Raw genomic sequence first — 57,671 nt, 5'->3', positions numbered from 1 at the left:
CGTCCTCGACGAGCAGCCCGCCCCGCGCGCGTGCCCAGTCGACGACGGCGGTCCGGCGCGCCGCGTGCAGCGGGCCACCGGTCGGGAACTGATGCGCCGGAGTGAGGAGGACGGCCCGTTCGCGCCCCAGGCGGTCGACGCGCGCCCCGTCCTCGTCCAGCGGCAGCGGCACCGTGCGCACGCCCGCCGCGGCCAGCAGCTCACGGTGGAACCCGAGCCCGTACGCCTCCACGGCCAGCGGACCGCGCAGCCCCGCACCGCCCGGAGCGAACAGCAGACGCAGCGCGTGGGCGAAGCCCGAGCAGATCACGACGCGTCCGGGGTCGGTGCGCACGCCCCGCGCGCGGGCCAGGTATTCCGCCAGTGCCTTGCGAAGCTCCAGGCGGCCGGCGGGATCGCCGGGGCCGAACACCTCGTTCGGCGCCTGTTGCAGAGCCCGACGGTAGGAGGCCAGCCAGGCCGCGCGCGGGAACGACGACGCGTCCGGCGTTCCCTGCAGCAGGTCGTGCCGCGGGCCACGCGCGCGTGTGGGCGCCTGGACCGGCGGGCGTTCGGCGGGGCGCGGCGGAGCGGCCCGGTCGGCGACCCGGGTGCCGGATCCCTGCCGGGCGGTCAGCCAGCCCTCCGCGACCAGCTCCGTGTACGCGTCCGCCACCGTGTTGCGGGCCACGCCGAGGTCGGCGGCGAGTGAACGGTAGGGCGGCAGCCGCGTCCCGGGAGCGAGTCGTCCACCGCGCACCGCCTCGCGCAGTGCCCGGATCAGGGCAGCGCGCCGACCGCCCGGTCCGGTCGGCTCCAGGTGCAGGTCGGCACCGATCCGCTCCGCCGAATCGACCCACGAATCCCCCATGGAAACGCACCCTACAGGCGGTCTTTCGAGCCCGTCGGCCGGTTCCCGCCCGACCGGTCGGCCCCATCCGATCCGACCCCATCCGATCCGACCCCATCCGATCCGACCCCATCCGATCCGATCCCGCCCGATCCGATCCCGTCCGATCCCGGCGGGACGACCGTTCCGGCGCGCGCGTCCTAGACGCCCATCGGCCGGTCGTACGGCCCGATCGGCGCCGGCAGCCGTGAACTCCCGGTCAGATGGCGGTCGACGGCGGCCGCCACCGCCCGGCCCTCCGCGATCGCCCACACGATCAGCGACTGTCCGCGCGCCGCGTCGCCCGCGGCGAACACACCGGGCACGTTCGTCGCGAAGTCGCCGTCCCGCGCGATCGTGCCACGCGGCTCCAGGGCCAGTCCGAGCTGTTCGACGAGACCGTCCTCCCGGTCGGGACCGGAGAAGCCGAGGGCGAGCAGTACGAGGTCGGCCGGAAGCGCCCTGGCGGTGCCCTCCACCGGCCGTCGCCGCGCGTCCACCTCGACCAGGTGCAGCGACCGCACGTGCCCGGTCGCGTCGCCGGTGAAACGGAGCGTGGACGCCGCGAACAACCGGGCGTCGGCGTCCGCCGCCGGCGCGGACTCCAGGTCGCGCGCCTCCTCGTGCGCCGCCGAGAGCCGGTAGATCTTCGGGTACGTCGGCCAGGGGTCGGCGTCCTCGTCGCGCTCCACGCCGGGCTGCGCGTAGATGTCCAGCTGGGTGACGGACGCGGCGCCCTCGCGCACCGCCGTGCCCAGACAGTCGGCCCCCGTGTCGCCGCCGCCGACGATGACGACGTGCTTGCCGGCGGCGGACATCGGGGACGCCTCCAGATCGCCCGCGCACACCCGGTTGGCCAGCGGCAGATACTCCATCGCCTGCTGGATGCCGGTCAACTCTCGCCCGGGCACGTGCAGTTCACGCCACTCGGTCGCACCGGTGGCGATGACGACGGCGTCGTGGCGCGTCCGCAGATCCCCCGCCATGACGTCCCGCCCGACGGTGGTCGACGTACGGAACTTCGTGCCCTCCGCCCGCATCTGCTCGATCCGCCGCTCCAGATGACGCTTCTCCATCTTGAACTCGGGGATGCCGTACCGCATCAACCCGCCGATCCGGTCGTCCTTCTCGTAGACGGCGACGGTGTGCCCGGCCCGGGTCAGCTGCTGAGCCGCGGCCAGCCCGGTGGGTCCTGAACCGATCACGGCGACCGTCTTGCCCGAGAGCCGGTCCGGCGGCCGCGGTGGCGTGAGCCCGTCGGCCCAGGCCCGGTCGGCAATCGCCGCCTCGACGTTCTTGATGGTCACGGCCGGCTGGTTGATGGCGAGCACGCATCCGGCCTCGCACGGAGCGGGGCACAACCTGCCGGTGAACTCGGGGAAGTTGTTCGTCGCGTGCAGCCGGTCGCTGGCGGCCCGCCAGTCCTCCCGCGAGACGAGGTCGTTCCACTCGGGGATGAGATTGCCGAGCGGACAGGCGTCGTGGCAGAACGGAACCCCGCAGTCCATGCAGCGGTCGGCCTGCTTGCTGATCAGGGGCAGCAGCGCCCCGGGGACGTACACCTCGTCCCAGTCCCGTACCCGCTCCTCGACCGGCCGGCGGGGCCAGTCCTGGCGGGGTGTCGTCATGAATCCCTTGGGATCGGCCATGGGCGTGTTCCTCGCCTACGCGTACGACAGGCCGAGCGTCATCGGGCGGCACTCTTCCGGCCACGATACGTGCCGCTGACCGCCCACGCAGAGGGGCGGGACAGCGCTTTCACCGAAGGTTCCGGGGCGTGGCCCTTCGCTGCCGGTCGATCGGATCCGATCGGATCGGATTAGATCCGATCAGGGTTCAGCGTGAGGGCGTACGTGATCGGACCGGATCAGAGATCAGAGATCAGATCGCATCAGATCAGGGCGAGAGCGTAGACGAGCGCGGCGGCGGCCGAGGCCACCGCCCGCACATGGTTCCATCTGGTCCACTCGCGCAGATACGTCGGCCAGTAGGCGACGGCCTCCGGGGCGTCCGGCGCCGGCTTCGCCAGGGCCTCGTTGCGCGGCACGTTAGCCACCACGGTCACACCGAACGCGCCGCAGAGATACAGCGCGCTGCCGAGCAGCAAGTACACCGTCCCGTGGGCCGGCCACAGTACGAACGTCACGACGGCGATCACCACGCACAGGACGGCCACGCCCAGGAAGAGAACCATGAACGCCGCTGTCATCGCCGAGGAGTTGATCGCGTTCATCGCCGCCACGCCCTGCGCGGCCGGCAGGGCGGCGAGCCCGCGCATCACCAGGAGCGAGAAGGCGCAGAAGAGTCCGGCCATCAGCCCCGTCGCCAGCGCGCCCAGCATCGCGAGCACCGGATACGGTCCATCGATCATGACAACGTCAACTCCCACGGTCGAGCGGAGATCTTGCCCGGTGCGCTCCGTCGCCTCAAGTGAAATCCTGTCCGCGCTGGGTGACCATGGCCGAAACGCGCACCGGCGCACGCGGCGTCGTCCGGCCCGACGGCCTCAGCAGGACGCCGCCGGCCCCGCCGAAGCGACTGGCCCCGCCGGAGCAGCGGGGCGCGCCGGAGCGGCCGGGCGTGCCGGAGCAACTGGACCCGCCGGAGCAGCTGGAGCCTGGGGAGTCGCGGGAGTGAGAGCCACGCCCCGATCGGCGGGCCTCCGGGACCCCTCCCGCCCCTCCCGGTCTTCCACCCCCTCCCGCCCCTCCCGCCAAGCCCGTAACCGCGCCTCCACGGCGGGCGCGATCTGCCGGCGTGCCTCGTACCGCGGCAGCCCGCTCATCAGCAGCCGGTCGTACGCCGTGTCGAGATGACGTACGGAGGCCACGACCGCCGAGACGACGGCGCCCTCGGTCAGCGCCCGGCCGGCGGCGCTGCGCCCGACCCGACCGCTGCCTCGAAGCGAGGCGTGCGCGGCGACCCCGAGCGCCCGGTCCTCCGGGCAGCCGGGAAACAGGCGCAGGATCTCCGCCGCGAACGCCTCCGCGAACCGCGCGTCCTGCACGGCCCGTCGTCGGGCGTCCCGGATCCGACGTCGCCGCCGCGCCTCGGCGTCCGCGAGACACCGCTCCTCCGCCCGCACGAGCGCGGCTTCCTCGACGAGGACGCCCTGCCGTTCGTAGCGCCCCTTGCGCCGGTTGAACCGGACCACCACCGCCGACAGCCCGCTCTCCTCACGCGCCCTGCGGGTCAGCGCCGTGTCACCGCGCGGCAGGAAGACGAGGTGGCCGAGGTCGGCGCAGTCGAGGCAGCGGGGCGCGGCGTCCTCCAGGACGAGCATCGCCAACGGCCCGCGACGGCACCCGGCGCAGAGCTTCTGCCGGAGCGGCTGGACGACGACCATGCGGCGGTGCGGCGCGGGGACAGGGGGAACTGCGGGTGCCATACGGGCTTCATTCCCCGAGCGGACACCCAGGGCACCCGACCGACGACCCCAGCCGTGCCCACCGCCGAAGCAACCTGCTGCACTGCTGCCGGCTCAGACTGCCGGACTGCCCGCCGGACTGCCGGACTGCCCCTCGGACCACCGGACCTCCCTGCTGGACTGCCCAGCCACCCCCTTCCCCGTCGGCCCGCCCGCCACCCCCTCCCCGCCGGCCTGGTCACCGCCACCCGTCCCCGTGCCGTCCACGATGGGGTCACGCGTGCACGGGCTCGGCGACGGCTTCCGACTGCGACGCATTCCGGTCGGCGACTGACGCATCATGGGCCGTGTGCGACTCGAAGCGATCACCTGGGAACGACTCGGCGACCTTCTCGCCGAGCGGCTGCTCGACCTGAAGCCGGACGACGGGAGCCCCTGGCCGCGCATCGCCTTCGACGGGGCACCGGCCGCCCGCCCGGGAGATCTCGCGTCTCGTGTCGCCGAGGCGCTGCGCACCCGTGGCCGTCCCGCGCAGGTGGTGGACACGCACGGCTTCCTGCGGCCCGCCTCGCTCCGCCTCGAACACGGCCGCCAGGACGTCGAGGCCTACTACGACGGCTGGTTCGACACCGGCGCGCTGTGGCGCGAGGTCTTCAACCCCCTTGACGCGGACGGCGACGGACGCGTCCTGCCCGATCTCCGCGATCCCGTCACCGACCGCGCCACCCGTAGCTCCTATGTCACGCTGCCGCGCGGCGGCTTCCTTCTGCTGCACGGTCCCTTCCTGCTGCGACACTGGTTCCCCCTCGACCTGAGCGTCCATGTGCTGCTCTCCCCGGCTGCCCTGCGCCGGCGCACGGCGGAAGCCGATCACTGGACGCTGCCCGCCTTCGAGCGCTACGACCAGGAGACCGACCCGGCTGCCACGGCCGACGTTCTCGTGCGGGCGGACGACCCCCGCCATCCCGCCTGGAGCGGCTGACAGGCTTCCCGCCCCCTCACCTCCTCGCCTCCTCGCCCCCTCACCCACACGCGTGTGGGCGTGACCGGATCGGCGAAGGCGGGGCTGCTCAGAGCCAGCCGTTGCGCCGGAAGCCGCGGTGCAGGACCATGCAGGCCACGGCTATCACGCCGAGGACCAGGGGATAGCCGAATCTCCAGTGCAGTTCCGGCATGTGCTCGAAGTTCATGCCGTACACCCCGCAGACCATCGTGGGCACCGCGATGACCGCCGCCCATGCCGTGATCTTGCGCATGTCCTCGTTCTGCGCGACCGTGACCTGCGCCAGGTGCGCCTGCAGAATCGAGTTGAGCAGTTCGTCGAAGGCGGCGATCTGCTCGGTGGCTCGCAGCAGGTGGTCGGAGACGTCCCGGAAGTAGGCCTGTATCTCCGGGTCGACCACCCGGACCGGCCGGTCCGCCAGATCGAGCAGCGGCCGAGCGAGCGGCACCACCGCCCGCTTCAGCTCCAGCAGTTCACGCTTGAGCTGGTAGATGCGCCCGGGGTCCAGCCGAGCGCCGTTCTCCGCGAACACGTCCGTCTCGACCTGGTCGATGTCCGACTGCACCGCGTCGATGACGTTGAGGTAGTCGTCGACCACATGGTCCGCGACGGCGTGCAGCACCGCCGACGGGCCCTTCTCCAACTGGGCCGTGTCCGACTCCAGCGCCTCACGCAGCGGGCCCAGCGAACCGTGCCGTCCGTGGCGCACCGTGATCACGAAGTCCCGGCCGACGAACACCATGATCTCGCCGGTGTCCACCACCTCGCTCGTCGCGGTGAGTTCCTCGTGCTCGACGTAGCAGACCGTCTTGAACACCGCGAACAGCGCCTCGCCGTATCGCTCGACCTTCGGCCGCTGATGGGCTTCGACGGCGTCCTCGACGGCCAGCGGGTGCAGGTCGAAGAGTTCGGCGATGCCCGCGAACTCGTCGCTGGTCGGCTCGTGCAGGCCGAGCCAGACGAAACCGTGGCCGTTCCTGCGCACCCGTTCCACCGTCTCGACCAGGTCACCGCCGCTCGGGGCCCGGACGCCGTCCTGGTACGTCACGCAGTTCACCACGGACGACCCCAACGGGGAGCGAGCGTGGTGGCTGAGGTCGACGCGCGGACGCCGTCGGGCCAGCCGCGCCACCCTGCGCAGCCCGCCGGCCCTGCCGAAGTCGGCGACCTTCCGCAGATTCCCCGCCATGGTCATCCAGGTCTCCTCGCGTGATCTCCTCGTGCCGCATTCCTGCGCCTGGCGCGCCAGTCTGCCAGGCCCGGAGACCCGGTGCGGAGGCCTGTGGAAACGGAAGGTTCCGCTTTGTTCCGGCCTGTGGACGACGGAGTTTCCCGCCTGTGGACGATGGAACTTCGCGCCGGTGGACGACGGAACTTCGCGCCGGTGGGCGACGGAGCTTCGCGCCGGTGAACGACCGGGCCTCCCGCCTGCGGGCAACGGGACTTCGGCCGCCTCGGGCCGCGGCGGCGACGCGGTGTCGCACACGTCGCGAGAGCGGCCGCGGCGCTTGCGAAGCCGGGCCTTCGGCCGCGTCGACCACGGTCGGCACGCCGGACGGCTGGGATGATCGCCGCATGACGCGATCCGACGGTTACCTGCTCGACAACCGGCAGTCGGAGGCGGGGGAGCGTTTCGACGCCTTCGCCGCCCTCTTCGATCCCACGACGTTCCGCCATCTCGACGGGCTGGGGATCGGCCCCGGCTGGCGCTGCTGGGAGGCGGGCGCCGGCGGCCCCTCCGTCGTGTCCTGGCTGGCGAAGAAGGTCGGTCCGACGGGCAAGGTCCTCGCGACGGACATCGACACCTCCCGCCTGCGGCCCGTCGCCCGCCCGCCGGTGGAGGTCCGCGTCCACGACGTCGGCGTCGACGAGCCGCCGATGGAGGGGCTCGACCTGGTGCACGCCCGGCTGGTCCTGGTTCACGTACCCGACCGGGAGCGCGCCCTGCGATCCATGGTCGCGGCCCTGCGCCCCGGCGGGCGGATCCTCATCGAGGACGCCGACCCCGCCCTGCAGCCCCTGCTCTGCCCCGACGAGCACGGCCCCGAACAGCAGTTGGCGAACCGGCTGCGACACGGCTTCCGTCAGCTTCTCGCGGGCCGGGGCGCCGACCTCTCCTACGGCCGCAGGCTACCGCGTCTGCTCCGCGAGGCCGGCCTGGTCCGGGTCGAGGCCGACGCCTACTTTCCCGTCACCTCCCCGGCCTGCACCGCCCTGGAGTCCGCGACGGTCCGCCAGATCCGCGACGAGCTCGTCAAGGCGGGTCTCGCGACCGACGAGGAGATCGACCGGCACCTCGCGAACGTCGCCTCCGGCAGCATGGACCTCGCGACCGCACCGATGATCTCGGCCTGGGGCCGCAAGGGGTAGTGGCCCGGCGGTCCTCTCAGTGGACGTGCGCCGACCGCGTCGTCGTCGCTGTCGTCTCTACGGAGGTGGGCGGTCTGCCGCCGACGCGTTCCACCGCCTCCGCCCCGGCCCGGCAGCCCTCGGCCGCCGCCGTCTCGGCGTCGGCGCCCGTGAGCAGCGCGGCGAGGAACGCTCCGGTGAAGGCGTCGCCGGCGCCCGTGGTGTCCGTCGGGGTCGCCGCGACGGCCGGAACACGGGCGAGGACGGCCCCGCCCCGGGCCACCAGCGCGCCGTCCGGGCCGTGCTTGGCCACCACCAGAGGGAAGTGACGGCTGAGCTCGGCCGCGGCCTCCGCGGGATCGGACAGCCCCGTCAGCAGACCGGCCTCGTCTCGGCTGGGCAGCAGCACGTCCACCCCCTCGACGAGTGCCAGGAAGCGGTCCGCGCCCAGCTCCGCCAGGAAGCCCGCCGACGCGGGATCGAGGCTCACCTGCGCACCACGCGCGTGTGCCGACGCCGCCGCCGTGCGCACCAGAGCCCGCCCGGTCTGCGAGAACAGCAGGTAGCCCGACAGGTGCAGTCGGCCGACTCCGTCGAGAAGGGCGTCCGACCAGTCGTCCGGGGTGAGCCGCAGGGACGCGCCGCTGTCGGTGAGGAACGTCCGCTCGGCGGCGGCGTCCGTGTCGACGAGACAGATCACCGTCCCGGTGACCAGGTGCGGATCGATCACGAGACGGGGCCGCACCCCGCAGGCGATCAGCTCCCGCTCGTGCCAGGCCGCCGACTCCGCGCCCACCCGCCCGAGCAGCCGCACGTCCGGACACCCCCGGTGCGCCGCCCAGCACGCCACATTGGCCCCCGCGCCCCCCGGCAGCGTGCGGATCACGGAGGCCGTGTCCGTGCCCGGCGCCAGCGGGCCGCGGTGGCGCGCGACGACGTCCGTCACGACGTCCCCGACGACCAGCAGTGCCCCGCCGGTCATGCCTCGGCCCACTCCGTCGCGATCCGCGACGCCAGCCGCACGTTGCCGCGCACCGCCGCCAGGTTGGCGCTCAGGGACGCGCCGTCGGTGTGCCGGACCAGATGGTCGAGCAGGAACGGGGTGACGCCCTGGCCGGTCACGCCCGCCTCGGCGCACGCGTGCAGCGCGTCGGCGAGCACCCGCGCGTGCAGCTCCGGATCCAGCTGCTCCTCCTCGGGCACCGGGTTCGCGACGATCAGCGCCGACTCCGGTGCTCCGAGCGCGTCCTGAGCCCGCATGACCTCGGCGGCCTGCCACGGAGTCTCCAGCGTCCAGTCGACGGGATGGCCCGAGTCGGAGAGGTAGAACCCGGGGAAGCGGTCCGTGCGGTACCCGGCCACGGCGACGCCCAGCGTCTCCAGCCGCTGCAGGGTCGCCGGCACGTCCAGGATCGACTTGACGCCCGCGCACACGACCGTGATCCGGGTGCTCGCCAGGAGCCGCAGGTCGGCCGACTCGTCCTGGGTGAGCGTCCACTCCCGGTGCACCCCGCCGAGCCCGCCCGTCGCGAACACCCGCACCCCCGCGCGCGTCGCCAGCAGGGCCGTCGCCGACACCGTGGTCGCCCCGCTCGCTCCGCAGGCCACCGCGAGCGGCAGGTCGCGATGACCCAGCTTGCGGAAACCGTCCTCGTTGGCGACCCGCTCCAACTGCCCCTTGTCCAGACCCACGTGGGGCCGCCCGTCCAGCACCGCGATCGTCGCCGGTACCGCGCCCTCCGCGCGTACGAGCGCCTCCAGCTCCAGCGCCACCTGCAGGTTGCGGGGGCGGGGCAGCCCGTGCGAGATGATCGTGGACTCCAGGGCCACCACGGGACGACCCGCGTCGACCGCGTCCCTTACCTCTTCCGACACCACCAGCACCACGCGCCCGCCTCCTGTCCGTCGGCCTCCCCCTCATCTCTGGCGGGCGGCACGGCCGGTCAAACCCCCGCGGCCTGTGGGGGACGACACCGCCCTGCCGCGCGTACGGGCCGCACGGGGTGCTCAGAACAGCGGCTCGGGCAGGACGCCTTCCAGCGCGAGCAGCTTCCGCTTGGTCTCCAGACCCCCGCCGAACCCCCCGATGCCGCCGTCGCTCTCGACCACCCGGTGGCAGGGCACGACGACCGGCAGGGGATTGGAGCCCATCGCCACCCCCACCGCCTGCGCCGCGCCCGGCTGCCCCACGCGCCTGGCCAGATCGCCGTAGCCGACGACCGCCCCGTACGGGACACCGCGGGCCAGCTCGCGCAGCACCTGCCCGTTGAAGCCCGAGGTCCCCGAGAGCAGCGACCAGTCCAACGGCAGCTCGAAATCGCGCCGCTTCCCGGCGAAGTACTCCTCGAGCTGGCGTATCGCCTCGGCCAGCAACGGCGAGTCCGGCGCCTCGACGGGCCGCACGCCCATACGGCCCGCCAGCCGGTCGAGCGTCCTGTCGCGCACCGCGTCGGTGGCGTGGAACCCGACGCAGAGCAGGCCCTCGCCGGTCGCGGCCAGCAGCAGCGGACCGATGTCGCTGCCCACGACGGTCCACACCACCTGCTGCCCGTACTGCCCATCGCTGTCCATGGGCCCACCGTACGACCCGCCACCGACAACGCCACGGTCGTCGCCGCCCGGCTAGTACCAGTAGAGGGCGCGCCGCACCACGTCCGCCTTGTCGGTGATGACGCCGTCGACGCCGTACCCGGCGACGGTCCGGGCGGTCGCGGCGTCGTCGACGGTCCAGGCGAACACCCTCATCGGTGCGCCGTGCGGCCCGGTCAGCGCGTGCACGGCGTCGACGTAGGCCGGGGACAGGGCGGTGTGCGACGGGTTGATCAGATCGGCGTATCCGGCGTAGCCGCTCAGGTCCGCCGCGGCCGGCGCGCCGAGCAGTCCGGTCCGTACGCCGGGCCGCAGGCGGTGCACGGTCCGCAGGGCGGCGGCGCTGAAGCTCTGCACGATCAGCCGGTCGGTGAGGTGCCGCCGGTCCAGCCAGCCCTCGTCGTCCAGTGTCTCGAGGATCTGCTGTTCGACGCCCGGATACAGCTCGGGGTTCTTGACCTCGAGGAGCAGGCTCTGGTGGTGCTGCTCCACCCGGTCGAGGTAAGCCTTGAGCGTGGGCACGCGCGTGCCCTTGTACGCGGCGCCGAACCAGCTGCCCGCGTCGAGCCGTGCGATCTCGGCCGCGGTGAAGTCCTTCACGTTCCACGGGGCACGGCCGGGGAAGACCCGCTCGGCGTCGGTCGTGCGGCGGAGCGTGTCGTCGTGGATCACCACGAGTTCGCCGTCCTTGGTGCGCTGGACGTCGTTCTCCACCCAGAGGACGCCCATGGCGGCTGCCCTGTCGACGGCGGCGAGGGTGTTCTCGGGTGCGTAGGCGGACGCGCCCCGGTGGGCGATCACCGAGGGCCGTACGGCCGTGTCCGCCCGTACCTCGTGAGCGGGGGACAGCAGGGCGGTGCAGCCCAGGACGGCGGCGGCCGTGGCGGCAATAACGCGCGCGTGCATGCGTACTCCTCGCGTCGTGCGATCACCTACAGCCTCACTGTGACAGCAGAGCGTGGACGGCGGGGGAGCGCAGGAGGACCGCGGGGGCGCGGAAGGGGGGCGACAGGGACCCGTCACCACTGGCGCACATGTGCGGCAAGGCCGTGTTTCTTTGCCGGAAAATCGTTCGACCATTCCGGTGGGGGTCATACTCTCTCTCAGCCTTGGCCGCGCTCGACGGTCGTGGGCGGGCGCGTTTTCGAAGATCAGGCAACAGGGCGAAGGGCAACCGCGCATGCAGGGCACGGTCGACGGTTTCAGCTACGGCCTCGTCACACCGCTGGTGGCCTATCTCATGGCCTGCCTCGGCGGTGCACTCGGTCTGCGCTGCACGACCAGAGCCATGCTCGTCGCCCACTCCTGGCGCCCGGGGTGGCTCGCTCTCGGCTCCGCGGCCATCGGCTCCGGCATCTGGACCATGCACTTCATCGCGATGATCGGCTTCACGGTGGAGGGCGCCCCGATCCACTACGACAAGCCGACGACCTACGCCAGCCTGGGCGTCGCCATCGTCATGGTGGGCGTCGGGATCTTCATCGTCGGCTACCGGGGCGCGACGGGGACCGCGCTCTTCACCGGAGGGACGGTCACCGGTCTGGGCATCGCCTCGATGCACTACCTGGGCATGGCGGGGATGCGCTTCAACGGCAACCTCGAGTACGACACGCTCACCGTGGCGGTCTCCGTCGTCATAGCGATGGCCGCCGCCACCGCCGCCCTGTGGGCCGCGGGGCAGGTCAGGGGCTTCCTGTGGAGCGTGGGCGCGAGCCTGGTCATGGGGCTGGCCGTCACGGGCATGCACTACACCGGCATGACCGCCCTGAGCGTTCACCTGCACACCGCCGAGACGCCGACGCCGGGCGACTCACCCGCCGCCCTCCTCGCCCCGATGCTGATCGGCCCCCTCGCCTTCCTCTGCCTCGCCGGGGTCGTCGTCATGTTCGACCCGCTGATGGTCATGGGCCGGCCCGACTGGACCCCCGCCGAGCACAAGCCCGGCGTGCCCGCGCACCCGCCCGTCCCGCGCCCCGCACGCCGCTCCCGGCTCCGCGGCCGCCGGCGGGTGGCCCACCGCGAGTCCCGCGCGCCGCAGAACCGCTGAGCAACCGCCGCGGGCATCCCGCGGCACTCCCGGGCCCCACGCGGCGGGCGGCGTCCCGTATCCGGCGGAGCCCTCGCGCCCGGCATCCGCCGGTTCCGCCGGGCCGGCGCCGCACCCCGCGCAACCGCTCGGCCCCGGCCCCGCCGGAAGGGGCGGACGCCCGCGCAGGCCCTGATCGGGCCGCGTTGTCAGTGGGGGGTCGTACGGTGGATGGCATGCGGCCCGTTTCCCACATCGAACGCACGGTGGCGCCTTTCGAGGTCGTCAGTCCCTATCAGCCCAGCGGTGACCAGCCGGCGGCCATCGCCGAGCTGGCCAAGCGCGTCGAAGCAGGCGAGAAGGACGTCGTCCTGCTCGGCGCCACCGGCACCGGAAAGTCCGCGACCACCGCGTGGATGATCGAGAAGCTCCAGCGCCCCACCCTGGTGATGGCCCCGAACAAGACCCTGGCCGCCCAGCTGGCGAACGAGTTCCGCGAACTGCTGCCGAACAACGCGGTCGAATACTTCGTCTCGTACTACGACTACTACCAGCCCGAGGCGTACGTACCGCAGTCGGACACCTACATCGAGAAGGACTCCTCGATCAACGAGGAGGTCGAGCGTCTGCGTCACTCCGCGACCAACTCGCTGCTCACCCGGCGCGACGTCGTGGTGGTCGCCTCGGTCTCCTGCATCTACGGCCTCGGCACCCCGCAGGAGTACGTGGACCGGATGGTCCCCCTCCGGGTGGGCGACGAGCTCGACCGGGACGAGCTGCTGCGCCGCTTCGTCGACATCCAGTACACCCGCAACGACCTGGCCTTCACCCGCGGCACCTTCCGGGTGCGCGGCGACACCATCGAGATCTTCCCGGTCTACGAGGAGCTCGCCGTCCGCATCGAGATGTTCGGCGACGAGATCGAGGCCCTGTCCACGCTGCACCCGCTCACCGGCGAGATCATCAGCGACGACCGGCAGCTGTACATCTTCCCGGCCACCCACTACGTCGCGGGCCCCGAGCGCCTGGAGCGCGCCGCGAACGACATCGAGAAGGAACTGGGCGAGCGGCTGGCCGAACTGGAGAAGCAGGGCAAACTGCTGGAGGCCCAGCGGCTGCGGATGCGCACCACGTACGACCTGGAGATGCTCCGCCAGATCGGCTCCTGCTCCGGCGTCGAGAACTACTCGATGCACTTCGACGGCCGTCTCCCGGGCTCGCCGCCCAACACCCTGCTCGACTACTTCCCGGACGACTTCCTCCTCGTCATCGACGAGTCCCATGTCACCGTCCCGCAGATCGGCGCCATGTACGAGGGCGACGCCTCCCGCAAGCGCACCCTCGTCGACCACGGCTTCCGGCTGCCCTCCGCGCTCGACAACCGCCCGCTGAAGTGGGAGGAGTTCCAGGAGCGCATCGGGCAGACCGTCTACCTGTCGGCGACGCCCGGCAAGTACGAGCTCTCGCGCGGGGACGGCGTCGTGGAGCAGATCATCCGCCCCACCGGCCTCATCGACCCGGAGGTCGTCGTCAAGCCGACCGAGGGCCAGATCGACGACCTGGTGCACGAGATCCGCCTGCGCGTGGAGAAGGACGAGCGCGTCCTGGTGACCACGCTCACCAAGAAGATGGCCGAGGACCTCACGGACTACTTCCTGGAACTCGGCATCCAGGTGCGCTATCTGCACAGCGACGTCGACACGCTGCGCCGTATCGAGCTGCTGCGCGAACTGCGCGCCGGCGAGTTCGACGTGCTGGTCGGCATCAACCTCCTGCGGGAGGGCCTCGACCTGCCAGAGGTGTCGCTGGTGGCGATCCTCGACGCCGACAAGGAGGGCTTCCTGCGCTCGGGCACCTCGCTGATCCAGACGATCGGCCGCGCGGCGCGCAACGTCTCCGGCCAGGTCCACATGTACGCCGACAAGATCACCCCGGGCATGGAGCGGGCGATCGAGGAGACCAACCGCCGCCGGGAGAAGCAGGTCGCCTACAACACGGCGCGCGGCATCGACCCGCAGCCGCTCCGCAAGAAGATCAACGACATCGTCGCCCAGATCGCCCGCGAGGAGGTCGACACCGAGCAGCTGCTCGGCACCGGCTACCGGGCGAAGAAGGACGGCCGCGGCACCAAGGCCCCGGTGCCCTCCCTCGGTGAGAAGTCGGCCAAGGGCGTTAAGGCCAAGGCGGCCAAGGGCAAGGCGGCGGAGACGGTTCCGACCGACCGTCCCGCGGCCGAACTCGCCGGGCAGATCGAGGAGATGACGGAGCGCATGCGGGCCGCCGCGGCGGACCTCCAGTTCGAGGTCGCCGCCCGGATCCGCGACGAGGTCTCCGAGATGAAGAAGGAACTGCGCCAGATGAGAGAGGCCGGACTGGCCTGACGGACGCGGCGGCGGGCCCGGCCGAACGGCCGGACCGGGCCGACCGGCCCGGCGGGGAGGCGGGACCGTTCCTGCGGGGCCGCTGCGGCGGCTGTGGCCGGGGCCGGCCCGCGCTGTGTTGCAAGAGCGACACAAAGCGCGGGCCTGGCTACGGCAGTGTCAGTGCCTTTGCGTAGTGTTTCGGTCAACCGCGGGGACCGCGGCAACAGGGGACAGTCGAGAGGGGAATCAGCGCGTGACCGTCAACATGACCAAGGGTCAGGCCATCAGTCTGCAGAAGAACGACGGGGGCAGCCTGACCGCGGTGCGCATGGGTCTCGGCTGGCAGGCGGCTCCGCGGCGCGGCCTGTTCGGCTCCCGGACCCGCGAGATCGACCTCGACGCCTCCGCGGTGCTGTTCGCGGACAAGCAGCCGGTCGACGTCGTCTTCTTCCGCCACCTGGTGAGCGACGACGGCTCGGTCCGTCACACCGGCGACAACCTCGTCGGCGGTGTCGGCCAGGGCGGTGACGACGAGGCGATCCTGGTGGACCTCGCGCGCGTGCCGGTCCACATCGACCAGATCGTCTTCACCGTGAACTCCTTCACCGGCCAGACGTTCCAGGAGGTGCAGAACGCCTTCTGCCGCCTGGTCGACGAGACCAACGGCCAGGAGCTCGCGCGCTACACGCTCGCGGGCGGCGGCGCTTACACGGCCCAGATCATGGCGAAGGTGCACCGCGTCGGCGGCGGCTGGAACATGACGGCCCTCGGCACGCCCGCCAACGGCCGCACGTTCCAGGACCTGATGCCGGCGATCCTGCCGGCGCTGTAACAGGCCGGCAAGCGGCACACGACGACACCACACGCGACGCAGGGGGGGACGACAGGCGATGGTGGCCGAGCTGGTGCGGGGGCAGAACCACCCGCTCTCCGAGGTCCGGCTCGAGATCCGGGTCTCGGCGGGCCGGCCGGTCGTGGCCGCGGCCACGCTCGGGGACGAGAGCGGCAGGATCCACGGCGTCGAGTGGGTGGCCCACCCGGGGGTGCCCACCCTGCCCGGCCTGGAGGTCTCCCGGCAGGCGGCCGCCGACCACCGCCTGGCGGTGGACCTGGACGCCGTGCCGGCGGCCGTGCACCGGGTCGACGTCCTGCTCGCGCTGCCCCCCGGCGCCGGCGGGCCGGTCAGCTTCGGCTCGATCGCGGCGCCCTTCGTCGCCGTCACCGGACTCGACGGCGCCGAGGTCGCCTCGTACACCATCACCGGTCTGGACGCGGAGTCGGCGGTCGTCGCCCTGGAGCTGTACCGGCGGCAGGGCGCCTGGAAGGTGCGCGCCGTCGGCCAGGGCTACGCGGGCGGCCTGGCCGAACTCCTCACCGACCAGGGACTGCCGCAGGCGCACGGCGTCGCCGCCGCCATCGACGAGGCCGTCGCGCGCGGGCTGGCCCGCTCGGTGCCGGCCCCGCCGGCGCGTCCGGCCGACGGGGACCGCTCCCGCCAGACGGCCACGACGTCCACGCTCGGCCCCGACCCGAGCGGCTCCCCGTACGTTGCGCAGCAGGGCGCCCCGCAACCGGGCGGGCCTCAGCACGGCCACAGCGGGGCCGGCCCCTACACGGCCCAGAGCCCGCAGGGTTCCCCGTCGGCGGAACCGGACGCCGCCCAGCAGACGCCGACGGTCCCGCCCGGCGGGCCGATCGACTACAGCCACCCGCGTCGCCGGACCGCGCCCCCGCCCCCGCCTCCGCCGAGCGCGCCCCCACCGCCGCCCGGGCAGCCCGCACGCCCCGTCGCGGGCGACGCGACCGGGTGGTCGATGGACGAGCGGCTGTACAACCAGGTCTGGGGCATGTTCGAGGACCTCGCCCGCACCACGGCCGCGTACCGCAGCGCCGTCGACTTCGCCGACACGCGCATGGAGAAGGAGCTGGACCAGGTCCTGTCCGATCCGCGCAGCAGGATCGGCGGGCAGGGAGACGCGGCCCGCGAGGCGGCGCAGAGCAGACGCGCCCAGCTCGTCGACCAGGCGCGCGAGGCGCTGGAACGCGACCTCGTCCAGCTCGGGGCCGAGGCCGACGTCGTCGAACCGGCGCTGCCGGCGGCGTTCGCGCGGTGGGACAACCCCGTCTGGCACGCCTACCGCACGCCCATGGAGATGCCCATGGCCCTGCGCCTGGGCGACCTCCACCTGCCCGAGAGTGATCCGCTGCGCATCCCGATGCTGGTCCGGCTCCCGCTGGAACGCGGCCTGTGGATCGACAGCGGCCGGCCGGGTTCCGTCGACGGCGCGTTCGTCGACCCGCACGAGATGCGCCGACTGGCGATGGAGTCCGCAGTGGCGCACGTCGCCCGCCTGCTGGCGGTCCATCCCGCGGACGAGTTCACGGTGCACGTGGTCGATCCGGCGGGCTCGGGCGCCCGGGAGCTCACGCCGCTGGTGCAGAGCGGTGTGCTCGCGGCTCCGCCCGCGGCGGGCGCGGCAGGCGTGTCGGCGGTCCTCGGGCAGCTCACCGAGCGGGTCGACCTGCTGCACATGGCGGTGCGCGGCGGTGCGGCCGACTCCTTGCCGCCCGGCTTCGACACCTCCCAGCAGCTGCTGGTCGTCAACGACTTCCCGCACGGGTTCGACGACCGGGCGGTGACCCAGCTGCGCTATCTCGCGGATGAGGGCCCTGCCGTCGGCGTGCACCTGATGATGGTCGCCGACCGGGAGGACGCCGGCGGCTACGGTCCGTTGCTGGATCCGCTGTGGCGGGGGCTGCTGCGGCTGACTCCGGTGGCCGAGGACCACCTCGCCGACCCCTGGGTCGGTCATGCCTGGACGTACGAGCCGCCGCTCGTGCCGCCTGGCAGCCAGGTGCTCCGGCAGGTCCTCGCCGAGGTGGCGAAAGCGCGCATCACGTACACGTAAAGGTCGCTGACCAGGCAACTTGGTCTTTCTTTTGCCAATCGCTTTACCTTTTCTTGGTGGTTGGGGTACTGTTTTCCTCACGGAGGGGAGTACTCCTGCTGCGGCGTACCCGTCAATACGGATCACCGATGATCCCGGGGCGCCGGCCCGTCCCTTCAGGGGGCGGGTGGAAGAGACCTCCGGCAGCGCAACGACGCTGATCACCTGCCGTTACGTACTGCCGGAGGCGCAGTGGATGTTTCCGTGACCCTATGGGTCCTCACCATCGTGGGCCTCGCCGCCCTCATCGCGGTCGACTTCTTCATCGGCCGCAAGCCGCACGACGTGTCCATCAAGGAAGCCGGGATCTGGACCGTCGTCTGGATCGCCCTGGCCGCGCTCTTCGGGGTCGGCCTGCTCCTCTTCGGCGGCGGCGAGCCCGCCGGCGAGTTCTTCGCCGGCTTCATCACCGAGAAGTCGCTCAGCGTCGACAACCTCTTCGTCTTCGTGCTGATCATGGCGAAGTTCTCGGTCCCGTCCCAGTACCAGCAGCGGGTCCTGCTCGTCGGCGTCCTCATAGCCCTGGTCCTGCGAGCGATCTTCATCGCCGCCGGCGCCGCGATCCTCGCCAGCTTCGCCTGGGTCTTCTACCTCTTCGGCGCCTTCCTGATCTGGACCGCCTGGAAGCTCATCCAGGAGGCCCGTGCCGACGCGGAGGACGAGGAGTTCGAGGAGAACAAGCTGCTCAAGGCGGTGGAGAAGCGCTTCGGCGTGGCCGACCGCTACCACGGCACGAAGCTGTGGATCGAGCAGAACGGCAAGCGGGTCATGACCCCGATGCTGGTCGTCATGCTCGCGATCGGCACGACCGACGTGCTCTTCGCCCTCGACTCGATCCCCGCGATCTTCGGCCTCACGCAGGACCCGTACATCGTCTTCACGGCCAACGCCTTCGCCCTGATGGGCCTGCGGCAGCTGTACTTCCTCATCGGCGGTCTGCTGCGGAAGCTGGTGCACCTCAGCTACGGCCTGTCGATCATCCTCGGGTTCATCGGCGTGAAGCTGGTGCTGCACGCCCTGCACGAGTCCGGCGTCCATGTCCCCGAGATCAGCATCCCGGTCTCGCTGGGCGTCATCTGCTTCGTCCTGATCGTCACCACGATCACCAGCCTGTGGGCCTCCAGGAAGGCGGCGGACGAGGCGGCGCGCGCCGAGAGCGAAGGCGCTCCGAAGGACAGCATCGGGGCCTGACCACGGACGGCGTAGCGACGACAGCCCCCAGGGGCGGCGTGCGGCGAATTGCCGGGCGCCGCTCCCGGTGCTTCGTTGGAGGTGGACGCCCCCTCCGACCCGGGGGCGCCGGACCGGGCGGAGGCGCCATGAGTACACCGCAGAAGTTCGTGCAGATCCTCCAGTTCGAGACCGACCGCATCGACGAGATGCGGGCGCTGGCCGCCGACGCCGACCAGCGTCTCGCCGGCCGGCCCGACGGTCCGGTCCGACGCCTCGTCCTCAAGGACCGCAGCCGCCCCGGCCGCTACCTGGTGGTGGTCGAGTTCGACTCCTACGAGGCGGCCATGCGCAACAACGACGACCCGGACACCGGCAAGTTCGCGCAGGCGATGGCCGCACTGTGCACCACACCGCCGTCCTTCACCGACTGCGACGTGGTGGAGGCCGCCGAACACAGGTGACGCGGGCCGGCCGGCTCGCCCGCACCGCGCCCACCGCGCCCACCGGGCGCACCGGGCGCACCGGGCGCACCGGCGGGACCCCCGGGCACGCCGGCCGGCGAGCACTCCGGTCGCTTCGGGCACCCGACCCCGGTGAGCACGCAAGCCCCGACCGGCCGCCCGCACGCCACCCCGGCCGCACCTGCGGCACCGGTCGCAGGGCCGTACTGGCCGGAATGCGCAGCCAGTACGGCTCTGCGACGATCACTGCATGATCGCTCGGCTCACGTCGGTCGCGGCCCGCCGGACGTCCCTCGTGCCGGCGCTGGCGGTCGTCCTGCTGGCCCTGACCTGGGGACGCGACCTGCCCGGCGCGGTCGTCGCCCTGGTCACGCTCGTCCTCGCCGGAGCCGTCCTGGCCGCCGTGCACCACGCGGAGGTCGTCGCCCACCGGGTGGGGGAGCCGTTCGGCTCGCTCGTCCTCGCGATCGCCGTGACGATCATCGAAGTCGCCCTGATCGTCACCCTGATGGCCGACGGCGGCGACAAGAGCGCGACGCTGGCCAGGGACACGGTCTTCGCCGCCGTGATGATCACCTGCAACGGCGTCGTCGGCCTCAGCCTGCTGGTCGCCTCCCTGCGCCACGGCACGGCCGTCTTCAACCCTGAGGGCACCGGCGCCGCCCTGGCCACCGTGGCCGACCCTGGCCACGCTCAGCCTGGTCCTGCCGACCTTCACCACCAGCAGACCGGGCCCGGAGTTCTCCGACGTCCAGCTCACATTCGCCGCCGTGTCCTCGCTGATGCTCTACGCCCTCTTCGTCGCGACGCAGACCGTCCGCCACCGCGACTACTTCCTGCCGATCACCAGGCAGGGAGAGGTGATCACCGCGGACGACCACGCCGACGTCCCGACCTCGCGGGACACCCTGGTCAGCCTCTCCCTGCTCGGCCTGGCCCTGATCGGCGTCGTCGGCCTGGCCAAAGGGGTCTCGCCCACGATCGAGTCGGCGGTGGAGAGCGCCGGCCTCCACCACGCCGTCGTCGGAGTGATCATCGCGCTGCTGGTGCTGCTCCCCGAGACCATCGCCGCACTGCGCTCGGCCCGCCGCGACCGGGTCCAGACCAGCCTCAACCTCGCACTCGGCTCCGCGATGGCCAGCATCGGACTGACCATCCCCGCCGTCGCGCTGGCCTCCCTCTGGCTCTCCGGGCCGCTCGTCCTCGGCCTCGACTCCACCTACACGGTGCTGCTCGCGCTGACGGTCGTGGTCAGTTCGCTGACCGTCGTTCCCGGCCGGGCCACGCCCCTGCAGGGCGGCGTCCACCTCGTGCTCTTCGCGGCCTATCTGGAGCTGGCCATCAACCCGTAGCGGCCCACGAAGAAGCCGGGCCCGGACACGGGACGTGCGTGCGGGGCGCGGACGGCGCGCGGGGGGCTCAGTAGGTCACGGTGACGCGCCGTGCGGGACCGTCGACACGGACCGTGCCGCCGTAGGGGATGACGAACTGCGGGTCGGTGTGGCCGAAGTCCACGTCGAAGACGGCCAGGGTGTCGGGGGCGTACTCGCGCAGCGCGCGCTCCACCGCCGCCCGCTGGTCGGCGGCGTACCGCGCGGCCTCCCGCGGACTGTGGGGGCGCTCGAAGGACCAGCACTTGGGGCGCGCCGTCAACAACGCCGGGAAGCGCCGCAGCAGACCGCGCTCGCCCATGCAGCGCAGGAAGCGGAAGACGTCGCGCGCGGCGGGCATTTCCTCGGAGGTCTCCAGGATCAGGACGCCGCCGTCGTACGCCGACTCGTCGCGCGCGATCGCGCGGTCGGCCATCAGCAGCCAGGAGAGGATCTCCAGGTTCCCGCCCCAACTGCGGCCCTCCACCACGCGGTCCGCGTTGACCCAGCTCCAGCCGGCGCCGGGCCGGGACCGCGGCTCCGACTCGAAGGTCGCGGGGTCGGCCCAGTCGCGCCCGACGTCGTTGAAGCGCTCCGCGGGCCGCAGTTCATAGGGGCCCGAGGTGAACAGCGCGGCCCGCAGCGACTCGGCGGTCAGCGGATGCATGGCGCCGGGCCGCCCGAACTCGCACATCACGCTCCCGCCGTGGTAGGCGACCACACCGCACTCGTACAGGAACGCCAACAGGTTGGTGTTGTCGCTCCAGCCGAAGAACGGCTTGGGGCAGGAGCGCAGCAACTCCCGGTCCAGCAGCGGCAGCACGGTGATCTGGTCGTCGCCGCCGATCGACGCGACGACCGCCTTGACGTCCGGGTCGGCGAACGCGGCGTGCAGATCGTCCGCCCGCTCCCGGGCCGTCGCGCCCATCCGGCGCGTCGCCGGGTACTCGACCGGTTCCAGCCCGAACTCCTCGCGCAGCCGCGCCAGGCCGAGTTCGAAGGGACGCGGGAAGAGCTCCGGCAGCCCCGACGAGGGCGAGACGACAGCCACCCGGTCGCCGGGCGACGGCTTGGGCGGGTACGCGGGCGTCGGCATGCCCGGAGGATACGGGCCGCGGTCCCGCGGATGCACCGTGATAAACCGGTCCGAGCGGCGGTCCTCGACGGGCCGCACCCGAACGGACCGGAGGAACCGTGCCCCGCAGCCTGGCCAACGCCCCGATCATGATCCTGAACGGCCCCAACCTGAACCTCCTGGGCCGGCGCCAGCCGGAGATCTACGGTTCCGACACGCTCGCCGACGTCGAGGCGATGTGCGCCGGGGCGGCTGCCGCGCACGGCGGCACGGTGGACTTCCGGCAGTCCAACCACGAGGGCGAACTGGTCGACTGGATCCACGAGGCGCGGCTGCACCACTGCGGGATCGTGATCAACCCGGGCGCCTACTCGCACACCTCGGTGGCGATCCTGGACGCGCTCAACGCCTGCGACGGCCTTCCGGTGCTGGAGGTCCACATCTCCAACATCCATCGGCGCGAGTCCTTCCGGCACCACTCGTACGTCTCCCTGCGCGCGGACGGCGTCATCGCCGGCTGCGGGGTGCAGGGCTATGTGTTCGCCGTGGAGCGCGTCGCGGCGCTGGCCGGCCCGGGAAAGACCGACGCGTAAGGACCGGCGTCCAGGACGCCGGTCCTTACCCGCCGGCGACGAGCCGCGCACCGGGCGCTGTCGTGCGTCGGGAGAACACGGCTGGGAAGGCCTGGGCCGCCGGCCGAGGGCGGGGATGTGACCGGCGGCCCGATCCGCGCCGGAGCCGTCATCCCGCGCGGGGCTGACACCAGTTGACCGCGCAACCACCGGTGCGGGGAGCGCGCGCGAGGGGCCGGCGCGTGTGTGGGATTCACACGGGGCGCACGCCGGGTGACGCGCGCCCCGTGCCGGTTCCGGTCGGGCAGCGCCCCGTGCCGGTTCCGGTCCGGCAGCGCCCCGTGCCGGTTCCGGTCCGGCTCACCACCCGCGTGCGTGCCACTCCGGCAGACGCGGGCGCTCGGCGCCCAGCGTGGTGTCGTCGCCGTGTCCCGGATAGACCCACGTCTCGTCCGGCAGAACGTCGAAGATCTTCGTCTCGACGTCGTGGATCAGACGGGCGAACGCCTCGGGGTCCTTGTGGGTGTTGCCGACGCCTCCGGGGAAGAGGCAGTCGCCGGTGAAGACGTGGGGATGGCCGTGCGGGTCGTCGTAGACCAGGGCGATCGAGCCGGGCGTGTGGCCCACGAGGTGGCGCGCGGTCAGCTCGACGTCACCCACCCGGATCACGTCGCCGTCGTCGACCAGGACGTCGGTCGGCACCGGGATGCCCGCGGCGTCCTCGCGGCCGGCGTATGTACGCGCGTGCGTGGCCGCGACGACCTCGGCGAGCGCCTGCCAGTGGTCGCCGTGCCGGTGGGTGGTGACGACGGACGCGATGCCGTCGTCACCGATCGTGCCGAGCAGGGCGTGCGCGTCGTTCGCCGCGTCGATCAGCAGCTGCTCGTCCGTCGCCCGGCAGCGCAGCAGATAGGCGTTGTTGTTCATCGGGCCGACCGCGATCTTGGTGATCATCAGGTCCTTGAGCTCGTGCACGTCCGCCGGGCCGCCGACCGTCACCTGTCCGCTGTACGTCATGGCCGCAGCCTATAGCGGGGGAAGGGCCGGCAGCGGCCCGCCGTCGACCGTCAGACCGGATCCGTCACGGCGACCGCAGAGCCAGCCCAGAACGTCCGCGGGAGCACCCGTGACGGTCACCTCGGGCCCTCCGGAGCCCTCGGCCTTCCGTCCGGTGTGCCACACGCGCGTGCCGTCCGTCACACGGGTCGGCGGCACCTCGGGATGCCCTTCGAACCGCTCCGCGAGGAACTCCGTCTCCCGCTCGGTGAACTCCTCGGGCAGGTCCTCCAGCTCCAGGCCGATGCCGAGGTCCACATGGTGCAGCTCGACCTCCACCCACCGGCGGAAGGGCAGCCGGGCCGCCGCGTCGACGACCCCGTTGCGCAGCTCGACCGTGCGCGACCAGTCCGCCGGCACCGCTCCCGCCGCCTGGAAGCGGGCCGCGCTCTCCCGTACGTCCGCGAGCTGGACGTCCAGCGGACGCGGGGCGTCGCGCTCGATGTCCGCGTCGCGCACCTGGGCGTCGGCGTACATGGGACGGCCCTCCAGGACGTTCACGAGCGCGTCGGCGTTGCGGGCGATGTGAGCCAGGACATGTCCGCGGCTCCAGCCGGGCAGGCGTGACGGCTCGGCCACCGCCGCGTTGTCCAGTCCGGCGACCGCGCTGAGGAGCCGGTCGGTCGCTTCGCGTACGGACTCCAGGTCATGAGCGTGATCAATCATGGTCATGACCCTAGTCCCGCCACTCCTTCGGGTGAAGACGGCCGATGGAGCCCGCAAATCGAATGCGCGTGCTATAAGGTCGGTGGCGGCGTCGGGCATGCTGGAAGGCCGGGGATTGTTGTGAACCGGTGAACCCGGGATTCCTCCCGACCGGCGTTGTCAGTGGCTCCCCCTAGTCTGGAAGAGACGGGGCCTCGCCCCTGTCACTTCTCTCAAGAAAGGTGCGGACCGGCGTGGCCGACCGTCTCATCGTCCGTGGCGCGCGCGAGCACAACCTCAAGAATGTCTCGCTCGACCTGCCACGCGACTCGCTCATCGTCTTCACGGGCCTGTCGGGGTCGGGCAAGTCCTCGCTGGCCTTCGACACCATCTTCGCCGAGGGCCAGCGGCGCTACGTCGAGTCGCTCTCCTCGTACGCCCGCCAGTTCCTCGGCCAGATGGACAAGCCGGACGTCGACTTCATCGAGGGCCTCTCCCCGGCCGTCTCGATCGACCAGAAGTCGACCTCGCGCAACCCGCGCTCCACGGTCGGCACCATCACCGAGGTCTACGACTACCTGCGTCTGCTCTTCGCGCGCATCGGCAAACCGCACTGCCCCGAGTGCGGCCGGCCGATCACGCGCCAGTCGCCGCAGGCCATCGTCGACAGGGTGCTGGAACTGCCCGAGGGCAGCCGGTTCCAGGTGCTGTCGCCGCTGGTGCGCGAGCGCAAGGGAGAGTTCGTCGACCTGTTCGCCGACCTCCAGACCAAGGGCTACAGCCGCGCGCGGGTCGACGGCGAGACGGTGCAGCTGTCCAGCGCGCCCGCGCTGAAGAAGCAGGAGAAGCACACCATCGAGGTGGTCATCGACCGCCTCACGGTGAAGGACACCGCCAAGCGCCGCCTCACCGACTCCGTGGAGACCGCCCTCGGGCTGTCCGGCGGCATGGTCGTGCTCGACTTCGTCGACCTCCCCGAGGACGACCCCGAGCGCGAGCGCATGTACTCGGAGCACCTGTACTGCCCGTACGACGACCTGTCCTTCGAGGAGCTGGAGCCGCGCTCCTTCTCCTTCAACTCGCCCTTCGGCGCCTGCCCCGACTGCACCGGCATCGGCACGCGCATGGAGGTCGACCCCGAGCTGATCGTCCCGGACGAGGACAAGTCCCTCGACGAGGGCGCCATCCACCCCTGGTCGCACGGCCACACCAAGGACTACTTCAGCCGGCTGATCGGCGCGCTCGCCGACGCCCTGGGGTTCCGCACGGACATCCCCTTCGCGGGCCTGCCGCAGCGCGCCCGCAAGGCGCTGCTGCACGGCCACAAGACGCAGATCGAGGTCCGCTACCGCAACCGGTACGGCCGCGAGCGGGTCTACACGACCCCCTTCGAGGGCGCCGTGCCCTTCGTGAAGCGCCGGCACAGCGAGGCCGAGAGCGACTCCAGCCGCGAGCGCTTCGAGGGCTACATGCGCGAGGTGCCCTGCCCCACCTGCGCGGGCACCCGGCTGAAGCCGCTCGTCCTCGCGGTCACCGTCATGGGCAAGTCCATCGCCGAGGTGTCGGGCATGTCCATCAGCGACTGCGCCGAGTTCCTGGGCGAGCTCAAGCTCAACGCCCGCGACAAGAAGATCGCCGAGCGGGTCCTGAAGGAGGTCAACGAACGGCTGCGGTTCCTGGTCGACGTCGGCCTGGACTACCTCTCGCTCAACCGCGCGGCCGGCACGCTCTCCGGCGGCGAGGCCCAGCGCATCCGGCTGGCCACCCAGATCGGCTCCGGCCTCGTCGGCGTCCTGTACGTCCTGGACGAGCCGTCCATCGGCCTGCACCAGCGCGACAACCACCGGCTGATCGAAACCCTCGTGCGACTGCGCGACATGGGCAACACGCTCATCGTCGTCGAGCACGACGAGGACACCATCAAGGTCGCCGACTGGATCGTCGACATCGGCCCCGGCGCGGGCGAGCACGGCGGCAAGGTCGTGCACAGCGGCTCCCTCAAGGAGCTGCTCGCCAACGAGGAGTCGCAGACCGGGCAGTACCTGTCCGGCCGGAAGGCGATCCCGCTGCCCGACGTCCGGCGCCCGCAGGACCCCTCCCGGCGGCTCACCGTCCACGGCGCTCGCGAGAACAACCTGCAGGACATCGACGTGTCCTTCCCGCTGGGCGTCTTCACGGCGGTCACCGGCGTGTCCGGATCCGGCAAGTCCACGCTGGTCAACGACATCCTGTACACGCACCTGGCCCGTGAGCTGAACGGCGCGAGGAACGTCCCGGGACGGCACACGCGTGTGGAGGGCGACGACCTCGTCGACAAGGTCGTGCACGTCGACCAGTCGCCCATCGGCCGCACCCCGCGCTCCAACCCGGCCACCTACACCGGTGTCTTCGACCACGTCCGCAAGCTGTTCGCGGAGACGACCGAGGCGAAGGTCCGCGGCTACCTGCCCGGCCGCTTCTCCTTCAACGTCAAGGGCGGCCGCTGCGAGAACTGCGCGGGCGACGGCACGATCAAGATCGAGATGAACTTCCTCCCGGACGTCTACGTCCCGTGCGAGGTCTGCCACGGCGCCCGCTACAACCGGGAGACCCTGGAGGTCCACTACAAGGGCAAGTCCATCGCCGACGTCCTGAACATGCCGATCGAGGAGGCCACGGGATTCTTCGAGGCCGTCCCCTCGATCGCCCGGCACCTCAACACCCTGAAGGACGTCGGCCTCGGCTACGTCCGGCTCGGCCAGGCCGCGACCACCCTGTCCGGCGGCGAGGCCCAGCGCGTGAAGCTCGCCAGCGAACTGCAGAAGCGCTCCACCGGTCGCACGGTCTACGTCCTGGACGAGCCGACGACGGGCCTGCACTTCGAGGACATCAGCAAGCTCCTCACGGTCCTCTCCGGCCTCGTCGACAAGGGCAACACGGTCATCGTCATCGAGCACAACCTCGACGTGATCAAGACCGCCGACTGGGTCGTCGACATGGGCCCCGAGGGCGGCGCGGGCGGCGGCCTCGTCATCGCGGAGGGCACGCCGGAGGAGGTCGCCGGCGTGTCGACCAGCCACACCGGCAAGTTCCTGCGCGAGATCCTCGACGCCGACCGGATCAGCGACGCGGCGTCCGTCCCGGCCCCCCGCCGGGCGACCGGGAAGAAGACGGCCGCCGCCAGGACCGTCGCCGCCAAGACGGCCCCGCGCAAGACGGCGACCGCCAAGACAGCGGCGGCGAAGGCGGGCGCGGGCGAGGACGCGACCGCCAAGAAGGCCGCGAAGCCGGCCAAGGCGGCTCCGGCGAAGAAGACGACGCGCACCCGCAAGGCCTGAGAAGGCAAGCGCGGCGAACGGGCGGCGCCCCACCGGAACTCCCGGTGGGGCGCCGCCCGTTCACCTCATCCAGCCGCAGCCGCAGCCGCAGCCGCAGCCGGAGCCGCAGCCGCAGTCGACATACCGCCGCAGCCGACGCCCGGCCGACCGACGCCCGGCCGACGCCCGATACTCACGGTCGACGGCCGCGGCGCGCGCGGGACAGCGGGCGGGGGCTAGAACTCCCCGAGGGTTCCCAGTTCGGCCGCGTAGGGCGGTTCCGCGCCCGCCCGTGAGCAGGTGACCGCCGCCGCGCGCGCCGCGAATCTCAGCAGTTCCTGCCAGCCGGCGGCGCCCAGAGTTGCAAGGCCCGCCGGGGACAGCGCGCCGCGCGCCGAAAGTCCGTGCAGCAGAGCCGCGTTCACGGTGTCCCCGGCCCCGATGGTGTCCACCACCGCCACCTGCTCGCCGGGCACCGTGTACACGGCGCCGTCCCGCGTGAACGCGGTCAGTCCGTCGCCGCCCCGGGTGATCACGACGGCCGAGGGCCCCGCGGAGAGCCACTCGTGCGGGGTACCGCCCAGCCACTCGGCGTCCTCCTCGGAGAGCTTCAGCAGCGACACCGAGGGCAGCCAGCTCTTGAAGCGGGCCCGGTAGGCGTCAGGGTCCCCTATCAGCCCGGAGCGGATGTTCGGGTCGAGCGCGGTGAACAGGCCCCGCGCCGCCGCGGTGCGCATCAGCTCCTCGTACGCGCTCGCGCCCGGCTCCAGCACGAGCGAGCACGTGCCGAAGGACACCGCGCGGGTCCCCGCGGGCAGCGCGTCCGGGGTCGCGAACAGCCGGTCGGCGGTGCCCTCGACGTAGAAGGAGTAGGCGGCCGAACCGCTCCCGTCCAGCGAGGCGACCGCGAGCGTGGTCGGCTCGGCACCGCGCTGCACGGCCGACAGGTCCACGCCCGTCTCCCGCAGCCGGTCCAGCAGCGCCTCGCCGAACGCATCGTGGGAGACGCGGGAGGCGAACGCCGTGGGCGAGCCGAGGCGGGCCAGCGCCACCGCCGTGTTGTAGGGGCCGCCGCCGAGCGCCGGCCGCAGACCCGCGAGCGCGCCCGTCCCCTGCGGCACCAGGTCGATCAGGGCCTCACCGGCGACGACGATCACGGGAGGGGTCCTCTCTGTGGCTGTCCGCGACCGCTCGGACCGCTGTTCGCGCGGCAGCGGCACCGGGTGCGATCGGACGAAGGAGCAGGTGAGCCGCCGGCCGGGAAGCTACCCCATTTCGCAGCCGGCCCCCAAAACCGGCGTAAGACCGCACCCACGCGCGCGGGCGACCGCTGCGTCCGCGCTCGCCCCAGCTCCTCCCGCACCCCCCTTCCGCGCTCCCGCACCCCCCCTTCCGCGCTCCCGCACCCCCCCCTTCCGCGCTCCCGCACCCCTCCTGCTCACCCGCACGCCGTCGCGCGTCCCCAGACCTCCTTACTCACCCCACCCGGCTCACCCCCGACCCCCGCTCCGCAGATCCACCCCCAGCTCACTCCCATTCCCACTCGATGCCCACCATGCCCGACCGCACCCTCGGCTCGACGAGGTGCACCGAGCGGTGCCGGTCGCTGAGCGGCAGTTCCTGGCGGCCGCCGCGCGGGGCCGCGGCCGAGTGCTGGGTGAACCGGTGGCAGCGCACGGGCACGGCGAGTTCGTCGAAGCGGATCTGAAGGGCGTACTGGCCGCCGGCCGCGCCGAAACCGCGGACGTACTCGGTGGAGGCGCCGCCGGTGCCGTCCTCGACGCCGTAGCGGAAGAGGAACGTGTCGCCGGCCCGCAGTCGGGTGTCGAAGAGGAGTTCCGCGACGAGCACGCCGGTGCCGTGGTGGCGCCGGACGCGGCCGGCCCGGCAGTTCTCCAGGGCGTGCACCGCCATCCTTTCCGGCGCGCATCCGGGGTCTCCGTGATGGACGGCCACGAACCGGTCGACGCCGTCACGGTAGGCGCGGACGATGTGCTGCGACTCGCGGCCCAGCAGTTCGCGGCGGGCCCCGACGCGAACCCGCTCGTGATGGCCCAGTGTGTGCAGTCCGTCGTCCGGTCGGGTGCACTCCAGTTCGTCGAGCAGTTGTTCGAGCGCATCCGTGGCCTGGAGGAGAGAGCGGTAGGAACGCCCCGCGGGCCGAGTGCCCCCCAAGTCACCCTGCCCGCTCCAGCCGTTCTGTCCGTTCTGTCCGTTCTCCCTGTTCTGTTCGATCTGGCGGCCGTGCCCGCCCCGTCCGCCGCGCCCGCCCTTTCCGTCGTGCGAGTCGGCGAGCAGGCGGATCAGGGACTCGTCCGGCAGGCGCAGGATCTCCTCCAGCGCGCGCACCGCGCGCAGCGACTCGGGGCGCTGCGGCCGCCGGGCGCCCTGCTGCCAGTAGCTCAGGCTGGTCACGCCGACCTTCACCCCGTGGCGTGACAGGTGGTGCTGGACGCGCTGCAACGGCAGGCCGCGGGCCGCGATCGCGGCCCGCAGCGCCACGTGGAAGGGCCCCCCTCGCAGGGCCGTGTCCAGTTCCGCGATGACGGGGTCGGCGGCGGCGTCCGCGTGCTGTGTGGCGTGCGGCATGCAGGAGCCTCTCTGTGAATGCTCACGACGGCTGGTCGGACCGCGCGTTGAGAGATCGGGGCCGCGACCGCGTCTGCGAAACTCCTTCACATCCGTAAGGCGGCGTTCAGGGCCCCGAGTTCCCCCGCATTGAAGCGTGTCGACCTTGTCGCGACAACACCTGGCGACCGAGTGGCACGTGCGGGTGGCCGAGTCCGGGCCCCTCGGACCCCCGCCCTCCGGATCGCCCCGTGCGAGGTCCCGCCGCGGTCGCCGGGCGTTGTCCACAGCCCCGCCGGAGTGTCACTGCGCGCCAGTAGGGTGTGAGACATGGCCGACCCCTCCAGCTACCGCCCCGAGCCGGGACAGATCCCGGACTCTCCGGGGGTGTACCGATTCCGCGACGAGCACCGCAGGGTGATCTACGTCGGAAAGGCGAAGAGCCTGCGCCAGCGCCTGGCGAACTACTTCCAGGACCTGGCGGGGCTGCACCCGCGCACCCGCACGATGGTCACCACGGCCGCGTCGGTGGAGTGGACGGTGGTGTCCACGGAGGTCGAGGCGCTCCAGCTGGAGTACTCCTGGATCAAGGAGTACGACCCCCGGTTCAACGTCAAGTACCGCGACGACAAGAGCTACCCCTACCTCGCGGTGACGATGAACGAGGAGTACCCGCGCGTGCAGGTGATGCGCGGCCACAAGAAGAAGGGCGTCAGGTACTTCGGTCCGTACGCGCACGCGTGGGCGATCCGGGACACGGTCGACCTGCTCCTGCGCGTCTTCCCGGTACGCACCTGCTCGGCCGGCGTGTTCAAGAACGCCTCCCGCACCGGCCGCCCGTGTCTGCTCGGCTACATCGGCAAGTGCTCCGCGCCCTGCGTGAGCCGGATCTCGCCCGAGGACCACTGGGAACTGGCCGACGAGTTCTGTGACTTCATGGCCGGCCGCACCGGCACCTACCTGCGCCGCCTGGAGAAGCAGATGGCGGAGGCGGCCGACGAGATGGAGTACGAGCGGGCCGCCCGCCTGCGCGACGACATCGGGGCGCTGAAGAAGGCCATGGAGAAGAGCGCCGTCGTGCTCGCGGACGCGACCGACGCCGACCTGATCGCGGTCGCCGAGGACGAGCTGGAGGCGGCCGTCCAGATCTTCCACGTCCGGGGCGGGCGCGTGCGGGGCCAGCGCGGCTGGGTGACCGACAAGGTCGAGGACGTCACGACCGGCGCCCTCGTCGAGCACGCGCTCCAGCAGCTCTACGGCGAGGAGCGCGGCGACGCCGTGCCCAAGGAGGTCCTGGTCCCCGCGCTGCCCGACCCGGTCGAGCCCGTGCAGGAGTGGCTCACCGGGCGCCGCGGGTCCAACGTGTCGCTGCGCATCCCGCAGCGGGGCGACAAGAAGGACCTGATGGCGACCGTGGCGCGCAACGCGCAGCAGGCGCTCGTCCTGCACAAGACCAAGCGGGCCTCCGACCTGACCACGCGCTCGCGTGCCCTGGAGGAGATCGCCGAGGCCCTCGACCTGGACAGCGCCCCGCTGCGTATCGAGTGCTACGACATCTCCCACCTCCAGGGCGACGACGTCGTGGCCTCCATGGTCGTCTTCGAGGACGGGCTACAGCGCAAGAGCGAGTACCGCCGCTTCCAGATCAAGGGCTTCGAGGGCCAGGACGACGTCCGCTCCATGCACGAGGTGATCACCCGCCGCTTCCGGCGTTACCTGGCCGAGAAGGAGCGCACGGGCGAGTGGACCGACGGCGCGGACACCGCAGCCGCCGGGACCGGGACGGCCGCCACCGACGCGACGGCCGCCACCGACGCGACGGCCGCCACCGACGCGACGGCCGCCACCGACGCGACGGCCGCCACCGACGCGACGGCCGCCACCGACGCGACGGCCGCCACCGACGCGACGGCCGCCACCGACGCGACGGCCGCCACCGGCGCGACGGCCGTGACCGGCGGGGCGGCCGTGACCGAGGAGACCGGGGCCGCCCTCGTCGGCGGCATGCCCGGGGACCGGTCCGGGGGGAGCGCGGCGGCGGTGCTCGCCGACGCCGGCGAGGCGCCCCTCTCCGGCAGCCTCAAGGACGACGACGGCCGTCCCAAGCGCTTCGCCTACCCGCCCCAGCTCGTCGTCGTCGACGGCGGGCAGCCGCAGGTCGCGGCGGCCAGGAGGGCGCTGGACGAACTGGGCATCGACGACATCGCCGTCTGCGGTCTGGCCAAGCGGCTGGAGGAGGTCTGGCTCCCGGACGACGACGACCCGGTCGTCCTGCCCCGCAGCAGCGAGGGCCTCTATCTGCTCCAGCGCGTCCGCGACGAGGCCCACCGCTTCGCGATCACCTACCAGCGCACCAAGCGGGCCAAGCGCTTCCGCGTCGGCCCGCTGGACGACGTGCCGGGCCTCGGCGAGACACGCAAGCAGGCGCTGATCAAGCACTTCGGCTCGGTGAAGAGGCTGCGCGCCGCGACCGTCGAGCAGATCTGCGAGGTCCCGGGCATAGGCCGCAAGACGGCGGAGACCATCGCCGCGGCCCTCGCCCTGGCGGCTGTGCCCGCCCCCGCCGTGAACACGGCGACCGGAGAGATCATTGATGACGAGGAACCCGACGACACGACGGGTTCCCCCGGGGCCCCCGCCACGTCGGGCGCCCCGGAGGAACGACGGGGGCAGGAGACATGACCGAGCACGACGCACACCCCACGGCCCAGCCGGAACAGACGCCCACTACTGTGCCCACAGCCGGTACCGGGCCAGGCCCCCAAGGGCCCGGCGAGGCCGCCGCCCCGCCTCCTGCGGGCGCGGACGGCCCCCGGCAGGAAGCACGGCATGAAGACGGAGCACAGGTGAGTACGGACGTCACGCCGCCCGGGATCCCCGACGCGGCCATCCCCGAGCTGGTGATCATCTCCGGCATGTCCGGAGCCGGCCGTTCGACGGCGGCCAAGTGTCTGGAGGACCTCGGCTGGTTCGTGGTCGACAACCTCCCGCCCGCCCTCATCCCCACCATGGTGGAGCTGGGCGCGCGCTCCCAGGGCAACGTGGCCCGCATCGCGGTCGTCGTCGACGTCCGTGGCCGGCGCTTTTTCGACAACCTCCGCGAGTCCCTCGCCGATCTGGAGTCGAGGAACGTCACCCGGCGCATCGTGTTCCTGGAGTCCTCCGACGACGCGCTGGTGCGCCGCTTCGAGTCCGTGCGCCGGCCGCACCCCCTCCAGGGCGACGGCCGCATCGTCGACGGCATCGCCGCCGAGCGCGAACTCCTGCGCGAACTGCGCGGCGACGCCGACCTGGTGATCGACACCTCCAGCCTCAACGTGCACGAGCTGCGGGCCAAGATGGACGCCCGCTTCGCCGGGGAGGAGGAGCCCGAGCTGCGGGCCACCGTCATGTCCTTCGGCTTCAAGTACGGCCTGCCGGTCGACGCCGACCTCGTGGTGGACATGCGCTTCCTGCCCAACCCGCACTGGGTGCCGGAGCTGCGCCCCTACACCGGGCTCAACGAGGAGGTGTCCTCGTACGTCCTCAACCAGCCGGGCGCGAAGGAGTTCCTCGACCGGTACGCGGAGCTCCTCCAGCTGGTCGCCACGGGGTACCGCAGGGAGGGCAAGCGCTATGTGACCATCGCGGTGGGCTGCACCGGCGGCAAGCACCGCTCGGTCGCCATGTCGGAGAAGCTCGCCGCGCGCCTCGCGGCCGAGGGCGTGGAGACGGTGGTCGTGCACCGGGACATGGGACGGGAATGACCGGACGTTCTCCGCGGCTCGGCCGTCTGCGCAGGACCGCGTCCGACGGACGGGTGAGCCGGCCGGTCGAGGCGCGCGGCGGCAAACCGCGCCGCCGCGGCACCCAGCCCAAGGTCGTCGCCCTCGGTGGCGGCATGGGCCTGTCCGCCTCGCTCACCGCGCTGCGCAGGATCACCGGGGACCTCACCGGGGTCGTCACGGTGGCCGACGACGGCGGCTCCAGCGGCCGCCTGCGCGACGAACTGGGCGTACTGCCCCCGGGCGACCTGCGCAAGGCCCTGGCCGCGCTGTGCGGCGACGACGACTGGGGCCAGACCTGGGCGCGGGTCATCCAGCACCGTTTCCAGTCGCAGGGCGAGATCAACGGGCATGCCGTCGGCAACCTGCTGATCGTCGCCCTGTGGGAGCAGCTCGGCGACCACGTCCAGGCCCTGGACCTGGTCGGCAAGCTGCTCGGCGCGCAGGGGCGGGTGCTGCCCATGTCGGCCGTGCCGCTGGAGCTCCAGGCGCTGGTCAAGGGCCATGATCCGCTGCGCCCGGACGACGTGGACACCGTCCGCGGGCAGGCGACCGTGGCGCTGACGCGCGGCGAGGTGCAGTCCGTGCACCTGGTCCCGCACGACCCGCCGGCCGTCCCGGAGGCGGTCGAGGCCGTCCTGGACGCGGACTGGGTGGTGCTCGGGCCGGGCTCCTGGTTCTCCTCGGTCATGCCGCATCTGCTGGTCCCCGACCTGCTGGACGCCCTCATGGCGACGAAGGCCCGCCGGGTGCTCTCGCTGAACCTCGCGCCGCAGCCCGGAGAAACCGATGGCTTCTCCCCGCAGCGTCATTTGGAGGTTTTGGGACGACACGCCCCTAAACTCGCCCTGGACGTGGTGCTGGCCGACGAGGCCGCCGTGCCCGACCGCGACTCGCTGGCCGAAGCCGCCGAACGGTTCGGGGCGGCGGTCGAACTGGCGCCGGTGGCCCGGCCCGACGGAACCCCGAGGCACGACCCGGAGCTGTTGGCCGCCGCGTACGACCGTATTTTTCGGATGCATGGAAGGATCGGCCCATGGCGATGACGGCAGCGGTGAAGGACGAGATCTCCCGGCTCCCCGTCACCCGGACCTGCTGCAGAAAGGCGGAGGTCTCCGCCCTTCTGCGGTTCGCCGGCGGCCTCCACCTGGTGAGCGGGCGCATCGTGATCGAGGCGGAGCTGGACACCGCGATGGCGGCCCGCCGGCTCAAGCGGGACATCCTGGAGATCTTCGGCCACGGCTCGGAGCTGATCGTGATGGCCCCCAGCGGGATCCGCCGCGGCTCGCGCTATGTCGTGCGCGTGGTCGCGGGCGGCGACCAGCTGGCCCGGCAGACGGGCCTGGTGGACGGCCGCGGCCGTCCGATCCGGGGCCTGCCCCCGCAGGTGGTCTCCGGCGCGACCTGTGACGCGGAGGCCGCCTGGCGCGGCGCGTTCCTGGCGCACGGCTCGCTCACCGAGCCGGGCCGCTCGTCCTCCCTGGAGGTGACCTGCCCCGGTCCGGAGGCCGCGCTGGCGCTGGTCGGCGCGGCCCGCCGGCTGTCCATCGCGGCGAAGGCGCGCGAGGTGCGCGGCGTCGACCGGGTCGTCGTCCGCGACGGCGACGCGATCGGCGCGCTGCTCACCCGCCTGGGCGCCCACGAGTCGGTGCTCGCCTGGGAGGAGCGCCGGATGCGCCGCGAGGTGCGGGCCACGGCGAACCGCCTGGCGAACTTCGACGACGCCAACCTGCGCCGCTCGGCGCGCGCGGCCGTCGCCGCCGGGGCCCGCGTCCAGCGCGCCCTGGAGATCCTCGCGGACGACGTGCCCGAGCACCTCGCGGCCGCCGGCCGGCTGCGCATGGACCACAAGCAGGCCTCCCTGGAGGAGCTGGGCGCGCTCGCGGACCCGCCGCTGACGAAGGACGCGGTCGCCGGCCGGATCCGCCGGCTGCTGGCGATGGCCGACAAGCGCGCCTCGGATCTCGGCATCCCGGGCACGGACGCCAACCTGAGCGACGAACTCGCCGACAACCTGGTCGGCTGACGCTCCCTCAGAACGCCGGTGGCGTCGCCCGATCGGGCGACGCCACCGGCGTTTTCCGTGACGCCGACGCGCTCTTGACTCGATCATGAACTGTCATGAGCCTGGCAGGGTTCGCTGCTGGGGCGGACTCAGGCAAGGGGGGTTCATGAGACGAAGAGCGAGATCGATCCTCGCTGTCGGCGTGCTGCTGCTCGGCGGAGCGGCACTCGCACCCGTCGCCCAGGCACAGCCCGGCACCGCACAGAAGGCCGACGCCGACGAGGTGAAGGTATTCCGCGCCGACGTCACCCAGCAGCAGGTACCCCTGCTGCTGGCGGCCGGCCAGGACGGTCAGGAACTCAGCGAGCGGGTGCCCCGCGGGGGCGCCGCCACGGTCGAGGTCTACCTCACCGACGAGCAGGCGGAGAAGCTCGGGAAGCAGGGCGTGCGGCTCACCGAGCACACCCTGTCCGCCACGGCGGAAAAGCGCCTCGGCGCGGCCGCCGGGGGAGTGTTCCGCCCCTACAGCGGCAGCGGCGGCCTCCGCGAGGAGATCCTCCGCACCGCCAGGGACAACCCGGGCCTCACCAAGGTCGTCTCCATCGGCAGAACCGTCCGCGGCCAGGACATCCTCGCGCTCAAACTGACCACGAACGCGAAGAAGTCGAAGGACGGCTCGAAGCCCTCGGTGCTGTACATGTCCAACCAGCACGCCCGTGAGTGGATCACCCCGGAGATGACCCGGCGGCTGATGCACTACTACCTGGACCACTACCGGACCGACCGGCGCGTCAGGAAGATCGTCGACTCCAGCGAGCTGTGGTTCGTCCTGTCGGCCAACCCCGACGGCTACGACTACACCTTCCAGGACCCCGCCAACCGGCTCTGGCGCAAGAACCTGCGGGACGTCAACGGCGACGGCGCGATCTCCACCGGCGACGGCGTCGACCTCAACCGCAACTTCGCCTACAAGTGGGGCTACGACAACGAGGGTTCCTCGCCGAACCCGACCAGCGAGACCTACCGCGGCGCGGGTCCCGCCTCCGAGCCCGAGACCAGGGCGCTCGACGCCTTCGAGAAGCGGATCGGCTTCACGTACGGCATCAACTACCACTCGGCCGCCGAGCTGCTGCTCTACGGCGTCGGCTGGCAGGTCGCCACCGACACCCCGGACGACGTCGCCTACCGGGCGCTCGCCGGCACCCCCGGCAACTCCGCGGTCCCGGGCTACCACCCGCAGGTCTCCTCGGAGCTCTACACCACCAACGGCGAGGCCGACGGCCACGCCGGGAACGTCAACGGCATGGGGATGTTCACCCCCGAGATGTCGACCTGCCAGACCGCGTCGAACGCCGACCCGGACGACCGCTGGAACGCGGCCGACTGCCAGTCCGTCTTCACCTTCCCCGACGACGAGAAGCTGATCCAGGGCGAGTTCGCCAAGAACGTCCCGTTCGCGCTCTCCGTCGCCGAGTCCGTCGCCCACCCCGACCGGCCGAAGTCCTCGGTCGGGCTGACCGCCGCCGACTTCACCCCGGCGCCGTTCACCACCTCCTACGCACGCGGCGCGGGCCAGGAGGTCTCCGTCGTCGTCCGCAAGGCGGTCCGCGACAAGGAGCTGAAGTACCGCGTCAACGGCGGCCGCACGCGGGAGCGCCCGCTGCGGGCGTGGAAGGGCGGCGAGACCTACGGCGGCGACGACAACCTCCACTACGACGAGTACCGGGCCACCGTGCGCGACGGCGGGCCGGGCGACAAGGTCGAGGTGTGGTTCACCGGCGAGACCGAGTCCGGCAAGAAGGTCGCCGGCTCGCACTTCACCTACACGGTCGCCCCGCGGTACCGGGCCGACACGCTCGTCGTCGCCGAGGAGGGCGCGGCCGCCACGCAGGCGCAGACCTACGTCGACGCGCTGAAGGCCAACGGCCGCAGGGCGCTCGTCTGGGACGTCGCCACTCAGGGCGCGCCCGACGCGCTCGGCGTGCTCAGCCACTTCGGCACGGTCGTCCACTACACGGGCGCGAGCGCCCCGGGCAATCCGACCCAGCTCGAACTGCGCGCCTTCCTCAACGAGGGCGGCAAGCTGATCGAGGCGGGCGAACTGGCCGGCGGCAACGTCTCCCTCGCCGACGCCACCCCGTCCAACGACTTCAGCCAGTACTACCTGGGCGCGTACTCCCGTACGTCGACCCCCGGCGCCACCGGCTTCACCGGTTCGGGTGCGCTGAACGGTTTCACCGGCGCCCTCGGAGCCACCGCGGGCAACCCGCTGGACAAGGCCGGCACCTACGGGGTCACCTCGGACGAGCTGCCGGCCGCCCGGTACCCGCAGTTCGCCTCCTCCGGCGCCGGCACATTCGCCGGGACGGTCAACCCCTACGGGCCCTACGCCGGCTCGTACATGGCCGCGGCCGTCCACACCGACGACGCCTACAAGCGCCTCACCCGCACCATCGACCTCGGCGGGGTCACCGCGGCGAGCGGTCCCGCGCTGCGCACCCGGCTGCTGTGGGACACCGAGCCCGGCTACGACAACGCCGTCGTGGAGATCCACACGGTCGGCGCCGACGACTGGACCACGCTTCCCGAGGCGGGCGGCGCGACCGGCACCGCCGTGCCCGCGGAGTGCGGGGCCGGCTTCTACATCGGCGAGCACCCGTGGCTGCGGCACTACCTCACCCTCACCTCCGGCGACTGCACCGCGACCGGCTCCACGGGGTCGTGGAACGCGCTCACCGGCGCGTCCAGCGGATGGCAGCAGGTGAGCTTCGACCTGAGCGCGTACGCGGGCAAGAAGGTCGAGGTCTCGATCGCCTACGTCACCGACCCCGGCAGCGGCGGCCACGGCGTCCTCGCCGACGACGCCTCCCTGGTCGTCGGCGGAGGCGCCACCGAGAGCGAGGGCTTCGAGACGTCGCTGGGCGCGTGGCGGGCGAGCGGCCCGCCCGCGGGCAGCCCGGCCGTGCTGAAGGACTGGACCCGCACGGGCGTGCTCTTCCAGACCTACGGCGCGGTCACCACCGACGACACGGTGCTGCTGGGCTTCGGCCTGGAGCACCTCCCCTCGGCGGCCGACCGTGCAACGCTCATCGGAAAGGCGCTGCACTCACTTGACGACTGACACGCCGAAGTCAACTCGGCGTGAAGGTTCGTGACCGAATCGAGTGATCGGGCCCGTCCGGCCCGGGCGGTCCGTACCCCTACTGGCGGGTACGGACCGCCGTGCCGTGTATGGGCCGACTCGATGTCACTCCGGCCGCCCCGGAGAGGTAGGGTCGGTGGTGGTCGGGGACATCCCAAATACAGCTCGCCGGCACTCATGGGCCGGCGTACCAACGAGGAGATCGGTTCGTGACGATCCGCGTAGGCATCAACGGCTTTGGCCGCATCGGTCGTAACTACTTCCGCGCGCTGCTGGAGCAGGGTGCTGACATCGAGATCGTGGCTGTCAACGACCTCGGTGACACCGCGACCACCGCCCACCTGCTGAAGTACGACACCATCCTGGGCCGTCTCAAGGCCGAGGTGTCGCACACGGCGGACACGATCACCGTGGACGGGCACACCATCAAGGTGCTGTCCGAGCGCAACCCCGCCGACATCCCGTGGGGCGACCTCGGCGTCGACATCGTGATCGAGTCGACCGGCATCTTCACCAAGAAGGCCGACGCCGAGAAGCACATCGCGGGCGGCGCCAAGAAGGTCCTCATCTCGGCTCCGGCCAAGGACGAGGACATCACCATCGTGATGGGCGTCAACCAGGACAAGTACGACGCGGCGAACCACCACGTCATCTCCAACGCCTCCTGCACCACCAACTGCGTGGCGCCGATGGCCAAGGTCCTCGACGAGAACTTCGGCATCGTCAAGGGCCTGATGACGACGGTCCACGCGTACACCAACGACCAGCGCATCCTGGACTTCCCGCACTCGGACCTGCGCCGCGCCCGCGCCGCCGCCGAGAACATCATCCCCACCACGACGGGCGCCGCGAAGGCCACCGCCCTGGTCCTGCCGCAGCTCAAGGGCAAGCTGGACGGCATCGCGATGCGCGTCCCGGTCCCGACCGGCTCGGCCACCGACCTGGTCGTGACCCTCCAGCGCGAGGTCACCAAGGACGAGGTCAACGCCGCGTTCAAGAAGGCCGCCGAGGACGGCGACCTCAAGGGCTTCCTGACCTACACCGAGGACCCGATCGTCTCCTCGGACATCGTCGGCGACCCGTCGTCCTGCACCTTCGACTCCTCCCTGACCATGGTCCAGGAGGGCAACTCGGTGAAGATCCTCGGCTGGTACGACAACGAGTGGGGCTACTCCAACCGCCTCGTCGACCTCACGGTCTTCGTCGGCGACCAGCTCTGATCCACAGAGCGAGCACGTCGATGTGAGTGCAGGGCCCGGGCGGCGCAAGGACGCGCCGCCCGGGCCCTGACGCGCGTGCAGACCAGCCCTCTTAGGATCACGAGCACCACCCGTCCTCCAGGGAGCCCACTCAATGAAGACGATCGACGAACTTCTCGCCGAAGGCGTCGCAGGCAAGCGCGTCTTCGTCCGCGCAGACCTGAACGTGCCGCTGGACGGCACGACCATCACCGACGACGGCCGTATCCGCGCCGTGCTGCCCACCGTCAAGGCGCTGGCCGGGGCGGGCGCCCGCGTGGTCGTCGCCTCCCACCTGGGCCGCCCCAAGGGCGCTCCGGACCCCGCCTTCTCCCTCGCTCCCGCCGCCGCGCGCCTCGGTGAACTCCTCGGCGCCGACGTGGCCTTCGCGACCGACACCGTCGGCGACTCCGCCGCGTCCACCGTCGCCGACCTCGCCGACGGCCGGGTCGCGGTCGTCGAGAACCTGCGCTTCAACGCCGGCGAGACCAGCAAGGACGACGCCGAGCGCGCCGCGTTCGCCGACCGGCTGGCCACCCTCGCCGACGTGTACGTGGGCGACGGCTTCGGCGCGGTGCACCGCAAGCACGCGTCCGTGTACGACCTGCCGGGCAGGCTGCCGCACTACGCCGGCTACCTGATCGCCACCGAGGTCGGCGTCCTGAAGAAGCTCACCGAGGACGTCGCGCGCCCCTACGTCGTGGCGCTCGGCGGCTCCAAGGTCTCCGACAAGCTCGCCGTCATCGACCAGCTGCTGGGGAAGGCCGACCGCATCCTCATCGGCGGCGGCATGGCCTTCACCTTCCTCAAGGCCCAGGGCCACGAGGTCGGCGCCTCCCTCCTTCAGGAGGACCAGATCCCGGCCGTCACCGAGTACCTGGAACGCGCCGAGAAGCAGGGCGTCGAGCTGGTCGTCCCGGTCGACGTCGTGGTCTCGCCCGGATTCCCGGACCTGAAGGCCAAGGCGCCCACCGAGCACTCCGCCGTCGACGCGGACCGGATGCCCGAGGGACAGCTGGGCCTGGACATCGGCCCCAGAACCGGTGAGCTGTACGCGGGCAAGCTCGCCGACGCCGCGACCGTGTTCTGGAACGGTCCGATGGGCGTCTTCGAACACCCCGACTACGCCGAGGGCACCAAGGCGGTCGCCCAGGCCCTCGTCGACTCGGACGGCTTCACCGTCGTCGGCGGCGGAGACTCCGCCGCCGCCGTGCGCACGCTCGGCTTCGACGAGAACGCATTCGGCCACATCTCGACCGGCGGCGGCGCCTCCCTCGAATACCTCGAGGGCAAGACGCTCCCCGGCCTCGCCGCACTGGAGGACTGACCCCGCATGACCACTCGTACGCCGCTGATGGCGGGCAACTGGAAGATGAACCTCAACCACCTCGAGGCCATCGCCCACGTCCAGAAGCTCGCCTTCGCCCTGGCCGACAAGGACCACGAGGCCGTCGAGGTCGCCGTCCTCGCGCCGTTCACCGACCTGCGCTCCGTGCAGACCCTGGTCGACGGCGACAAGCTCAAGATCAAGTACGGCGCCCAGGACATCTCGGCGCATGACTCCGGCGCCTACACCGGCGAGATCTCCGGGGCCATGCTCGCCAAGCTGAAGTGCACGTTCGTGGCGATCGGCCACTCCGAGCGCCGCCAGTACCACAACGAGACCGACGAACTCGTGAACGCCAAGGTCAAGGCCGCCTACAAGCACGGCCTGACCCCGATCCTGTGCGTGGGCGAGGAGCTGGACGTCCGCGAGGCGGGCAACCACGTCTCCCACACCCTCGCCCAGGTCGACGGCGGCCTCAAGGACGTGCCGGCCGAGCAGGCCGAGACGATCGTGATCGCCTACGAGCCCGTGTGGGCCATCGGCACCGGCAAGGTCTGCGGCGCCGAGGACGCGCAGGAGGTCTGCGCGGCCATCCGCGCCAGGGTCGCCGAGCTGTACACCCAGGAGCTGGCCGACAAGGTCCGCATCCAGTACGGCGGCTCCGTGAAGTCCGGCAACGTCGCCGAGATCATGGCGCAGGCCGACATCGACGGCGCGCTGGTCGGCGGCGCCTCGCTGGACGCCGACGAGTTCGTCAAGATCGTGCGCTTCCGCGACCAGTGATCCACCGGGTGATCCGCCGGGTGATCTGCCGGTGATCCCGCGGTGATCCGAGCTGTGAGTATGCGGTAGCGGCGATCCGTCGTACCCTTGCGGGGGCACAGCGCCGGGCGGCCGAGCCGCGCCGGGACAACGACGCTGTGCCCCCGCCGTCCGAACCGTTCGCCCAATGCGTCATCCGAATCCGAGGAAGTTGGTCCAGCCGTGGTTTTGGGGTTCTCGATCGCCCTGATCGTCTTCAGCCTGCTGCTGATGCTGCTGGTGCTGATGCACAAGGGGAAGGGCGGCGGTCTCTCCGACATGTTCGGTGGCGGCATGCAGTCCTCCGTCGGCGGCTCCTCGGTCGCCGAGCGCAACCTCGACCGCATCACCGTGGTCATCGGGCTGCTCTGGTTCACCTGCATCATCGTGCTCTGCATCGTGATGAAGACGAACAACTGATCAGCTTCTCACAGGCACGCACATTCCGGTACGTAACGCCCCATGTTCGGTACGCGCAGCTGAGCGCGGCCTATCATGGGGCTTGCGTCCAGGTGTGGAAGCTGTAACTCCAAGCACTGGACGCGCGTTGGGCCTTACGTAGACTGAGGCGCTCGCAGCGGAGCGAAACGCCGACTCGCTTCGCGGCACCATCACGCAGGGAGTTACGACCGTGGCAAGTGGCAACGCGATCCGAGGAAGCCGGGTCGGGGCGGGGCCGATGGGCGAGGCCGAGCGGGGCGAGTCCGCGCCCCGTCTGCGCATCTCCTTCTGGTGCTCCAACGGACACGAGACGCAGCCCAGCTTCGCCAGCGACGCGCAGGTCCCCGACACCTGGGACTGCCCCCGCTGCGGGTTCCCGGCCGGACAGGACCGGGACAACCCCCCGGACCCACCGCGCACCGAGCCCTACAAGACGCACCTCGCGTACGTGAGGGAGCGGCGCAGCGACGCGGACGGCGAGGCGATCCTCGCCGAGGCGCTCGCCAAACTGCGGGGCGAGATCTGACAGCACCACCGGCCGGGCGCCTCAGGGAGCCTGGCCGCACGCGTCGCGGGCCGGGCCGTCGCCCGTCCGCGGACCGATTGTCAGTGGCACCCTCTACGGTTTTTCCACGGTTGCCGTCCTCGCGGTGACCGGTCAGCCGTGAGGGGGAGTTGTGGCGACGGTCGGCACTGCGGAAGGCCGCGCGCCCGCGTGGCGTGGGGGGTTCGGCCGGCTGTGGAGTGCCGCGGTGATCTCCCGCTTCGGGGACGCGCTGCGCACCACCGCGCTGCCCCTGCTCGCCGTGCGGCTCACGGACGACCCTGTGGTCATCGCCTCCGTCACCGCCTGCGGCTACCTTCCCTGGCTGCTGTTCGGGCTGCTCGGCGGGGCCGTCGCCGACCGGGTCGACCAACGGCGCGCCATGTGGGCCGTGGACACCGCGCGCGGTGTGCTCGTCGCCGCCTTCGCGCTCGTGGTGGGTCGGGGCCACGCCTCCGTCCCCCTGCTGCTGTCCCTGGCCTTCCTGCTGACGGCGTTGCAGACCCTCTTCGACAACGCGTCCACGGCACTGCTTCCCTCCCTGGTGGACGCGCGGGCCCTCGGCGGGGCCAACGCCCGTCTGATGACCGGCCAGCAGCTCGCGGGCGGCCTGCCGGCCGGGCCCGTCGTCCCGTTGCTGATCGGCCTCGGCGCGTGGGCGCCGTTCGCGGCCGACGCGGGCACCTATCTGCTGGCCGCGGCGCTGGTGGCGTCCCTGCGGGTGCGGCCGCCCGCGCGGGAGCCGCGCCCGGCGGGCAGCACGCTGCGCGCCGAGATCGCCGAGGGCCTGCGGCAGTTGCGCCGCGACCGTGTCCTGCGGCCGGTCTGTCTGGCCACCCTGCTGTGCAACATCGGCATGGGCGCGCTGATCGCCACCCTGGTGCTGCACGTGACGCGCTGGCTGCGCGTGGGCGACACCGGGTTCGCCGCCGCGATGACGGTGTACGCGCTCGGCAGCCTCGCCGGCGGCCTGCTCGCCCAGCGGATCGCCCACCGCGTCGGCCGGGCCCGGGCCCTGCTGCTCGCCGGGACGGTCCAGACGGCTTCGCTGCTGCTCATGGGCGCGGTCCAGCACCTGGCCGCCCTGCTCGCGGGCATGCTGCTGCTCGGCTCCATGGGCATGGTCTGGAACGTCAACCAGACGACGCTGATGCAGCAGCGCAGCCCGGCGTCCATGGTGGGCCGGGTCTCCGCCGCGTTCCGCACGGCGTCCACCGCCGGCGCCCCGGCGGGAGCCCTCCTCGGCGGAGCGGCGGCCCAGCACTTCGGCCTCAACGCGCCCGCGCTCCTCGCGGCCCTGCTCTTCGCACTGGCGGTCGCCGCGTTGATACCCGCGGGCCGGGCCGACGTATCTGTCGGTGCACCGCACGACGACGCCGCGACGACTCGCGTCGCCCCTTGATCGACCAGGTCGGGCCGGCGGGGCAATGCCGTGCGAGCCGGCACCGACAGGTGAGGAAGGGCTGAAGGTCCGACCTGAACGCAGACGGCCGTACGAGGCCCGACCGGACTCCCGAGTGGGCCGCTCCGGCCGGCAGTTCCGGACCGCGCCCCCCGAGTCCAACGTCCCCCTGCTGCTGGGCCGGACTGGACGACTCCGCCCGGGCCCTGGTCGCCAAGTGCCGGGAGATACGCGGTTGTTGACGGCCTGGGCGGTCACGCCCGGTACAGGAGGCGGACGGTGTGCGCCCGTCCGCCTCCCGTAGAATCCCCGGCGATCATCAGCACGACGACTCGGGGGAGCCGCGACATGACCGGTGCACGCAGGAGATGGACCGACGGTTCGCTGACCGCCGGATCCCTCCTCCGACCCCATCGGGTGGCGCGCGCGGTGTTCCACCCGGCGTGGATACCGCCGTCGCTCGACCCGACGGTGGAGAAGCTCAAGCGGATCCGGGTCGTCGCCGGGGCGGTGGCGGCGGTCGGCGTGTACACCTTCGTGGAGGGCGGGTTCGCCTTCGACGAGATGCTGGAGAACACGGCGATCGCCTCCGCCGTGCTGTTCTTCCTCACGCCGACGACGGTCGGGGCGATGCTCTTCGTGTGGCGGCGCACCGGCACCGTGCGGCAGCTGAAGGTGCCGCTCGTCGACGCGCTGAAGCTGCTGCTGCTCTTCGTCGGCTGCGTCTTCGCGACCGTGGGGATCTTCCAGGCGAGCGAGGCGGTGGGATTCGTCCCCCGGCTGCTGCTGTCGCTCGCCGGCCTGTGGATGGCCGTCTTCGTGGCGGCGGGCGCCGTGCGGCTGTCCGGCAACTTCTTCGGCACCGCCGCCGTGCACCGCTGTCTGCCGCCCCTGCTGGCGACGGTGACGACCTGGCTGATGGCCGTCCCCGACCTGGTCACGGGCGATCTGCACGGTCTGAGCCTCACCATGGGCGTCGTCTTCATCCTGGGCGCGCCGCTGACCGTCACCGGCATCGCCCTGGTGGAGACCCGCCGGCTTGGGCGGCGCTACGGCATCCGTCTCGCGGCCCATCCGGCGACCCTGCCCCCGACGCCCGCACCGCAGCGGACCCCGCCGCCGGCCCAGTGGCCCACGCCGTCCGGGACCCACCCCTACGGGGCGCCGTACGCGCCGGGCGCGGGCGGGCCGTATCCGCAGGGCGCCCCGTACACCCAGGGCGGTGGAAACCCGTACGGGCACGGCGGCGGGAACCCGTACACACACGGCGGCGGGAACCCGTACGCGCCGTGGCCGCCCCACCCGGGCGGGCGGCCGCACGGCGGCTGACCGGCCGCAAGCGAGCGGCCGGGCCGCTGCGCTCACGCCGCACCTGGGCCGCCGCGCTCACGCCGCCGCGCTCACGCCGCCGTGCTCACGCCGCGGCGGGGCCGCCGCACCCGGGCCTGTGCTCAGGCCACCGCGCTCAGGGTGTCCGCGAGTCTGCGCCGGGCCGCGCGGGACGCCGGGAGCGCGGCGAGGGCGCACGCGCCCAGCACCGCCGCCGCGGCGAGCAGCGCCAACAGGACCGGCGACGGCCCCCGCGCGATCCCGGCGCCGATGCCGCTCGACCGGCCCTGGGCGTCGATCAGCCACCGGGCGAAGGGCGTGCCCACGGCGGTGGCGGCGAGGACCGCGGCCAGGACGGTGCAGCCGGTGGCCGTGACCGTGACCGCGGTGATCTGCCGGGGGGACAGCCCCACGGCCTTGAGGGCGAGCAGGTCCCGCTCGCCCTCGCGCACCGTGCCGCCGATCACGGTGAGCAGTTCGATGAGCCCGATCAGGGCGAGGACGGCGATCAGGCCCGCGACCACCGCCCGCAGCGAGGACAGCCCGTCGGCCGGGTTGGTCACGGTGTGCACGTCCAGGCGGCCCTGCCCGGCGGCGGTCAGCCGGCCGGCGACCTCCCGCGCGTCCGCGCCGGGGCGCAGCCGGAGCTGGTAGAGCGTGGGGCCCAGGCCCGGGTCGTTCTCGCGCAGGGTGTCCAGCGACGTGGAGATGACCCGACCGGCGTTCTCCGGCTCGATGCTGCGGCCGACGATGTGCAGGATCTGCGGCTGCTCCCCGACGGTCACCCGCACCCAGTCGCCCACCCGCGCGTCGAGCAGGTCGAGCAGGCCCTGTCCGGCCACCGCCTCGTCGCGGCCGTGCGGCCGGTCGCCCTCCGCCAGAGCGTACGGGTACGGTTCGCGGCCGGTGCCGAGGCCTCGCAGGGCGATGGTGGCCGTCTGGCCCGGAACCAGGGCCGCCACCTGCGCGCCGGGGTAGGCGGCGGCCACCTGCGGATCGCGCTCCAGCAGGGCGAGGGCGTCCGGGCCGCTCGCGCCGGAGTCGACGCGGACGCTCAGCGCGGCCGGGAGGCCGACCTGTTCGGGACTGCTGCGGAAGCGGTCGATGGTGGTCCAGGCGCTCATCGCGACCACGATCAGCAGCAGCGGAAGCGCCAGCCGGGCCACCGCCGCCGCCGACCGCGGGCGCTTGGCGAACGCCGTGTGCCAGCCGAGCACCAGCGCGGGCGGCAGCCGCAGTCCGAGCGCCCGGCGCGCCACGCCCGAGAGTGCCCCGCCCGTCGCGCCGGCCGGGCGCGGCACGGGCACCGGCGGCACCCGTCCGGCCCGCCACGCCGCGAGACCGGTCGTCGCGCCGATGAACAGGACCGCCCCCGCGGGCACCGCGACCAGCGCCGCCGCGGTGGCGGGCAGTCCCTGCCACACGCCGACGGCGTCGCCGAAGCGGCCCGGGATCCGGCTGCCCAGCGCCCGGATGAGCGCCGCCGCGGCGAGGGCCCCCAGCAGCGCGTACGTCAGGTGCTGGAACAGGAAGACGCGGACCACCTGGCCCGGTGTGAACCCGATCGCCTTGAGGACGGAGATGTCCCGCAGATGGCCGCGGATGCGGGTGGCGATCGCCCCGTGCACGGCGAGTCCGGCGGCGACCAGCGCGCCGAGCCCGAACAGGGCCAGCACCTGCCCGAGGAGGCGGTTGTCGCCCTGTGCCTCGGCCCGCGCCTGCCGCCAGGTCGAGACCTCGCCGACGGCGCCCGAGCCGAGCACGGTGACCGCGCGCTGCACGATGTAGTCGGTGTCGCCGGGATCCGACAGCCGCAGCCCGGTCACCTCGCCCCGCGGGTCGGGCAGGGCGGACGGCAGCGCCCACACCAGCCCGGGCTGCTCGCCGGGCCGGTAGCGGGGCTCGGCGCTGTCGGCGACGCCGAGGACGGTCAGTCTGCGCGCGGTGCCGGGCAGGGTGAGGGTGTCGCCGGGTTCGGCGAGCAGCGCGCGGGCCAGCCGGCTCTCCAGGACCACGCCGTCGGCGTCGCCGGGGTCGAGCCAGGAGCCGGACGTCAGCAGCGGCCGGCCCACGGCGGGCCGCGCGGGCGTGCCGCGCAGTTCGACGGAGGCGCGCGCGCCGCGCGAGACGACGGTCGCGGACTCGGTGGGGTAGGGGCCGGCCACCGACTCGACGCCGTCCAGTCCGGCCAGCTTTCCCACCCGCGCGGACGGGCCGGTGTGCAGATACACGTGCGCGCCGTTCGCCTGGGCGAACACCCGCTGCCAGGGGTTGGTGGCGTATCCGAACAGCGCCATGGCCAGCAGCAGCGAGCCGACGATGCCGGCGGTGGCGAGGACCAGGAACAGCGCCTCGCCGCGGTGGGTGCGCAGATCGGAGTGCGCCCAGCGCAGGACGGCTCGCACCGGCTCAGCCCCCTGTCTCGCGCCGTGCGGCGCCGCGGTCGTCCACGGGAACGGGCATGTCAGTCCCTGAGCTCCAGCACGCCGGACGTGCCCGCCGCGCGCGGGGGCACGCCGTCCAGTTCCGCGTCGTCGGCGATCCGCCCGTCGAAGAAGCTGATCACGCGGTCGGCGGCGCTGGCCAGCCGGGCGTCATGGGTGACCAGGACGATCGTCTGGCCGCGCCCGTGGAAGCGGGTCAGCAGCCGCATGACCTCGCGGGTGCCCCTGCTGTCCAGGCTGCCCGCGGGTTCGTCCGCCAGCAGCAGCGGCGGACGGTTGACGAGGGCGCGGGCCAGCGCGACCCGCTGCTGCTCGCCGCCGGACAGCTCGCCGGGCATGCTCCGCTCCTTGCCCGTCAGCCCCAGCTCGGCCAGCAGTTCCTCCCGCTCGGCGCGGGCCCGCCGGGGGGAGACCCCGGCGAGCAGCGCGGGCAGCTCCACGTTGTCGGCGACCGACAGGCCGGACACCAGGTTGAAGAACTGGAAGACGATCCCGAGGCGTTTACGGCGTTCCACCGCCCAGCGGGCCTCGCTGTAGCCGTCGGTGCACTCGCCGTCCAGCCAGAGGCTGCCGCTGTCCGGCCGCTGGAGACCGCCCAGCAGGTGCAGCAGCGTCGACTTCCCGGCGCCGGACGGACCGGTGACCGCCACGAACTCGCCCCGTCGCACCCGCAGGTCGACACCGCGCACGGCGTGCGCCGGGGCGCCCTCGCCGTGGTGGGTCTTGACCAGTCGCTCGGCGCGCAGCACGGGAGCGGGACTGTCGCTCACTGCGGCTCCTCCAGCTCTTCCTGGCACCGTTCCAGCCAGTCGAGGTCGGCCTGGAGGTGCAGCATCGCGCCCTCGATGAGGAGGTGCGCGACGCGGTTGTCGCGGTTCTCGGCGGCCGCCAGCTTCGACAGGTTGCGCATGGTCGTGAGGTACTGGCGCCGTTGTCGGTTGATGAGGGCGATCTGGTCGGCGAGACCGGTCTGCGGGGCGAGGGCCAGTTTCATGAAGAACTCGTCCCGCACGCGCGGTTCGTCCGCCGTCTCCTCGTACCAGTCGCGCAGCTCGTCGCGGCCGGCGTCGGTGAGGTGGTAGATCTTCTTGTTGGGCCGGCTCGACTGCTCGACCTCTTCGCCCTCGATCAGTCCCGTCTTCTCGAGGCGGCCGAGGGTCACATAGATCTGGCCGACGTTCGGCTGAGGGTACGCGGACCCCAGCAGTTGCTCAAGGTCCTGCTTGAGCTCGTAACCGTGGGCCGGGCCGCGCGCGAGGAGAGCCAGGAGGGGCAGGCGCACTCGTGCTGTCCTCCTCGTCTGCGTAATGTGCTCCAGGCCCTAGTATCGCCCATACCTAACAGGTATACATGGCCCCTGACGGAGGGCGAGGGCGCCCGGCGCCGGTGTACAGGGAGGAACCTATGCGGTGGATGCGCGCCGCCGGTAGGGGCCTTCTCGTCCTGATGGTCGTCCTGACCGGTTACGTCGCCTCCGGCGCGCACGCCGACGACGGCACGTCGGGCGACCGCGGCCCGCTCACCCTGGCCACCGCCGGCGACCTCACCGGCTATCTCGGCCCGCTCCTTGAGGGCTGGAACCGCGGCCACCCCGGCGAGAAGGTGACGCTGGTGGAGCTGCCGGACTCCGCGGACGAGACCCACGCGCAGATGGCCACGGACCTGCGCGGCGGCGACCGCGGCCGGTTCGACGTCCTCAACATCGACGTCAGCTGGACCTCGGAGTTCGCCGCGGCGGGCTGGATCCGTCCGCTGCCGCGCGACCGCTTCCCGCTGACCTCGTTCCTGCGGCCGGTCGTCGACACCGCCACCTACGACGGACGTCTGTACGCCGTCCCGTACGTGACCAACGCCGGCCTGCTGCTGTACCGCAAGGACGTCCTCGCCGCGGAGGGCGTCCCGCCGCCGCGCACCTGGGCCGAGCTGGAGCACGACGCGAAGACCATCGCCCCGCGGCACGGGCTCGACGGCTACGCGGGCCAGTTCCTGCCCTACGAGGGGCTCACCGTGAACGCGGCCGAGGCGGTGTACTCGGCGGGCGGCTCGATCCTCGGCGACGAGGGCGCCCGCGTCACCGTGAACTCGGCGGCCGCCCGCGAGGGCATCGGCTTCCTGGCCCGTGGGGTGCGCGAGGGCTGGATTCCGCGGGAGGCGCTGACGTACAAGGAGGAGGAGTCCAAGCAGGCCTTCCGCGACGGACGCCTGCTCTTCCTGCGCAACTGGCCCTACGCCTACGCCCTCGCGTCGGCCCCCGGCTCCCCGGTCGCCGGGCGGATCGGCGCCGTGCCGCTGCCCGGGCCGTCCGGGCCGGGGCGGAGCGTCCTCGGAGGCTCCAACCTGGCCGTCGGCACCCATGCGCGACACCTCGACTCGGCCGCGCGCCTGATCGCCTATCTGACCAGCGAGCCCGTGCAGCGCCAGGTCCTGGTGCGCGGAGCGCTGCCGCCCGTGCGCGCCGCGCTGTACGACGATCCCGCCCTGGTGCGCGCGTTCCCGTATCTGCCGACCCTGCGCGCGAGCGTGGTCCGCGCCGCGCCGCGCCCCGAGAGTCCGCACTACGACCAGGTGAGCCTGGTCGTGCAGGCCGTCGTGCGCGACGCGATGACCGGGCACGAGACGCCCGAGGACGCGGTGCGGCGGCTGGCGCGCGAACTGGCGGCCGTCTCCGACCGCTGAGGTCCCGCCGCGGTGGCCGCCGTCCGTGCCGCGGCGCAGGCCGTGAGCCGCGGCCCCGCACCGGCCCTTTCCTCGCATCTTTGCGCGCCCTAGTTACATGTTAGGTAACGCGCAAGCGTCTTTGTGTCTGATGGCACCCGGATAAATCCGCCTATACAGCGCCAACTCTTCGGTAGCTTCCGTCTTCTCATTGACACCCTCGCGACACGTCTACCTAACATGCATGCATAACCGCAGGGCTTTCACAGAGACGGGTCAATGGGTTGAACAGGCTCCCTTGGTGGCGCGACGCCGTGATCTACCAGGTCTACGTCCGCAGCTTCCTGGACAGCACGGGCGACGGGATCGGCGATCTCGCCGGGGTCAGGGCCGGGCTGCCGTACCTCAAAAAGCTCGGCGTCGACGGGATCTGGCTGAGCCCCTTCTACCCCTCGCCGCAGGCCGACCACGGCTACGACGTCGCCGACTACCGCGACGTCGACCCGGTCTTCGGCGACCTCGCCGAGTTCGACCTGCTGATGGCCGCCGCCCGCCGGCTCGGCGTCCGGGTGCTCCTGGACATCGTCCCCAACCACTGCTCCAGCGAGCACCCCTGGTTCCGCGAGGCCCTCGCCGCCGCCCCCGGCAGCGCGGCCCGCGCCCGCTTCCACTTCGCCGACGGCCGCGGCCCGCACGGCGACGAACCGCCCAACAACTGGCACGCCATGTTCGGCGGCCCGGCCTGGAGCCGGGTGACCGAGGCCGACGGCCGGCCCGGCCAGTGGTACCTGCACATGTTCACGCCCGAGCAGCCGGACTGGAACTGGCGCGACCCCGAGGTGGCCGCGGAGTTCGACCGGACGCTGCGCTTCTGGCTCGACCGGGGCGTCGACGGCTTCCGCATCGACGTGGCGGCCGGCCTCTTCAAGCACCCGGAGCTGCCCGACTCCCCGGACCCCGAGGCCGACGCCCGCACCCGCGACTCGGTCAACCCGCTCGCCTGGAACCGGCCCGAGGTGCACGACGTCTGGCGGCACTGGCGCTCGGTCTGCGACGCCTACGCCGCGCGGGACGGACGCGAACGCCTGCTGGTCGGCGAGGTGTCCGTGCCCACCGCCCGCGAACACGCCCACTACGTCCGGCCCGACGAACTCCACCAGGCGTTCTTCTTCGACCTGCTCAGCGCCCCCTGGGACGCCGGCGCCTTCCGCAAGGTCATCTCCGAGGCCATGCAGGACATCGCCGGCACCGGCTCCACGGTCACCTGGGTCCTCAACAACCACGACCAGGTCCGCACCGTCACCCGCTACGGCGAACCCGCCACCGGGGGCAGCGGCCTCGGCCCCGCCCGCGCCCGGGCCGCCGCCCTGCTGATGCTGGCGCTGCCCGGCGCCGCGTACATCTACCAGGGCGAGGAACTGGGCCTGCCCGAGGTCGTCGACCTGCCCGACGACGTCCTCACCGACCCGATCTTCCGCCGCACCGGCAGCCGGGCCCGCATCCGCGACGGCTGCCGGGTGCCGCTGCCCTGGTCCGGACAGGCCTCGCCGTTCGGCTTCACCTCCGGCGCCGAGGGCGCGAGGCCCTGGCTGCCGCAACCCGAGTACTTCGCCGAACACGCCACCGACCGCGCCCTCGCCGACACCCGCTCCTTCTGGCACCTGTACCGCGAAGGCCTCCAACTGCGCGCCTCACTGGAGCAGTTGGGCGAGGGCTCGCTGCACTGGCTGGAGACCGCCCCCGACGTCCTCGGCTTCACCCGCGGCGACGGCCTCGTCTGCGCCGTCAACTTCGGCACCGCGCCCACGCCCGCACCGGTCTCCGGCACCCCGCTGCTGTCCAGCGGTCCCTGTCCGGCCGGGGTGCTCCCCGGTTCGACGGCGGCCTGGTGGCTCACCGACCTCTGACCGGACCACCCGCCTGCGACCGGACCACTCACCTCCGACCTCCCCGCACGGCCCGAACGACCGTCATTTCCCCATTCCCCGAAGGGACATCAACGATGATGCGACGACGTACCACCCTGCTCACCGGCTGCACCGCCCTCGTCCTCGCGCTCGGCGCGACCGCCTGCGGAGGCGGCGAACCGGTCGCGGCCGGCGGCGGCGACCAGGCGCTCGGCGGCCAGACCGTCACCGTGGCCGGCGTCTGGTCCGGCAGCGAGCAGAAGAACTTCCAGAAGGTGCTGGACGCGTTCAGCGAGAAGACCGGCGCCAAGACGCAGTTCGTGTCCACCGGCGACAACGTCTCCACCGTCGTCGGCAGCAAGATCGAGGGCGGCAACGCACCCGACGTGGTCATGGTGCCCCAGGTCGGCGTGCTCCAGCAGTTCGCCGGGAACGGCTGGCTCAAGCCGCTGTCCCCGACCGTCCGCACCGCCGTCAAGGGCAACTACGCGAAGGTCTGGAACGACTACGGCAGCGTCGACGGCTCCCTGTACGGCCTCTACTTCAAGGCCGCCCACAAGTCGACCGTCTGGTACAGCCCGGACGCCCTCGCCCAAGCCGGCGTCCAGCCCCCCACCACCTACGGCGCCCTGCTGAAGGCCGGACACACCGTCTCCGACTCCGGCCTCGCCGCCTTCTCGGTGGCCGGCCAGGACGGCTGGACGCTCACCGACTGGTTCGAGAACGTCTACCTCTCCCAGGCCGGGCCCGCCAAGTACGACGCCCTCGCCGCCCACACGCTCAAGTGGACCGACGCGTCGGTGGTCCGGGCGCTCACCACCCTCGGCGAGCTGTTCAAGGACCGGCAGCTGATCGCGGGCGGCCAGAAGGGGGCCCTGAACACCGACTTCCCGGGCTCCGTGGAGAAGGTCTTCGGGCCGAAGCCCGAGGCGGGCATGGTCTACGAGGGCGACTTCGTCGCCGGGGTCGCCAAGGACCAGTTCGGCAGGACCATCGGCAAGGACGCGAACTTCTTCCCCTTCCCCGCGGTCGACGGCGGCGACGCCCCGGTGGTCAGCGGCGGCGACGCGGCCGTCGTCCTCAAGGACGGCAAGAACACCAAGGCCGGCATGGCGCTCGTGGAGTACCTGGCGACCCCCGAGGCGGCGGCCGTGTGGGCGAAGGCCGGCGGCTTCCTGTCCCCGAACAAGTCGCTCGACCTCGCCTCGTACGGCGACGACGTCACGCGCGCGACCGCCAAGTCCCTCGTGGACGCCGGCGACTCGGTCCGCTTCGACATGTCCGACCAGGCGCCGGCGGCCTTCGGCGGCACCAAGGGCGCGGGGGAGTGGAAGCTGCTCCAGGACTTCCTGCGCGACCCGTCCGACCCGAAGGCGACCGCGGCGGCGCTCGAGACCGCGGCCGCCAAGGCCTACAAGGGCTGACGGCCGTGACCGCGACCCTGCTGAAAGAGGCGAGCCCGCCCCCCGTCGGCGCCGCCGCCCCCCGCCGGCGCCCCCGGCGACGGGGCCGGATCATCGCCCTGCTCTTCGCGTTCCCGGCGCTGCTCCTGCTCGGCGCCCTCGTCGTCTACCCCGTGCTGTTCTCCGTCGGCCGCAGCTTCTTCGACGCCTCCGGCACCCGCTTCGTGGGCGGCGACAACTACACCGAGATGTTCCACGACCCGGCCACCCTCAACGCCGTGCGCAACACGGCCGTCTGGGTCGTCGTCGCCCCGGCCCTGCTCACCGGCCTCGGCCTGGTCCTCGCCGTCCTCGTGGAGAAGGTCCGCTGGGCGACGGCCTTCAAGCTGCTGCTGTTCATGCCGATGGCCGTGTCCTTCCTCGCCGCGGGCATCATTTTCCGGCTGGCCTACGACGAGGACCCGGACAAGGGCGTCCTGAACGCCGCCGTCGTCTCCGTCCACGACGCCTTCCGCAGCTCCTCCCCCTACCCCGACGGCCGGGCCCGCGAGGGCGGGACGCTGACCCGGGACGCCGACGGCGCCTACCGGACGGGCGCGAGCGCCTCCCCCGGCGACTCCCTCGCCCTCCCGCTGGTCGGCGTCCCGCCCAAGGACCTCCCCGCGGACGCCCGCCCGGCCTCCCCGGCCGCCGCCCGCAAGGCCGCGCCGGACGAGCTGCGCGGCGTCGTCTACCTGGACTTCACCCCCGGCGGGGGAGGAGAGCAGGGCAGGGTCGACCCCCGCGAGAGCGGGCTTCCGGGCGCGGCGGTCGAGGCGGTGCGCGACGGCCGGACGGTCGCGAGCACCACCACCGCCGCGGACGGCTCCTTCTCCTTCACCGGCCTGGACGCCGGCTCGTACACGCTCAGGCTGCCCGCGTCGAACTTCGCCCAGCCCTACGGCGGCGTCTCCTGGCTCGGTCCGGCGCTCGTCACACCGGCGATCATCGGGGCGTACCTGTGGATCTGGACCGGCTTCGCCATGGTGCTGATCGGCGCGGGACTCGCCGCGCTGCCCCGCGACGCGCTCGAGGCGGCGCGCATGGACGGGGCCAACGAGTGGCAGATCTTCCGGCGGATCACCGTCCCGCTGCTGGCGCCCGTCCTCACCGTGGTCTTCGTGACGCTGGTGATCAACGTGCTGAAGGTGTTCGACCTCGTTTACATCATCGCCCCCGGCCCGGTGCAGGAGGACGCGACCGTCCTCGCGACCCAGATGTGGCTGGTGTCGTTCGGCGGCGGCAACAACCAGGGCCTGGGCAGTGCCCTCGGCGTCCTGCTGCTGCTCCTCGTCGTCCCCGCCATGGTCTTCAACGTCCGTCGGTTCCGAAGGAGTCAGCGATGAACGCCGTACGGCGCGGCCTCGGCAACGGTGTCGTGCAGGTCGTCCTCGTGCTGGTGGGCCTGGTCTGGGTCACACCGCTGGCCGGACTGTTCCTGTCCTCGGCGCGGTCCGCCCAGGACACCGCGAAGGGCGGCTGGTGGACGGTGTTCGCCGCCCCCGGACAGCTGTCCTTCGACAACTACTCGGCGCTGCTCGCCGATTCGGGCATGACGCGCGCCTTCTGGAACACCGTGCTGATCTCGGTGCCGACGACCGTCCTGGTCGTGGTGCTCGCGGCACTGGCCGGATACGCGTTCGCCTGGCTGGACTTCCCGGGCCGGGACGCCGTCTTCCTCGGCGTGGTGGCGCTGCTGGTGGTGCCCGTGCAGATCGGCCTGCTGCCGGTGGCCAAACTCTTCGGGCGACTGGGCCTGTTCGGGACGATCCCCGGCGTCGTGCTGTTCCACGTGGCGTACGGCCTGCCGTTCGCGGTGTTCCTGCTGCGCAACTACTTCGCCGAGATACCGAAGGAGATGCTGGAGGCGGCGCGGATGGACGGCGGCGGCGAATGGCGGATCTTCACCCGGCTGGTGCTGCCGGTGGGCCGGCCCGCCCTCGCGAGCCTCGCCATCTTCCAGTTCCTGTGGGTGTGGAACGACATGCTCGTGGCGCTGCTCTTCGCCGACAGCTCCGCCCAGCCCCTGACCGTCGCTTTGCAGTCCCAGGTACGGCAGTTCGGCAGCAACATCGACGTCCTCGCCCCGGGCGCGTTCCTGTCCCTGATCGTCCCCGTGGCCGTCTTCTTCGCCTTCCAGCGGCACTTCGTGCAGGGCGTGATGGCCGGGTCCGTCAAATAGAACCGCCCCGCCGGGCACCGGGCTCGGACGGGGCGCGCACGCCGACGCGGGCGGGCGGCGGGGGTGGGGCGCCCCCGCCGCCCCTCGCTCACGGCGAGGCCGGAGGGTACAGCGACCGCGGCAGCCGGGAGGCTGCCGCGGAGTCCAGCAGCCACAGCGTGCGGGACCTGCCGCGGGCGCCCGCCGCCGGGGCCTGGATCTCGCCCGCGCCGGACAGGGCGATCGCCGCGGCCTGCGCCTTGTCCTCGCCGGCCGCGAGCAGCCACACCTCACGGGCCGCCCGGATCGCCGGGAGCGTGAGGGTGACGCGGGTCGGCGGGGGCTTGGGCGCTCCGCGCACGCCCACCACCGTGCGCTCGGTCTCCCGCACGGCCGGCAGCTCCGGGAAGAGCGAGGCCACATGGGTGTCCGGGCCGACGCCCAGCATCAGGACGTCGAAAGAGGGCACGCCGCCGTGGTTGCCGGGACCGGCCGCGCGGGCCAGCTCCTCGGCGTAGGCGACCGCGGCCGCCTCCACGTCCCCGCCGTGCGGACCGTCCGACGCGGGCATGGCGTGCACGCGCTCCGGGTCCACCGGGACGGAGTCCAGCAGGGCCTCACGGGCCTGCGTGACGTTGCGCTCCGGGTCGCCCTCGGGCAGGAACCGCTCGTCGCCCCACCACAGGTCCAGACGGCTCCAGTCGACGGCGTCCCGGGCGGGCGCCGACGCCAGCGCGGCGAGCAGCCCGTTGCCGTTGCGGCCGCCCGTCAGGACCACGGACGCCAGACCCCGCGAGGCCTGGGCGTCCACGATCTTCGTGATCAGCCGGGCCGCCGCGGCCTGCGCCATCAGCTCCTTGTCGTGGTGCACGACCAGCTGGGGGGTGCTCACTGCGGATCCGCTTTCCTGACCGGGGGCATCTGCGCCGGGGAGGGCCGGTCGGCGTCGCCCTGGTTCGCCGGGGCGGCGGCCGGACGGGCCGGTTCCGCGTCGCGGTCCGCGGCCGCCGGGTCCGCCACCGTGCGCACCGGGAGGGCCGGCGTGGGCTGCGCGGCGGCCGCGGCCCGCTCCGCCTCGCGCTCCGCGGCCGACTGACCGCCGAGCCGGTCCACGCCGAACCGCAGCGCGGACGCGTAGGTGTCGTCGGGGTCGAGCCTGCGCAGCTCCTCCGCGAGCAGCTCGGACGTCTCGCGGCGCTTGAGCGCCACCGCGCGGTCCGGCTGGCCCGGCAGCGCCAGGGTGGCCATCGCCCCGTCCGACCGGTGCAGGGTGATCGGGCCGCCGGTGGTCTCCATCCGGACCTGGGTCAGACCCGGACCGGCCGAGACCGCGCGCCGCA

45 protein-coding genes and 2 pseudogenes (2 of these 47 running past the window's edge) are annotated in these 57,671 nt (G+C 72.4%); 28 read left to right on the top strand and 19 right to left on the bottom strand.

The window, feature by feature from the left end; all coding sequences use genetic code 11:
• From pdxR to OG802_RS08655, 4 genes and pseudogenes are all read right to left on the bottom strand, one after another.
• Window positions 1-850 carry the 5' portion of a MocR-like pyridoxine biosynthesis transcription factor PdxR gene (pdxR, locus tag OG802_RS08670; RefSeq protein ID WP_329408749.1) on the bottom strand. 593 nt of this gene lie to the left of the window's left edge, so only the first 850 of its 1,443 coding nucleotides appear in the window; it begins with the start codon at window positions 848-850; the stop codon falls past the left edge of the window.
• Between the two features lie 179 nt (window positions 851-1,029).
• The gene (locus OG802_RS08665) at window positions 1,030-2,517 is read right to left on the bottom strand and encodes a glutamate synthase subunit beta (RefSeq protein ID WP_329408747.1); all 1,488 of its coding nucleotides are present in this window, start codon (window positions 2,515-2,517) and stop codon (window positions 1,030-1,032) included.
• A 242-nt stretch (window positions 2,518-2,759) separates the two neighbouring features.
• The gene (locus OG802_RS08660; RefSeq protein WP_329408745.1) at window positions 2,760-3,239 is read right to left on the bottom strand and encodes an anthrone oxygenase family protein; all 480 of its coding nucleotides are present in this window, start codon (window positions 3,237-3,239) and stop codon (window positions 2,760-2,762) included.
• A 339-nt stretch (window positions 3,240-3,578) separates the two neighbouring features.
• A pseudogene (locus OG802_RS08655) lies at window positions 3,579-4,256 on the bottom strand (DUF2293 domain-containing protein); the annotation flags it as partial.
• Window positions 4,257-4,575: 319 nt separating this feature from the next.
• Between OG802_RS08655 and OG802_RS08650 the strand changes: the two are divergent.
• Window positions 4,576-5,217, top strand: a complete 642-nt coding sequence (locus tag OG802_RS08650; protein WP_329408743.1) for a uridine kinase — start codon at window positions 4,576-4,578, stop codon at window positions 5,215-5,217.
• A gap of 88 nt (window positions 5,218-5,305) precedes the next feature.
• Here OG802_RS08650 and OG802_RS08645 read toward each other — a convergent pair whose 3' ends face one another.
• Window positions 5,306-6,433 carry a magnesium and cobalt transport protein CorA gene (locus tag OG802_RS08645; RefSeq protein ID WP_329408741.1) on the bottom strand — a complete coding sequence of 376 codons (1,128 nt, stop codon included), beginning with the start codon at window positions 6,431-6,433 and terminating at the stop codon, window positions 5,306-5,308.
• A gap of 380 nt (window positions 6,434-6,813) precedes the next feature.
• Here OG802_RS08645 and OG802_RS08640 point away from each other — a divergent pair, with 380 nt between their 5' ends.
• Window positions 6,814-7,608 carry a methyltransferase gene (locus OG802_RS08640; protein WP_329408739.1) on the top strand — a complete coding sequence of 265 codons (795 nt, stop codon included), beginning with the start codon at window positions 6,814-6,816 and terminating at the stop codon, window positions 7,606-7,608.
• A 16-nt stretch (window positions 7,609-7,624) separates the two neighbouring features.
• Here OG802_RS08640 and OG802_RS08635 read toward each other — a convergent pair whose 3' ends face one another.
• The 4 genes from OG802_RS08635 to OG802_RS08620 form a co-directional block, all read right to left on the bottom strand.
• Window positions 7,625-8,569 (bottom strand): carbohydrate kinase family protein, encoded by a 945-nt coding sequence (locus OG802_RS08635; RefSeq protein ID WP_329408737.1) that lies wholly within the window; start codon window positions 8,567-8,569, stop codon window positions 7,625-7,627.
• On the bottom strand, window positions 8,566-9,474 hold the full coding sequence (locus tag OG802_RS08630) for a pseudouridine-5'-phosphate glycosidase (protein WP_329408735.1): 909 nt from the start codon (window positions 9,472-9,474) through the stop codon (window positions 8,566-8,568). The genes OG802_RS08635 and OG802_RS08630 overlap by 4 nt, the downstream gene beginning before the upstream one ends.
• Before the next feature lie 120 nt (window positions 9,475-9,594).
• Window positions 9,595-10,158, bottom strand: coding sequence for a methylated-DNA--[protein]-cysteine S-methyltransferase (locus tag OG802_RS08625; protein ID WP_329408733.1), 564 nt, complete (start codon window positions 10,156-10,158; stop codon window positions 9,595-9,597).
• Window positions 10,159-10,209: 51 nt separating this feature from the next.
• Window positions 10,210-11,082, bottom strand: a complete 873-nt coding sequence (locus tag OG802_RS08620) for a glycerophosphodiester phosphodiesterase (RefSeq protein ID WP_329408731.1) — start codon at window positions 11,080-11,082, stop codon at window positions 10,210-10,212.
• Between the two features lie 274 nt (window positions 11,083-11,356).
• Here OG802_RS08620 and OG802_RS08615 point away from each other — a divergent pair, with 274 nt between their 5' ends.
• From OG802_RS08615 to OG802_RS08585, 7 genes and pseudogenes are all read left to right on the top strand, one after another.
• Window positions 11,357-12,223 carry an MHYT domain-containing protein gene (locus OG802_RS08615; protein ID WP_329408729.1) on the top strand — a complete coding sequence of 289 codons (867 nt, stop codon included), beginning with the start codon at window positions 11,357-11,359 and terminating at the stop codon, window positions 12,221-12,223.
• A 215-nt stretch (window positions 12,224-12,438) separates the two neighbouring features.
• Entirely contained in the window at window positions 12,439-14,583 is a 2,145-nt protein-coding gene (uvrB, locus tag OG802_RS08610; RefSeq protein WP_329408727.1) for an excinuclease ABC subunit UvrB, read from the top strand.
• 235 nt (window positions 14,584-14,818) lie between these two features.
• Window positions 14,819-15,397 carry a TerD family protein gene (locus OG802_RS08605; RefSeq protein WP_057580284.1) on the top strand — a complete coding sequence of 193 codons (579 nt, stop codon included), beginning with the start codon at window positions 14,819-14,821 and terminating at the stop codon, window positions 15,395-15,397.
• A gap of 58 nt (window positions 15,398-15,455) precedes the next feature.
• Window positions 15,456-17,474 carry a TerD family protein gene (locus OG802_RS08600; protein WP_329408724.1) on the top strand — a complete coding sequence of 673 codons (2,019 nt, stop codon included), beginning with the start codon at window positions 15,456-15,458 and terminating at the stop codon, window positions 17,472-17,474.
• 231 nt (window positions 17,475-17,705) lie between these two features.
• Entirely contained in the window at window positions 17,706-18,704 is a 999-nt protein-coding gene (locus OG802_RS08595; RefSeq protein ID WP_329408723.1) for a TerC/Alx family metal homeostasis membrane protein, read from the top strand.
• A 128-nt stretch (window positions 18,705-18,832) separates the two neighbouring features.
• Window positions 18,833-19,147, top strand: coding sequence for an antibiotic biosynthesis monooxygenase family protein (locus OG802_RS08590; RefSeq protein ID WP_329408721.1), 315 nt, complete (start codon window positions 18,833-18,835; stop codon window positions 19,145-19,147).
• 250 nt (window positions 19,148-19,397) lie between these two features.
• Window positions 19,398-20,499: pseudogene (locus OG802_RS08585) on the top strand (calcium:proton antiporter).
• Window positions 20,500-20,566: 67 nt separating this feature from the next.
• Here the strand turns inward: OG802_RS08585 and OG802_RS08580 are convergent.
• Window positions 20,567-21,613, bottom strand: a complete 1,047-nt coding sequence (locus OG802_RS08580) for a S66 family peptidase (protein WP_329408720.1) — start codon at window positions 21,611-21,613, stop codon at window positions 20,567-20,569.
• Window positions 21,614-21,711: 98 nt separating this feature from the next.
• Between OG802_RS08580 and aroQ the strand changes: the two genes are divergently transcribed.
• Window positions 21,712-22,185, top strand: coding sequence for a type II 3-dehydroquinate dehydratase (gene aroQ / locus OG802_RS08575; protein ID WP_329408719.1), 474 nt, complete (start codon window positions 21,712-21,714; stop codon window positions 22,183-22,185).
• A 339-nt stretch (window positions 22,186-22,524) separates the two neighbouring features.
• Here aroQ and OG802_RS08570 read toward each other — a convergent pair whose 3' ends face one another.
• Together OG802_RS08570 and OG802_RS08565 are read right to left on the bottom strand one after the other, a co-directional pair.
• Entirely contained in the window at window positions 22,525-23,181 is a 657-nt protein-coding gene (locus tag OG802_RS08570; RefSeq protein WP_329408718.1) for an MBL fold metallo-hydrolase, read from the bottom strand.
• A gap of 9 nt (window positions 23,182-23,190) precedes the next feature.
• Complete coding sequence (locus OG802_RS08565; RefSeq protein ID WP_329408717.1) at window positions 23,191-23,886, bottom strand: maleylpyruvate isomerase family mycothiol-dependent enzyme; 696 nt, start codon at window positions 23,884-23,886, stop codon at window positions 23,191-23,193.
• 233 nt (window positions 23,887-24,119) lie between these two features.
• Here OG802_RS08565 and uvrA point away from each other — a divergent pair, with 233 nt between their 5' ends.
• A complete protein-coding gene (gene uvrA, locus OG802_RS08560) occupies window positions 24,120-27,182 on the top strand; it encodes an excinuclease ABC subunit UvrA (RefSeq protein WP_329408716.1) in 3,063 nt (1,020 codons plus the stop codon).
• 215 nt (window positions 27,183-27,397) lie between these two features.
• On the opposite strand, the gene OG802_RS08555 is transcribed toward uvrA, so the two are convergent.
• A complete protein-coding gene (locus tag OG802_RS08555; protein WP_329408715.1) occupies window positions 27,398-28,318 on the bottom strand; it encodes a carbohydrate kinase family protein in 921 nt (306 codons plus the stop codon).
• 370 nt (window positions 28,319-28,688) lie between these two features.
• On the bottom strand, window positions 28,689-29,750 hold the full coding sequence (locus tag OG802_RS08550; RefSeq protein WP_329408714.1) for a hypothetical protein: 1,062 nt from the start codon (window positions 29,748-29,750) through the stop codon (window positions 28,689-28,691).
• A 309-nt stretch (window positions 29,751-30,059) separates the two neighbouring features.
• Between OG802_RS08550 and uvrC the strand changes: the two genes are divergently transcribed.
• The 12 genes from uvrC to OG802_RS08490 all read left to right on the top strand — a co-directional run bounded on the left by uvrC (window position 30,060) and on the right by OG802_RS08490 (window position 45,722).
• Entirely contained in the window at window positions 30,060-32,411 is a 2,352-nt protein-coding gene (gene uvrC / locus OG802_RS08545; RefSeq protein WP_329408713.1) for an excinuclease ABC subunit UvrC, read from the top strand.
• A complete protein-coding gene (gene rapZ, locus OG802_RS08540) occupies window positions 32,408-33,475 on the top strand; it encodes an RNase adapter RapZ (RefSeq protein ID WP_329408712.1) in 1,068 nt (355 codons plus the stop codon). Before uvrC ends, rapZ begins: the two co-directional genes overlap by 4 nt.
• A complete protein-coding gene (locus OG802_RS08535) occupies window positions 33,472-34,539 on the top strand; it encodes a gluconeogenesis factor YvcK family protein (RefSeq protein ID WP_329408711.1) in 1,068 nt (355 codons plus the stop codon). Before rapZ ends, OG802_RS08535 begins: the two co-directional genes overlap by 4 nt.
• Window positions 34,530-35,519: a DNA-binding protein WhiA gene (whiA, locus tag OG802_RS08530; RefSeq protein WP_069770129.1), complete on the top strand. Its 990-nt coding sequence runs from the start codon at window positions 34,530-34,532 to the stop codon at window positions 35,517-35,519. Before OG802_RS08535 ends, whiA begins: the two co-directional genes overlap by 10 nt.
• 145 nt (window positions 35,520-35,664) lie before the next feature.
• Window positions 35,665-38,619: a M14 family zinc carboxypeptidase gene (locus OG802_RS08525; protein WP_329408708.1), complete on the top strand. Its 2,955-nt coding sequence runs from the start codon at window positions 35,665-35,667 to the stop codon at window positions 38,617-38,619.
• 230 nt (window positions 38,620-38,849) lie between these two features.
• A complete protein-coding gene (gene gap / locus OG802_RS08520; RefSeq protein WP_329408706.1) occupies window positions 38,850-39,860 on the top strand; it encodes a type I glyceraldehyde-3-phosphate dehydrogenase in 1,011 nt (336 codons plus the stop codon).
• Between the two features lie 133 nt (window positions 39,861-39,993).
• Window positions 39,994-41,205, top strand: coding sequence for a phosphoglycerate kinase (locus OG802_RS08515; protein ID WP_329408704.1), 1,212 nt, complete (start codon window positions 39,994-39,996; stop codon window positions 41,203-41,205).
• A gap of 6 nt (window positions 41,206-41,211) precedes the next feature.
• Complete coding sequence (tpiA, locus tag OG802_RS08510) at window positions 41,212-41,988, top strand: triose-phosphate isomerase (protein WP_329408702.1); 777 nt, start codon at window positions 41,212-41,214, stop codon at window positions 41,986-41,988.
• Between the two features lie 201 nt (window positions 41,989-42,189).
• The gene (gene secG, locus OG802_RS08505; RefSeq protein WP_174855593.1) at window positions 42,190-42,426 is read left to right on the top strand and encodes a preprotein translocase subunit SecG; all 237 of its coding nucleotides are present in this window, start codon (window positions 42,190-42,192) and stop codon (window positions 42,424-42,426) included.
• 211 nt (window positions 42,427-42,637) lie between these two features.
• A complete protein-coding gene (locus OG802_RS08500; RefSeq protein ID WP_003957010.1) occupies window positions 42,638-42,973 on the top strand; it encodes an RNA polymerase-binding protein RbpA in 336 nt (111 codons plus the stop codon).
• 226 nt (window positions 42,974-43,199) lie between these two features.
• Entirely contained in the window at window positions 43,200-44,393 is a 1,194-nt protein-coding gene (locus tag OG802_RS08495; protein ID WP_329408696.1) for an MFS transporter, read from the top strand.
• Between the two features lie 348 nt (window positions 44,394-44,741).
• Window positions 44,742-45,722, top strand: a complete 981-nt coding sequence (locus OG802_RS08490; protein ID WP_329408694.1) for a hypothetical protein — start codon at window positions 44,742-44,744, stop codon at window positions 45,720-45,722.
• Window positions 45,723-45,844: 122 nt separating this feature from the next.
• Here OG802_RS08490 and OG802_RS08485 read toward each other — a convergent pair whose 3' ends face one another.
• The 3 genes from OG802_RS08485 to OG802_RS08475 are packed head-to-tail and all read right to left on the bottom strand — an operon-like array spanning window position 45,845 to window position 49,448.
• Window positions 45,845-48,127: an ABC transporter permease gene (locus OG802_RS08485; protein WP_329408692.1), complete on the bottom strand. Its 2,283-nt coding sequence runs from the start codon at window positions 48,125-48,127 to the stop codon at window positions 45,845-45,847.
• Between the two features lie 59 nt (window positions 48,128-48,186).
• Window positions 48,187-48,936 carry an ABC transporter ATP-binding protein gene (locus OG802_RS08480; RefSeq protein WP_329408690.1) on the bottom strand — a complete coding sequence of 250 codons (750 nt, stop codon included), beginning with the start codon at window positions 48,934-48,936 and terminating at the stop codon, window positions 48,187-48,189.
• On the bottom strand, window positions 48,933-49,448 hold the full coding sequence (locus tag OG802_RS08475; protein ID WP_329408688.1) for a PadR family transcriptional regulator: 516 nt from the start codon (window positions 49,446-49,448) through the stop codon (window positions 48,933-48,935). The genes OG802_RS08480 and OG802_RS08475 overlap by 4 nt, the downstream gene beginning before the upstream one ends.
• A 122-nt stretch (window positions 49,449-49,570) precedes the next feature.
• On the opposite strand from OG802_RS08475, the gene OG802_RS08470 reads away from it, so the two are divergent.
• The 5 genes from OG802_RS08470 to OG802_RS08450 all read left to right on the top strand — a co-directional run bounded on the left by OG802_RS08470 (window position 49,571) and on the right by OG802_RS08450 (window position 56,352).
• On the top strand, window positions 49,571-50,842 hold the full coding sequence (locus OG802_RS08470) for an ABC transporter substrate-binding protein (RefSeq protein ID WP_329408686.1): 1,272 nt from the start codon (window positions 49,571-49,573) through the stop codon (window positions 50,840-50,842).
• 263 nt (window positions 50,843-51,105) lie between these two features.
• Entirely contained in the window at window positions 51,106-52,728 is a 1,623-nt protein-coding gene (locus OG802_RS08465) for a glycoside hydrolase family 13 protein (RefSeq protein ID WP_329408683.1), read from the top strand.
• A 95-nt stretch (window positions 52,729-52,823) separates the two neighbouring features.
• Complete coding sequence (locus OG802_RS08460; RefSeq protein ID WP_329408681.1) at window positions 52,824-54,152, top strand: ABC transporter substrate-binding protein; 1,329 nt, start codon at window positions 52,824-52,826, stop codon at window positions 54,150-54,152.
• 5 nt (window positions 54,153-54,157) lie between these two features.
• Window positions 54,158-55,516: an ABC transporter permease subunit gene (locus tag OG802_RS08455; RefSeq protein WP_329408679.1), complete on the top strand. Its 1,359-nt coding sequence runs from the start codon at window positions 54,158-54,160 to the stop codon at window positions 55,514-55,516.
• Window positions 55,513-56,352, top strand: coding sequence for a carbohydrate ABC transporter permease (locus OG802_RS08450; protein ID WP_329408677.1), 840 nt, complete (start codon window positions 55,513-55,515; stop codon window positions 56,350-56,352). Before OG802_RS08455 ends, OG802_RS08450 begins: the two co-directional genes overlap by 4 nt.
• A gap of 88 nt (window positions 56,353-56,440) precedes the next feature.
• On the opposite strand, the gene pgl is transcribed toward OG802_RS08450, so the two are convergent.
• Both pgl and opcA read right to left on the bottom strand, forming a co-directional pair.
• A complete protein-coding gene (gene pgl / locus OG802_RS08445; RefSeq protein ID WP_329408675.1) occupies window positions 56,441-57,223 on the bottom strand; it encodes a 6-phosphogluconolactonase in 783 nt (260 codons plus the stop codon).
• A protein-coding gene (opcA, locus tag OG802_RS08440; RefSeq protein WP_329408673.1) for a glucose-6-phosphate dehydrogenase assembly protein OpcA crosses the window boundary here: on the bottom strand, window positions 57,220-57,671 show its final stretch. Its footprint extends 679 nt past the window's final position; 452 of the gene's 1,131 nt are visible here — the last part of the coding sequence; the start codon falls outside the window, past its right edge; it ends in the stop codon at window positions 57,220-57,222. The genes pgl and opcA overlap by 4 nt, the downstream gene beginning before the upstream one ends.

Source organism: Streptomyces sp. NBC_00704 (assembly GCF_036226605.1).
GTDB lineage: Bacteria > Actinomycetota > Actinomycetes > Streptomycetales > Streptomycetaceae > Streptomyces.
Note: the sequence above shows the minus strand (reverse complement) of the source record. Positions and strands in the feature narration are given on the sequence as shown.

What these genes read in the sequence shown, in the direction of transcription:
- OG802_RS08665 (WP_329408747.1), bottom strand. Translation starts at nt 2,517, where the DNA reads ATGGCCGATCCCAAGGGATTCATGACGACACCCCGCCAGGACTGGCCC.
- OG802_RS08660 (WP_329408745.1), bottom strand. Translation starts at nt 3,239, where the DNA reads ATGATCGATGGACCGTATCCGGTGCTCGCGATGCTGGGCGCGCTGGCG.
- OG802_RS08650 (WP_329408743.1), top strand. Translation starts at nt 4,576, where the DNA reads ATGGGCCGTGTGCGACTCGAAGCGATCACCTGGGAACGACTCGGCGAC.
- OG802_RS08645 (WP_329408741.1), bottom strand. Translation starts at nt 6,433, where the DNA reads ATGACCATGGCGGGGAATCTGCGGAAGGTCGCCGACTTCGGCAGGGCC.
- OG802_RS08640 (WP_329408739.1), top strand. Translation starts at nt 6,814, where the DNA reads ATGACGCGATCCGACGGTTACCTGCTCGACAACCGGCAGTCGGAGGCG.
- OG802_RS08635 (WP_329408737.1), bottom strand. Translation starts at nt 8,569, where the DNA reads ATGACCGGCGGGGCACTGCTGGTCGTCGGGGACGTCGTGACGGACGTC.
- OG802_RS08625 (WP_329408733.1), bottom strand. Translation starts at nt 10,158, where the DNA reads ATGGACAGCGATGGGCAGTACGGGCAGCAGGTGGTGTGGACCGTCGTG.
- OG802_RS08620 (WP_329408731.1), bottom strand. Translation starts at nt 11,082, where the DNA reads ATGCACGCGCGCGTTATTGCCGCCACGGCCGCCGCCGTCCTGGGCTGC.
- OG802_RS08615 (WP_329408729.1), top strand. Translation starts at nt 11,357, where the DNA reads ATGCAGGGCACGGTCGACGGTTTCAGCTACGGCCTCGTCACACCGCTG.
- uvrB (WP_329408727.1), top strand. Translation starts at nt 12,439, where the DNA reads ATGCGGCCCGTTTCCCACATCGAACGCACGGTGGCGCCTTTCGAGGTC.
- OG802_RS08600 (WP_329408724.1), top strand. Translation starts at nt 15,456, where the DNA reads ATGGTGGCCGAGCTGGTGCGGGGGCAGAACCACCCGCTCTCCGAGGTC.
- OG802_RS08590 (WP_329408721.1), top strand. Translation starts at nt 18,833, where the DNA reads ATGAGTACACCGCAGAAGTTCGTGCAGATCCTCCAGTTCGAGACCGAC.
- OG802_RS08580 (WP_329408720.1), bottom strand. Translation starts at nt 21,613, where the DNA reads ATGCCGACGCCCGCGTACCCGCCCAAGCCGTCGCCCGGCGACCGGGTG.
- OG802_RS08570 (WP_329408718.1), bottom strand. Translation starts at nt 23,181, where the DNA reads ATGACGTACAGCGGACAGGTGACGGTCGGCGGCCCGGCGGACGTGCAC.
- OG802_RS08565 (WP_329408717.1), bottom strand. Translation starts at nt 23,886, where the DNA reads ATGATTGATCACGCTCATGACCTGGAGTCCGTACGCGAAGCGACCGAC.
- OG802_RS08550 (WP_329408714.1), bottom strand. Translation starts at nt 29,750, where the DNA reads ATGCCGCACGCCACACAGCACGCGGACGCCGCCGCCGACCCCGTCATC.
- uvrC (WP_329408713.1), top strand. Translation starts at nt 30,060, where the DNA reads ATGGCCGACCCCTCCAGCTACCGCCCCGAGCCGGGACAGATCCCGGAC.
- rapZ (WP_329408712.1), top strand. Translation starts at nt 32,408, where the DNA reads ATGACCGAGCACGACGCACACCCCACGGCCCAGCCGGAACAGACGCCC.
- OG802_RS08535 (WP_329408711.1), top strand. Translation starts at nt 33,472, where the DNA reads ATGACCGGACGTTCTCCGCGGCTCGGCCGTCTGCGCAGGACCGCGTCC.
- whiA (WP_069770129.1), top strand. Translation starts at nt 34,530, where the DNA reads ATGGCGATGACGGCAGCGGTGAAGGACGAGATCTCCCGGCTCCCCGTC.
- OG802_RS08525 (WP_329408708.1), top strand. Translation starts at nt 35,665, where the DNA reads ATGAGACGAAGAGCGAGATCGATCCTCGCTGTCGGCGTGCTGCTGCTC.
- OG802_RS08515 (WP_329408704.1), top strand. Translation starts at nt 39,994, where the DNA reads ATGAAGACGATCGACGAACTTCTCGCCGAAGGCGTCGCAGGCAAGCGC.
- tpiA (WP_329408702.1), top strand. Translation starts at nt 41,212, where the DNA reads ATGACCACTCGTACGCCGCTGATGGCGGGCAACTGGAAGATGAACCTC.
- OG802_RS08490 (WP_329408694.1), top strand. Translation starts at nt 44,742, where the DNA reads ATGACCGGTGCACGCAGGAGATGGACCGACGGTTCGCTGACCGCCGGA.
- OG802_RS08470 (WP_329408686.1), top strand. Translation starts at nt 49,571, where the DNA reads ATGCGGTGGATGCGCGCCGCCGGTAGGGGCCTTCTCGTCCTGATGGTC.
- OG802_RS08460 (WP_329408681.1), top strand. Translation starts at nt 52,824, where the DNA reads ATGATGCGACGACGTACCACCCTGCTCACCGGCTGCACCGCCCTCGTC.
- OG802_RS08450 (WP_329408677.1), top strand. Translation starts at nt 55,513, where the DNA reads ATGAACGCCGTACGGCGCGGCCTCGGCAACGGTGTCGTGCAGGTCGTC.